This is a genomic window from Streptomyces hygroscopicus subsp. hygroscopicus (assembly GCF_030269125.1).
GTDB lineage: Bacteria > Actinomycetota > Actinomycetes > Streptomycetales > Streptomycetaceae > Streptomyces > Streptomyces hygroscopicus_C.
Window position 1 is genome coordinate 57,388 of the sequence record NZ_BSSM01000012.1, and the last position, 56,049, is coordinate 113,436.

Genomic DNA, 56,049 nt, shown 5'->3' on the forward strand with positions numbered 1-56,049 from the left:
GGGACCTCGGCGATATCGCGGGTCATCGCGTCGAAGTCGGGGTTCTCGGCAGGGGTCTCACTCATGCCCCACACCCTAAGCGGCCCGTCGCCCTCCCCGTGACGCCCGTCCGATTAGCCCTTGTCAAGCCGTCCTGCTAATCTGGTGGGCGACCGGCCGGACGTAGGTATGCACCTTTCGCTCGGCCCACAAGTGGAGGCTCCGATCTCCCACCCGATCCGTCCCCCGGGACGGCGGGTCTCCGGTCAGGCGGCCGCCATCGTTCCGTACGGACGATGGAGCCGCCCGATTCGCGCCCCGCGTTCACCGCGGCGGTGTTCCGGTAGTCAGGAGCCCCGCCTGTGATCGTCCGGGGCATTTTTTCTGCTTCGGCGCGGTTGGTCTGACGAAAACAGACGTTACGCGGCAGTCCGCCAGGCCGTCGCGTGGTGCTACCGAGGAGGATCCATCAGCGCCGAGCCCCGCATCAACGACCGGATTCGCGTTCCCGAGGTGCGACTTGTCGGTCCCAGTGGCGAGCAGGTCGGCATCGTGCCGCTTGCGAAGGCACTGGAGCTTGCGCAGGAGTACGACCTGGACCTGGTCGAGGTCGCGGCGAACGCCCGTCCGCCCGTGTGCAAGCTCATGGACTACGGGAAGTTCAAGTACGAGTCGGCCATGAAGGCCCGTGAGGCGCGCAAGAACCAGGCGCACACGGTCATCAAGGAGATGAAGCTCCGGCCGAAGATCGACCCGCACGACTATGACACCAAGAAGGGTCACGTCGTCCGGTTCCTCAAGCAGGGCGACAAGGTCAAGATCACGATCATGTTCCGTGGTCGCGAGCAGTCCCGGCCCGAGCTGGGCTACCGACTGCTGCAGCGCCTCGCGGAGGACGTCCAGGACCTCGGCTTCGTGGAGTCGAACCCGAAGCAGGACGGCCGCAACATGATCATGGTCCTCGGTCCGCACAAGAAGAAGACCGAGGCGATGGCCGAGGCCCGTCAGGCGCAGGAGGCCCGCAAGGCCGACGCGAAGGCGAACCCCGGCAAGTCGCAGAACCCCGCTGAGGCCCAGGCGCCGTCCGAGGAGCCTGCCGAGGCGTGATCCCGGGGAGCCCCAGGGCTCCCGAGGATGTAACCGAAACAAGAGCGACGCTCCACCGTGCCCGGTTTTCGTGACCGGGCACCGGAGCGCCACCGACGAGGAGAGAACGGCGCTATGCCGAAGAACAAGTCGCACAGCGGTGCCAGCAAGCGCTTCAAGGTCACCGGCTCCGGCAAGGTGCTCCGCGAGCGCGCCGGCAAGCGCCACCTGCTTGAGCACAAGTCGTCCCGTGTGACGCGTCGCCTCACCGGCAACGCCGAGATGGCCCCGGGCGACGCCGCGAAGATCAAGAAGCTTCTCGGCAAGTGACGCCGCGGCGCCCTGTGAGCGCCGTGCGTCTGGACCGGGACCCAATCGTTTCCGGGTCGTGTGAGGACCCCCACGACCCCGCTACAAGGAGTTAACAAGTGGCACGCGTCAAGCGGGCAGTCAACGCCCACAAGAAGCGCCGGGCGATCCTGGAGCAGGCCTCCGGCTACCGCGGTCAGCGTTCGCGCCTGTACCGCAAGGCCAAGGAGCAGGTCACCCACTCGCTGGTCTACAACTACAACGACCGCAAGAAGCGCAAGGGCGACTTCCGTCAGCTGTGGATCCAGCGCATCAACGCCGCTGCCCGCGCCAACGGCATGACCTACAACCGCTTCATCCAGGGTCTGAAGGCCGCGAACGTCGAGGTCGACCGCAAGATCCTGGCCGAGCTGGCCGTCAACGACGCGAACGCGTTCGCCGCGCTCGTCGAGGTCGCGCAGAAGGCGCTGCCGTCGGACGTCAACGCGCCGAAGGCCGCGTGACGCCGCGCCGGCCTCAGCCGAAGTAGTACCGGGACCCGCAGGCTGTACGGCTTGCGGGTCCTGTCGTTGAGCCGCCGGCCGGTGTCCGGCCGCGGTTCCGTCGTGGTTGCTCGCGCAGTTCCCCGCGCCCCCGACCGGGCACGACACCGCGTCGGCGTCGTCAAGAGGACTCTCCGGAAAGTGAAGAAGAGCATGGCCCCCGTCAGCCCCGAGCTGATCTCCCCCCGCTCCGCCCGTGTCGCCGCCGCGCGGCGGCTCGCCAAGCGGAATTTCCGGGGGAAGGACCGGCTGTTTCTCGCGGAGGGGCCGCAGGCCGTGCGGGAGGCGGCGGCGCACGAGGACGACGGGCGGGCGACGCTCGTCGAGCTGTTCGCCACGGTCGAGGCCGCGGAGCGGTACGCCGACATCGTCGGCGAGGCCCGTGCCGTCGGCGCCCGGGTGCACCTCGCCTCCGAGGAGGTCATCGCCGACATCTCGACCACCGTCACCCCGCAGGGCCTCGTCGGCGTCTGCCGCTTCGTGGACACCCCGTTCGAGGACATCCTCGCCGCCCGCCCCCGGCTGGTCGCCGTGCTCGCGCACGTGCGCGACCCCGGCAACGCGGGCACCGTGCTGCGCTGCGCCGACGCCGCGGGCGCCGAGGCCGTCGTCCTCACCGACGCCTCCGTGGACCTGTACAACCCCAAGGCCGTACGCGCCTCCGTCGGCTCCCTGTTCCACCTCCCGGTCGCCGTCGGCGTCCCCGTGGAGCAGGCCGTCGAGCGGCTCAAGGCCGCCGGCGTGCGCATCCTCGCCGCCGACGGCGCGGGCGACCGCGACCTGGACGAGGAACTGGACAAGGGCACCATGGGCGGCCCCACCGCCTGGGTGTTCGGCAACGAGGCGTGGGGGCTGCCCGAGGAGACCCGCGCCCTCGCCGACGCCGTGGTGCGTGTGCCCATCCACGGCAAGGCCGAGAGCCTGAACCTCGCCACGGCCGCCGCCGTGTGCCTGTACGCCTCCGCCCGTGCGCAGCGCGCCCGCGGAGGGTGCCGTTCCGTCACCCAGAGCTAGTAGGGTGACCAGTTCGGGGCCCTGCGCCGTATGAGAGGTGGGGTACGGGGATGAGTGTGGCCGGCACGAGCACCGGGCCGGAGGGACGGGACGCGCGCGGCGCCGCCACGTCCGGGTGCGCCGCGGACGACGGCCGCGGACTCCCTCCCGACCAGCTCCCCGACGGGCTGGTGGTCGCCGACGAGCGGGGGCGTGTCGTCGGGTTCAACGCGGCGGCGGAGCGCATCACCGCCGTACCCGCCGCCGAGGCCCTCGGGCAGCCGCTGGAGAAGGCGCTGCCGTTAGAGGACCTGGAGGGGCGCCGCTGGTGGCAGCTCACCGACCCCTACGGGGGCCTCTCCACAAGGACCCGGCAGCCGGAGCGCAATCTGCTGCTGCCCGGCGGCCGCGAGGTGCTCGTCACCGCCCGGTACGTCCGCGCCGAGCCCCTCGGCCCCGTGCGGCGCCTGATCGTCTGCCTGCGGGACACCGAGGCCCGCCGCCGCACCGAGCGCAGCCACGCAGAGCTGATCGCCACCGTCGCCCATGAACTGCGCTCCCCGCTGACCTCCGTCAAAGGGTTCACGGCCACCCTGCTGGCCAAGTGGGAGCGCTTCACCGACGACCAGAAGCGGCTGATGCTGGAGACCGTCGACGCCGACGCCGACCGGGTCACCCGGCTCATCGCCGAACTGCTGGACATCTCCAGGATCGACTCGGGGCGCCTGGAGGTGCGCAGGCAGCCCGTCGACATAGGGGCCGCCGTCTCCCGCCACATCCAGGCGTACGTCGCCGCGGGGCAGAGCGCCGGACGCTTCCTGCTGCGCATCGAGCAGCCGCTGCCCGACCTGTGGGCAGACCCCGACAAGATCGACCAGGTGCTCAGCAACCTGCTGGAAAATGCCGTGCGGCACGGCGAGGGAACCGTCACCATCGACATCACGCCCACGGCGTCCCCCCGCGAGGGCGAGGAGGCCGGCACGTCGGTCACGGTGAGCGACGAGGGGTCCGGCATCCCGGAGGAATCCATGAACCGCGTCTTCACCCGCTTCTGGCGGGGCAGCAAGCGCGGTGGCACCGGACTCGGGCTGTACATCGTCAAGGGCATCGTCGAGGCCCACGGCGGCACCATCACGGTCGGCCGCGCGCGCGGCGGCGGCGCCGAGTTCCGATTTACGTTGCCCGTGAGCGCCCCGGCGTATCTCGCCTAGCGGCCCACGGGCTCTTCGTCACCCTCCACCCCGTTAGACTCGGCCTTTGGCACCTTTGTGTCCTTCACGCGGCCCTCGCGAGTCGGTGACGGGGACCATCCGCCAGCCAATCGGAAGCACGGGAAGAGATGTCGGCACCCAATAAGTCGTACGACCCTGTCGAGGTCGAGGCGTTGAAACCGGAAGAGATCGAGCGCATGCGGGACGAGGCGCTCGCCGCCTTCGCCGCCGCGGACTCCCTCGACGCGCTCCACGAGGCCAAGGTCGCCCACACCGGCCCTGCGTCCCCGCTGGCCCTCGCCAACCGCGAGATCGGCGCCCTGCCCCCGCACGCCAAGGCCGACGCGGGCAAGCGCGTCGGCATGGCCCGCGGCGCCGTCAACAAGGGGCTCGCCGCCCGCCAGACCGAGCTGGAGGCCGAGCGCGACGCCCGGGTGCTGGTCGAGGAGGACGTCGACGTCTCCCTGCCGTACGACCGCGTCCCCGCCGGTGCCCGCCACCCGCTGACCACGCTGTCGGAGCGCATCGAGGACATCTTCGTGGCCATGGGCTACGAGGTCGCCGAGGGCCCCCAGGCCGAGGCCGAGTGGTTCAACTTCGACGCCCTGAACATCGGCCCGGACCACCCGGCCCGCGGCGAGGCCGACACCTTCTTCGTGCAGGGCCCGGACGGCGGCGCCGAGTCGGGTGTGGTCATGCGCACCCACACCTCGCCCGTGCAGATCCGCTCGCTGCTCGGCCGTGAGCTGCCGGTCTACGTGATCTGTCCCGGCCGCGTCTACCGCACCGACGAGCTGGACGCCACGCACACGCCCGTCTTCCACCAGGTCGAACTGCTCGCCGTGGACGAGGGCCTGACCATGGCCGACCTCAAGGGCACCCTGGACCACATGGTCCAGTCGCTGTTCGGCGAGGGCATGAAGACCCGGCTGCGGCCCAACTTCTTCCCCTTCACCGAGCCGAGCGCCGAGATGGACATGCTCTGCTACGTGTGCAAGGGCGAGTCCGTCGGCAACCCCGACCGCCCGTGCCGCACCTGCTCCAGCGAGGGCTGGATCGAGCTGGGCGGCTGCGGCATGGTCAATCCGCGGGTGCTCACCGCCTGCGGTGTCGACCCGGAGAAGTACAGCGGCTTCGCCTTCGGGTTCGGCATCGAGCGGATGCTGATGTTCCGCCACAACGTCGAAGACATGCGAGACATGGTCGAGGGTGACGTCCGGTTCACCCGGCCCTTCGGGATGGAGATCTGATGCGGGTCCCGCTTTCTTGGCTGCGGGAGTACGTCGACCTGCCGGCCACCGAGACCGGCCGTGACGTCCAGGCCAAGCTCATTTCGGCCGGTCTGGAGGTCGAGACCGTCGAACAGCTCGGCGCCGACCTCAAGGGCCCCCTGGTCGTCGGCCAGGTGCTCACCATCGAGGAGCTGGAGGGCTTCAAGAAGCCGATCCGCTTCTGCACGGTCGACGTCGGCCAGGCCAACGGCACCGGCGAGCCCCAGGAGATCGTCTGCGGCGCCCGCAACTTCGCGGTCGGCGACAAGGTCGTCGTGGTGCTCCCCGGCGCCACCCTGCCCGGCGGGTTCTCCATCGCCGCCCGCAAGACCTACGGCAAGGTCTCGCACGGCATGATCTGCTCCAGCGACGAGCTGGGCATGGGCGACGACAACACCCACGGCATCATCGTGCTGCCGCCGGAGACCGAGGTCGGCAAGGACGCCATCGAGCTCCTGGAGCTGGTGGACGAGGTCCTGGACATCGCCGTCACCGCCAACCGCGGCGACTGCCTGTCCATCCGCGGCGTCGCCCGCGAGACCGCCATCGCCTACGGCCTGCCGCTGCGCGACCCCGCCCTGATCGACGTGCCGGCGCCGAACGCCTACGGCTACCCGGTCCGGGTCTCCGACCCGTTCGGCTGCGACCGCTTCACCGCGCGCACCGTCACCGGTCTGCGCCCCGAGGCCCGCTCCCCGCTCTGGCTCCAGCGCCGGATCCAGAAGGTCGGCATGCGCCCGATCTCGCTCGCCGTCGACGTCACGAACTACGTGATGATGGAGCTGGGCCAGCCGCTGCACGCCTACGACCGGAGGCTGGTCCAGGGCACGATCGGGGTGCGCCGCGCCGAGGAGGGCGAGAAGCTCGTCACCCTCGACGGCGTCGAGCGCAAGCTGCACGCCGAGGACCTGGTCATCACGGACGACCGAGGCCCCATCGGCCTGGCCGGCGTGATGGGCGGTGCCAACACGGAGATCGCCGACCACGGCGAGGACGCGGAGAACGCGACCACCGACGTGGTGATCGAGGCGGCCCACTTCGACGCGGTCTCCATCGCGCGCACGGCCCGCCGCCACAAGCTGCTGTCCGAGGCATCCCGCCGCTTCGAGCGCGGGGTGGACCCGGCGGCCGCGGCCGCCGCCGCGCAGCGCACCGTGGACCTGCTGGTGCTCCTCGCGGGCGGCACCGCCGAGGCGGGCGTCACCGAGGTCGTCGCGCCCTCCGCGCCGCGCACCATCACCGTCCCGGCGAACCACCCGGACAAGGTCGCGGGCGTCGGCTACGGCCGCGAGACCGTCGTGCGCCGCCTCCAGGAGGTCGGCTGCGACGTCTACGGGCAGGACGAGCTGATCGTCACCGTGCCGTCCTGGCGGCCCGACCTCACCGACCCGAACGACCTGGCCGAAGAGGTCATCCGCCTGGAGGGCTACGAGAACCTGCCCTCCACGCTGCCCAAGCCCCCGGCGGGCCGCGGCCTGACCGCCCGCCAGCGGCTGCACCGCCGCATCGGCCGCGCGCTGGCCGGCGCCGGCTACGTCGAGGCGCTGAACTACCCGTTCGTCGGCGAGCAGGTCTTCGACCAGCTCGGCCTGGACGCGGGTGACCCGGCCCGCCGTGTGGTGAAGCTGGTCAACCCGCTCAGCGACGAGGAGCCCGCGCTCCGCACCACGCTGCTGCCGGGTCTGCTGGGCGCGCTGCGCCGCAACAACGGCCGTGGCGGGCACGACCTGGCCCTGTTCGAGACCGGGCTGGTCTTCCACCCGCGCGGGCAGCGGCGCGCCGCCACGCATCTGCCGGTCGACCGCCGGCCCACCGACGAGGAGATCGCGGAGCTGAACGCGGCGCTGCCCGAGCAGCCGCGGCACGCCGCCGTCGTCCTCGCGGGCGCCCGCGAGCAGGCCGGCTGGTGGGGCAAGGGCCGCCCGGCCGACTGGGCCGACGCGGTCGAGGCCGCGCGCACCGTGGCCCGCGAGGCCGGCGCCGAACTGGTCGTCCGCAAGGGCCAGTACGGCCCCTGGCACCCGGGCCGCTGCGCCGAGCTGGTCGTCGTGGCCGACGGCGACGAGCGGGTCGTGGGCCACGCGGGCGAGCTGCACCCGCGCGTCGTGAAGACGCTGGGCCTGCCGGAGCGCACCTGCGCGATGGAGCTGGACCTGGACGTCCTGGAGGAGGCCGGCGACGGCATCCCGATGGCGCCGAGCATCTCGTCCTTCCCGGTCGCCACGCAGGATGTCGCCCTCGTGGTCGACAAGCCGGTGCCGGCGGCCGAGGTCGAGGCCGCGCTGCGCGCCGGTGCCGGTGAACTCCTGGAGTCCATCCGGCTGTTCGACGTCTACGAGAACGCCGAGCAGCTGGGGGAGGGCCGCAAGTCGCTCGCCTACGCGCTGCGCTTCCGCGCCCCCGACCGGACGCTGACGGTGGACGAGGCGTCGGCGGCCCGGGACGCGGCCGTCGCCCTGGCGGGCGAGCGCACCGGAGCCGTACTGCGCGGCTGACCGCCGTATCACGAGGGCGCGCCCGGTCACGGATCTCCGTGGCCGGGCGCGCCCTCGTCCGGCACGCGGTGCGTCCGGCATCCCGTCGCCTGCCGCATAAATGCACTCCCACCTGCGCTTTCTCACTCGTTCGAGTGGTCATCGGAGGTGATCCAGTCCTCCCGGGCCATGCCGTCGACAGAATCGGACCGGCCTTTCGGGGTCGGTCCGTCTGCTCTGTCAGGGACTCCATGGGGGACAGAGGCATGATCCGTATCAAGGCACGGGCACCCACCGCGCGAGCAGCGGTGCTCCCCACGCTCTGGGGAGCCCTGGCGGTCGCCTACAAGTTCGGCTGTCCGCTCGCCGCACAGGAGGGGCTCGGCGCCCGCGTCGCCGGCAGTGTCGTGTTCTTCGCCGTGGGAACCGGCCTGATGGTCCATGTACGGCGCGCCCTGCTGCGGGAGCTGCGGCTCGCCCGGCGGGCGGCTCGGGCCGCGCAGAGCGTCGTCCTGCGCCCGCTGCCGCCGCGCCTCGACGGACTCGGCCTCGCCGCCGCCCAGTTGTCCGCCGACCGGGGCGCGAGCGTCGGCGGCGATCTGTACGAGGCCGTGGCCACCGAGCACGGGGTGCGGGTGGTGATGGGGGACGTACGGGGGCATGGGCTGGCCGCCCTCGGGACCGTCGCCGCCCTCCTCGGCGGCTTCCGCGAGGCCGCCCACGACGAGGCTCGACTGGACGACGTGCTGCGCAGACTGGAGCGGACGCTCGCCCGGCACCTGACGGAACGGGCCCGCGCGGAAGACCCCTCGACCGGCGGCACCGCGGACCTCGACAGCTCCCTCGCCGAGGAGTTCGTCACCGTGCTGCTCCTGGAGATCGGCGGGGACGGCGCGCTGAGCGCCCTGAACTGCGGCCATCCCTGGCCCTACCGGCTCACCGGCACCGTCGTCGAGCCCCTCGCCCGCGCCGAACCGCTGCCCCCGCTGGGCCCGTTCCCGCTCCCGGCGGATCTCACCCCGCTCCGCTGTGCGCCGTTGCGGCCCGCCGAGTCGCTGGTCCTGTTCACCGACGGCGCGCAGGACGCGCGGGACGCCCGGGGCCGGTTCTTCGCCCTGCCCGAGGCCCTGCGCGCCGTCGTACGCGACCAACCCGCCGCGCCGCAGCGGGTGCTGCGCACCCTCTTCGCCGCCCTGCTGCGGCACACCGGCGGCACTCCCGCCGACGACGTGGCCCTCCTGGTGCTGCGCAACGAGCGGGAGCCCACGCCGCCGGCGCGGGAGGCCGCCGCCCGGCCGGCCACCACGCACGGCTGATGGTTCCCGCCGCACCACCGCCGGCAGCCCGGCGCTCGGCGGTCCACCCCATGCGGCCCGGGTCACCACGAGCGCGCCGAGCGAGGGCAGCGGCCGGCGCGCGTGTTCCAGCGAGACCAGAGGGAACCCGCCGGTGATCGCGTGGGGGCCTGCGCGATGGCATACGCGGGCCCGGCGCGCGCAGGGTACGCGAAACGGACGTGCCCGGCGCCGGGCACGTCCGTTGGTGGCCGAGGGTGATCAGCCGTGGGCGAAGAAGAGGATCAGCCGTAGGTGTAGAAGCCCGAGCCGGTCTTGCGACCGAGCCGGCCCGCCTCGACCATGCGCTGGAGCAGCGGGGGAGCGGCGTACAGCGGCTCCTTGTACTCCGCGTACATCGAGTTGGCGATGGAGACGATGGTGTCCAGGCCGATCAGGTCGGACAGCTTCAGCGGGCCCATCGGGTGGGCGCAGCCCATCTCCATGCCGTTGTCGATGTCCTCGCGGCTCGCGATGCCCGACTCGAACATCCGGATCGCGGACAGCAGATAGGGCACGAGCAGCGCGTTCACCACGAAGCCGGAGCGGTCCTGGGCGCGGATGGCGTGCTTGCCGAGCACCTTCTCGGCGAAGACCTGGGCGCGGCTGAGGGTGCCCTCGGAGGTGGTGAGCGCGGGGATCAGCTCGACCAGCTTCTGCACCGGGGCCGGGTTGAAGAAGTGGATGCCGACGACGTGGTCCGGGCGCGAGGTGGCGACCGCGAGCTTCACCAGCGGGATGGAGGAGGTGTTGGAGGCCAGGATCGCGTCCGGCCGGGTCACCACCTGGTCGAGCACCTGGAAGATCTCCGTCTTCACCGGCTCGCTCTCCACGACGGCCTCGATCACCAGGTCACGGTCGGCGAACTCGCCGAGGTCCGTGGTGAAGCTGAGCCGCGCCCGGGTGGCGTCCCGCTCCTCGTCGCTGATCTTCCCGCGTTCGGCCGCCTTGGCCAGGGAGTTGTACAGCCGTGTACGGCCGATCTCCAGGGCCTCGCCGGTGGTCTCGGCGACCTTCACGTCCAGTCCCGCGCGGGCGCACACCTCGGCGATGCCCGCGCCCATCTGTCCGCAGCCCACGACTCCGACGCGCTCGATGTCGGTCACATCGTCCCCTTCGCTGTTCTCCGGCTTGGCTGGCAGACCTCCGGGTTTCGGCGGCTGCTCCGATCGTGCACGTTACCGCGAAGTATCGATGATCGATCGTCTGGGTGCGGGCATTCTTGGTCACGAAGACGATCCGTGACCGAGCGGATGCGGAACGTAAGGAAAAACGGCGATGGGACCCATGTCACGCCGGGCCTTCACCCTGGCGACGCTGTCGGCTCTGACCACGGCCGGGTGCGGTGCGGCGACGACCCGGACCGCGGAGACCGGGCGGGCCGGGGTCAGGGGCCCGGGTGTCGAGGGTGCCACCGGCGCGCCGGGCGCCCGCGCGCTCACCGAGATGCGCGGCGTGTGGATGGCCACCGTCGAGAACCGCGACTGGCCCTCGCGTCCCGGTCTGACCGCCGCCGCGCAGCACAAGGAGCTGACCGACCACCTCGACCGGGCGGTGCGCAGCCGGTTGAACACCGTGATCCTCCAGGTGCGGCCCACCGCCGACGCCCTGTGGCCCTCGCCGTACGAGCCCTGGTCCGGGTTCCTCACCGGCACCCAGGGCCGCGACCCCGGCTGGGACCCGCTGGGCACCGCCGTGCGCGAGGCCCACGCCCGTGGCCTTCGGCTGCACGCCTGGTTCAACCCGTACCGGATCGCCAACCACACCGACCCGAGCCGCCTCTCCGCCGGTCACCCGGCGCGCAGGCACCCCGACTGGGCGGTGCCGTACGGCGGCAAGCTCTACTACAACCCCGGCCTGCCCGCCGTCCGCGCCTTCGTGCAACGCGCGATGCTCGACGCGGTCGCCCGCTACCCCGTCGACGCGGTCCACTTCGACGACTACTTCTACCCCTACCCCGAGGACGGGGAGACCTTCGCGGACGACGAGGCGTACGAGCGCTACCGGGGTTCCTTCACCGATCGCGCCGACTGGCGGCGGGACAACATCGACCGGCTGGTCAGGGAGATGGCGGCCGGGATCGGACGGGTGCGGCCCGGCACCCGGTTCGGGATCAGCCCCTTCGGGGTGTGGCGCAACGCCACGACCGACCCGCTCGGCTCCGACACGGACGCGGGCGCCCAGACGTACGACGACCTGTACGCCGACACCCGCACATGGGTCCGCGAGCACTGGATCGACTACGTCGTGCCCCAGTTGTACTGGGAGATCGGTGCGAGCGGCGCGGACTACGCAACGCTGCTCGACTGGTGGGCGCGCGTCGCCGAGGGCACGGGGACGCGGCTGTACATCGGCGAGGCCCTGTACCGCGCGGGGGCCGCCGGGGCCGACGGCCGGCCCGCGGCCTGGCAGGACCCGGCGGAGCTGTCCCGGCACCTCACCCTCGCCGCCCGCCACCCGCAGGTCGGCGGGCATGTGTTCTTCGCCGCCCAGGAGGTGGCGGACGATCCGATCGGGGCGATGAAGCGCGTGATCGCGGACCACTACGCGCGACCGGCGAGCCCGCCCCGCTGAACCGGCGCACTACCGCTGCCGGTCTTCCTTGTGCTTGACCTGGCAGTCGGGGCCCGGGGACATGATGGCCTCGTGCCCGTCCGAGAAACGGACCCGGTAGGGCGGATTGCCCTCCTGCCCCATCACTTCGACGACTTCGGATTCCTGGTCGTGTTGGCCGACCACCCTGCCGTGCTGGACCAGGTGGTCGCCCTTGGATGCGCGCATCTGCAGGCCCTCCTCACGATCACGACCGCTGGGTGACGGCGATGCACACGAGCACGGCGACGGCGGTCAGGGGAGCGGCCGCCGTGAAGTGCTCGCCCAGCAGCAGCGCCGACCACACCAGTGTGAGCAGGGGCTGGGCCAACTGCAACTGGCTCGCCCGGGGCACCCCGATGGCCGCCATGCCCCGGTACCAGACGACCAGGCCGAGGAACTGCGAGCCCAGCGCCACCCAGAGCAGACCGGCCACACCGTGCGCGGTCACCCGGAACGGTTCGTACGACAGCGCCACCGCGGCGGCGGGCAGCGTGAGCGGCAGGCACAGCACCAGCGCCCAGCCGATGACCTGCCAGCCCGGCATCACCCGGGCGAGCAGCCCGCCCTCGGTGTACCCGGCGGCGCACACCAGCAGGGCCGCGAACAGATAGCCGTCGGCCGCGGTGAGCGCGCCCCCGCTCTGGACGATCGTGAACGCCAGCACCGCCGCGGCGCCCGCCACCGCCGCGACCCAGAACCGGCGCGAGGGGCGGTGCCCCGTGCGCAGGGCCGAGCAGACGGCCGTGGTCAGCGGCAGCAGGCCCACCACGACGGCCGCGTGCGCGGTGGTGGAGGTGCGCAGCGCGAGCGTGGTCAGCGTCGGGAAGCCGAGTACCACGCCGAGCGCGACGATCGCGAGAGCGCCCAGCTGACGCCGCTCGGGTGGTCGTACCCGCAGGGCCAGCAGGGCGCCGCCCGCGACCAGCGCGGCCAGGGCGCTGCGCACGGTCACCAGCGTCCAGGGGCCGAAGCCCTCCAGGCCCCAGGCGGTGGCCGGGAAGGTCAGGGAGAAGGAGGCGACGCCGAGGGCGGCGAGGGCGGTGCCGAGGACCCGCTGCTCCGCCCGGGGAGCGGTGACCGCTATCGGCCCGGCATCGGTAGCGCTACTCTGTGTCTTCATGCACGAGCGTAGCAGTGTGGGTGATTTGGCGGATCGGTTGCGGGGGGAGCTGGACCGCTACTCACCAGGCGGAAAGCTGCCATCGAGCCGGGCGCTGGTCGAGCGGTACCGGGTGAGCCCGGTGACCGTCTCGCGGGCGCTCGCCCGGCTGGCCGCCGAGGGGCTGGTCGTCACCCGGCCCGGCGCGGGTGCCTTCCGGGCCCGGCCGCGCACACCCGAGGCGCCGGCCGGGGACACCTCCTGGCAGGAGGTCGCGCTGAGTGCCGACGGGGCCGCCGACCTCGTACCGCGCACTGTGGACGCCACCGGGGTCACGGTCTCGCTGGCCGCCCCGCCGCCCGGGGTCCTCGAATTCAACGGCGGCTATCCGCATCCCTCGCTCCAGCCCGAGCGGGCCTTGGCGGCGGCGCTCGCCCGCGCCGGACGGCGGCCCGGCGCCTGGGGGCGGCCCCCGCTGGAAGGGCTGCCCGAACTGCGCGAGTGGTTCGCCCGCGAGATCGGTGGCGCGGTCACGGCGGCCGAGGTGCTGATCGCGGCGGGCGGCCAGTCCGCGCTGGCCACCGCCCTGCGCGCGCTCGCCCCGCCCGGGGCCCCCGTCCTGGTCGAGTCGCCCACCTACCCGGGCATGCTGGCCCTCGCCCGCGCGGGCGGCCTGCGCCCGGTCCCGGTGCCGGTGGACCCCGACGGCGTACGCCCCGACCTGCTCGCCGACGCGTTCCGGGCCACCGGCGCCCGGGTGTTCGTCTGCCAGCCCCTCTTCCAGAACCCGACCGGCGCGGTCCTCGCCGCCGACCGGCGCGCGGAGGTGCTGCGCATCGCCCGCGCGGCCGGCGCCTTCGTCGTCGAGGACGATTTCGTGCGACACCTCGTGCACGCCGACGCGGGCCCGCTGCCCCGCCCCCTGGCCGCCGACGACCCCGACGGCGTGGTGGTGCACGTCGGCTCGCTGACCAAGGCGACCTCGCCCAGCTTCCGGGTGAGCGCGCTGGCCGCCCACGGGCCGGTCCTCGAACGGTTGCGTGCCATCCAGGTGGTGGACTCCTTCTTCGTCCCCCGGCCGCTCCAGGAGGCCGCGCTGGAACTGGTCGGCTCCCCGGCCTGGCCCCGCCACCTCCGGTGCCTCTCCGGGGAGTTGAAAGAGCGCAGGGACGCCATGACGAGCGCGCTCGCCCTGCGCCTGCCCGAACTCGCCCTGCCGCACGTCCCGTCCGGCGGCTACCACCTCTGGGTACGCCTGCCCGACGGTACCGACGACGTCGCGTTCAGCGCCGCCGCCCTGCGCGCGGGCGTGGCCCTCACCCCCGGCCGCCCGTACTTCAGTGCCGAACCCCCCTCGCCCTACGTACGGTTGAGCTTCGCGGCGGTGGCGGGCCCCGGGGAGATCGCGGAGGGGGTACGGCGGCTGCGGGCGGCGTGCGACGAGGCGCTGTAGGGGCGTCCCGGGGCGGCCGGGAGCACCGGTCGGTGCGGCGCGGGGGAGTTATCCGTTCGCCTCCCCGCCGCGCGACCTGCGACGATCACGGGATGAGCGACGAAAACCGACTCCGGCTCCCCGACGGCTACGAGTTCTCCACCGACGCCGCCCGTGTCGACGTGGACCTGGTCCACCGCTGGCTGTCCACCGACGCCTACTGGGCGACCGGCCGCACCCGCGAGAAGCACGAGGAGGCCATGGAGTCCTCGATCAACTTCGGGGTCTACGACACGGTCTCCGGCGCGCAGGTGGCCTACGCGCGCGGGGTCACCGACCGGGCGCTGTTCGCCTGGCTCGCCGATGTCTACGTCGACCGCTCGGTGCGCGGCAAGGGCGTGGGCACCGCCTTCGTCGGCGGCATCCGCGACCACCTGGCGGCCTTCGGCGTGCGCCGCATCCTGCTCGCCACGGAGGACGCGCACGGGGTCTACGAGAAGCTGGGCTTCACGCCGCTGGAGCGTCCCGAGACGTGGATGATCCGGCGCTTCGAGTGAGCGGTCGCTCACCCTCGGTACCGCACCGGCGGAAGACCTTGACCCCCGTTCCTCATGGCCCCACCATCACCGCATGCCACTGAGGGTCACGCTCGTCGCCGCCGCGCGCAGTGCGCCGCTGCTCGCGGAGCGGTTCGACGACGACCGGCCGCTGGACCCGGCCGGCTGGGACGAGGTGTGGCGCGCCGCCGGCGAGCTGGTGCCGTTGGCGGCGGCCGAACTGCGCTACTGCTCGCCGACCCGGCGCAGCCGGGCCACCGGCGACGCCCTGGGCTACGCCCCGCTCGCCCAGCTCGCGCTGCGCGAGTGCGACATGGGGCGCTGGCGCGGGCTGACGCTGGGCGAGGCGATGGCCCGTGAACCGGCGGCGGTGGACGCCTGGCTCGCCGACCCGCGCGCCACCCCGCACGGCGGCGAGTCCCTGCTGGCCTTCATCTCCCGGGTCGGCGGCTGGCTCGACACCCGCCCCGCCGACGACGGCGCCCGCGTCGTCGCCGTCGCCGAGCCCTCGGTGATCCGCGCGGCCCTGGTCTACGCCCTGAAGGCCCCGCCCGCCAGCTACTGGAACCTCGACATCCGCCCCCTGTCCACCACCACCCTCACGGGCCGCGGGGGCCGCTGGAGCCTGCGCTTCGAGAACCCGGCCGTCCAGGCGACGCGTCTCTAGCGGGCGGCCGGGCCACGCGCTCCCGGCGTTCACCGCCGTGTGCCGGGGGACCGGCTCCACGGACAGCACCACCGGGACCGGGCCCGCCCGGGTGCCCTCACACGACTACGCATTCCCGCGGGCCGTCCCCGGAAAAGCGCACGCCGATCGGCCCGCACCCGGCGATCCCGGGCCGGGCGCCTCCCCGGGCGGCCGGGTTCACCCGGCGAAGAACTTCTGCGCCGCCCGCACTCCCTCCACCAGCGCGTCTACCTCGGCCGGGGTGTTGTAGACGTAGAAGCTCGCCCGGGTGGTCGCGGGGACGCCGTAGCGGCGGACGAGCGGGCGGGCGCAGTGGTGGCCGACCCGGACGGCCACGCCCCGGTCGTCCAGTACCTGGCCGACGTCGTGCGGGTGGATGCCGTCCACGGTGAAGGAGACGGCCGAGCCGCGGTCGGCGAGGCCGGTGGGGCCGATCACGTGGACGCCCGGGACCTCGGCGAGGAGTTCCAGGGCGCGGGCGGTGAGCGCCTCCTCGTGGGCCGCGACCGCGGGCATGCCCAGCCGCTCCAGGTAGTCGACCGCCGCCGCGAGTCCCACCGCCTGCGCGGTCATCGGGACGCCGGCCTCGAAGCGCTGCGGGGGCGGCAGGAAGGTGCTGCGGTCCATCTCCACGATCTCGATCATCGAGCCGCCGGTGAGGAACGGCGGCAGCTCGCCGAGCAGGTCCGCGCGGCCCCACAGCACCCCGATGCCGCTCGGGCCGAGCATCTTGTGCCCGGAGAAGGCGAGGAAGTCCGCCCCCAGCTCCCGTACGTCGACCGGCCGGTGCGGCACGGACTGGGCACCGTCCACGACGACCAAGGCTCCGCACGCGTGGGCGCGGTCGGCGAGTTCGCGCACCGGGTTGAGGGTGCCGAGGACGTTGGACTGGTGGGTGAGGGCCAGCACCTTGGTGCGCTCGTCGAGGAGTTCGTCGGCCCGGCTGAGATCCAGCCGCCCCTCGTCGGTCAGCCCGAACCAGTCCAGCGTCGCCCCGGAGCGCTCGGCCAGCTGCTGCCAGGGGACGAGGTTGGCGTGGTGCTCCATCTCCGTCACCACGATGCGGTCGCTGGGGCCGAGCCGGCCGGCGTGGCCGAGCGCGTGGGCGACGAGGTTGATGCCCTCGGTGGTGTTCTTGGTGAAGACCACCTCGTCGTCGGCCGCGCCGATGAACCGGGCCACCGTGTGCCGGGCGTCCTCGTACGCCTCCGTCGCCTCGCCCGCGAGCTGGTGCGCCCCGCGGTGCACGGCCGCGTTCCGCGTGACGTAGTAGTCCCGCTCGGCGTCCAGGACCGCCAGCGGTTTCTGGGTGGTCGCCCCGGAGTCCAGGTAGACGAGCGGGGCCCCGCTCGCCAGCGTCCGCCCCAGGATCGGGAAGTCCTCGCGCAGCGCGTGCACATCGAAGGCCACGGCGTCTCACCTCTCACGGCTTCGTGACTGTTTCTCCGTGAGGCACGCTAATCCCGTCTCACGGTGAATCGCAAGGATTACCATGAGAGTCGTGGATCAAGAGACCCCCGTCTACCTGCACCGGCTCCCCGTCCCCGGCGAGGACCGCTACGTCTGCCTGGCCCTGGTCAACAGCCGGTTCCGGGTCAGTCACGGCCAGGTCGACCTGCTCGATGGCGCCGAGGCTGCGCATCTGTGGCTGGTCCGGCACGGACTGCTGCCCGACCGGGTGCCGGTGAACGGCAGGCAGGCCGGCCGGCTGTGTGCGCTGCGGGAGGCGCTGCGGGTCCTGTTCGGGGCGCACGGCACCGGCGCGCTGCCGCCCGCCGACGCCCTCGACACCCTCAACGCCGCCCTCGCCGCCGCCCCCTCCACCCCCCGCCTCGCCTGGACCGCCGACGGACCGCGCCGGGACGACGCCCCCGACGACGGCAACCCGGCCGCCGCCGCGCTGTCCCTGCTCGCCGAGGACGCCACCGAGCTGCTCACCGGCGGCGACGCGGCCCAGCTCGCCGAGTGCGCGGCGCAGGGATGCGAGCGGTTCTTCCTGCGCTCCCACGGCGCGCGGCGGTGGTGCACGACCCGGTGCGGCAACCGGGTGCGGGCGGCGCGGGCCTATGCCGCTCGCGGAGGCACGTCACCTTGAAAACACCTCCGAATAACGCGCCGTAAAGCTCGGGTTTCCTAGCCGGACATCAAATCCTCGGTTTTCGGCCGGTGTTCGTCAAAAAATGCATTGATTTCCGTTGAGGGCACAACCGATCGGAATGTTGCCCCGTCTAAGTCGGCGAAATCCAAGGTGAATTCACTGGGGGCCTGCCGACCGATGGACCGTTCGACCGCGCCGGGTGCCGGACGCCGGGCCGCCGCACTCCTCGCCGCCGTCCTGGCGAGCGTGGGGCTGTGCGGCGGTGATCTGCTGGCCGGCAGTTATCCCTTCGGCTCCCGCACCCGCGCCGTCAACGACCTGGGCAACCAGTACGTGCCGCTGCACGCCCACCTCTGGGACCTGCTGCACGGCAGGGCGGACGGCGGGCTGTTGGTCAACTGGCAGTCCGGATACGGCTCCAGCTTCCTGCCCGACCTCGGCACCTACCTCGCCAGCCCCTTCGCGCCGCTCGTCGCGCTGTTCCCACGGGACCGTATCGACCTCGCGGTGTACGTGATCACCGTTCTGAAGATCGGATGCGCGGCGGCCGCCATGGCCTGGCTGCTGCTCGCCCTGCGGCCCGGCCGCTGGTGGGCGGCGGGGCTGCTCGGGGCGGCGTACGCGCTGTGCGGCTGGACGCTCGCCGCGGACTACAACACCATGTGGCTCGACGGCCTGATCGCGCTGCCGCTGCTGAGCCTGGTCGGCGAGTGGGCCCGCACCGGGCGGCGCCGCCTCCTCGGGGTGCTGCTCGTCGCGCTCGCCTGGAGCGCCAACTTCTACACCGCCTACATGGCCACCCTCGGCGCCGGACTGGTGCTGCTGGCCAGACTGGTCATCGCCGCTCCGCCGCGTCGGCGGGCACTCGCCGCCGCCGGTCGCGCCGCGCTCACCGTCGTCCTCGGCGTGGGGCTCGCCGCTCCGCTGGTGACGGTCGTCTACCTCGGCACCAAGCACGCCTACCCGGGCCGTATCGCGCGGTTCCACCCGGTGCCGGCCGAGGACGTGCTCGCCAGGCTGCTGCCGGGGACCTACAACTACAGCTCACCGGCGCTCTACGTCGGCACCACCGCCCTGCTCCTCGCTTTCGCCCTGCCCTTCCACCGGGCGGTGCCCGTCCGCGTCCGCGCCGGCTGGACCGCGGTGGTGCTCGCGGTGGCCCTCTCCCTCCAGTGGGCGCCCACCAGCCTGGCCTGGCACGCCTTCGCCGTCCCGCAGGGCAGCTCCTACCGGCAGAGCTTCGTGCTGTGCGGGCTGCTGGTCATCGCCGCCTGGCACGCGCTGTCCTACGGCCCGCCGGGCCTGCCCGCCCTCGGTGCCGCGACCGCCCTGCTCGCCCTGGTCGCCGCCGCCGCGAGCCGCTCGAACCCGGTCGACGCGCGCACCTGGCCCCTGGTGCTGCTCGGCGCCGGAGGGGCGCTCACCGGCCTCGTCCTGCTGGACCGCGGCGGGCGGCGGGGAAGGCTCGCCGTCCTGGCCGTGCTCGTCCTGCTCGGCACGCAGGCCGGGGAGAGCGCCGCCACCTCCGCCGTGGCGAGCGGGCTGCGGCTCAAGCACCTGGACGACTACGCGCCCTGGGGCGAGCGGCAGCGGGCGCAGTCCGCGGCGGTCGCCCGCGCCGACGGCTGGCCCCGCTACCGTACCGACCCCGGCCGCGAACAGACCGTCTCCAACGACCCGTTGGTGGTCGGCGGGCAGGGCGCCGCGTACTACAGCAGCCTGACCTCCGACGTCCTCTCCCGCACCCTCACCGCGCTCGGCGGCGGCTGGACCTCGGGCGGCCGGGGCGTGCAGAGCCTCGACAACGCCGTCACCGACGTGCTCTTCTCCGTCGGCGCCCGGGTGCACGACCCGCCCGACCCGCACCGCACCCGCCTGCCCTCGGACACCGCCGCGCCGACCGTCACCCGCCGGGACGTGCCGCCGCTGGTGACCGTGCGGGCCGACCCCGACGACGCGCCCTTCGGCTCCTCGCCGTACCGCAACCAGGAACTCCTGCTCGGCAGCCGCGTCTACACCGTGCCCCGGACCACCGTGCGCGCCGCCGACGGGACGCCGGTGCCCGGCCGCCGGGTCGGCTCCGGGAACGCGCTGACCGGGGCGACGATCACCGCGGGTTGCCCCGCCGGCACCCAGGTGTACCTCGCGGCGCCGCACTTCTCCGGCACCGCGAGGCTCGCCGGGGGCACGGGCACCGCCCTGTTCCACTCCGACGGCGGGCGTGCCGTGGCCGCCATGGAGCCGCTGGGCCGCGCCCCGGCCTCCGGGCGGGTACGCATCGGCCTGGTGCCCGACCGGCCCGGCCGCATCCCGCCCGGCGCCGTCGGCTGCCTGGACACCGCCGGGCTGAGCACCGCCGCAGCCCGGCTCAAGGCCACCGGCGCCACCTCGGTCACCGTCTCCGACGGCACCGTGCACGCCCGGCTCCCCGCCGGGAGCAAGGGACTCGCCGTCCTCGCCGCGCCCCGCATCGCCGGCTGGCGCTGCGCCGCCGGTGACGGCCCGGCCCGTCCCGCCCGTCAGTACCACGGACTGGTCGCGGTCCCGCTGGACGGCACGCAGACCAGCCTGACCTGCACCTTCCACCCGCCCGGCCTGCGGCTGGGCACGAGCGTCGGCCTCGCCTCGCTCGCGGCCCTCCTCCTGCTCACCACGGCGACCGCCGTCCGCCGCCGACGCGTTCGACGGGCCGCCCCGACCACACCACCGGCACCGCGCGAGCGCGTGACAGCCGCGCCCTGACCGCGATCCGACCGCGACCCTGGGGGACACCCGCCATGCTGATATCGATCGTCGCGCCCTGCTACAACGAGGAAGACGTCCTGGAGCGCTTCCACGAAGCCGTCCAGAAGGTCGCCGACGAACTGCTGCCGCTCGGCCACGACATGGAGTTCGTGTACGTCGACGACGGCAGCCGCGACCGCACCCTCACCGTCCTCGAACACCTCGCCGCCCGCGACCAGCGGGTGCGCTACGTCTCCTTCAGTCGCAACTTCGGCAAGGAAGCGGCCCTGCTGGCCGGGCTCAGGCACGCCTCCGGCGACTCGGTCGTGGTCATGGACGCCGACCTCCAGCACCCGCCCGAGCTGATCAAACGCATGATCCAGCTGCGCGAGCAGGGCCACGACCAGGTCATCGCCCGCCGCAGCCGTACCGGCGACCGGCTCACCCGCACCCTCACCGCGCGCCTCTACTACCGCCTGGTGAACCGCCTGGTCGACGTCGAACTCATGGACGGCGTGGGGGACTTCAGGCTCCTGTCCCGCCGGGTGGTGGACGCGGTGCTCGCCCTCACCGAGTACAACCGCTTCTCCAAGGGCCTGTTCGCCTGGGTCGGCTTCCCCAGCACCACCTTCTCGTACGAGAACGCCGTGCGCGAGGCCGGCAGCAGTTCCTGGAACCTGCGCGGACTGGTCAACTACGGCCTGGACGGCGTCCTTTCCTTCAACAACCGTCCGCTGCGCGCCGCCCTCTGGCTCGGTGTCAGCCTGCTGCTGTGCGCCGGCCTCTACACCGCCTGGATCGTGGTCGCCGCGCTGCTGCACGGCGTGCAGACCCCCGGCTACGTCACCATCATCACCGCCGTCACCGCCCTCGCCGGTGTACAGATGGTCATGCTGGGAGTGATCGGGGAGTACACCGGACGCATCTACTACGAGGTGAAGGGCCGCCCGCACTTTCTGGTGAAGGCGACCAATGTGGAACGGACGAAAGACCTCATCCCTTGATAGCGCGACAGATCGTCACCTTCGCCGTGGTCGGCGTGCTCAACACGGCCGTCTACTACGGGCTTTACCTCCTGTTTCTCGCCTGGCTTCCGTATCTCGCCGCGCATGTTCTCGCCTTCGCGCTGAGCATGGTCGGTTCCTTTTTCCTCAATGCGCGGTTCACCTACCGCATCCGCCCCACCTGGCGGAAATTCCTGCTGTTTCCGCTGACCAATGCCGCGAATTTCGTGATCACCACGGTGGGGGTGTACGTGATCGTGGACGTCCTGCACGCCGGAAGCCGTTTCGCCCCGCTGATCGCCTCGGCGGCGGCGATCCCGATCACCTTCGTGGTGTCCCGGTGGATCATGCTGCCGGGGGCTTCGCCGCGAGTGGCGGCCGACGAGGGACCGTAGGCCGGTCCGCCCGAGACGGACGGACGGCCGGGGGAGGCGGGGGCGAGGGCGGTCGACGGCGATGAAGAGGCGCGTCCGGCGTTCTCGCGGTCGGTGCGGTCGGTGCGGTCGGTGCGGTCGGTGCCGTCGGTGTGGTCGGTGCGGTCGGCCAGGCCCCTCGCGAGGCGCGCGCCGCGCAGGAGACCGGCGCTCGGCAGGGCCGGCCCGCGCCTCAGTGCGCGGCGAGGACGCAGAACTCATGGCCCTCCGGATCGGTCAGACAGGTCCACGGGACGTCGCCCTGGCCGAGGTCGAGGTCGGTGGCGCCGAGGGCCCGCAGCCGGGCCACCTCCGTGGCCCTGTCGTCGCCGGGGCCGGGCAGCAGGTCGAGGTGGACGCGGTCGGGCACGGTCTTCCCGTCCGGCGTGCGCACGAACTCGAGGTACGGGCCGACCCCCTCGCCGGAGCGCAGCACCGCCTGCTCGTCGGTCACCCCGCGCACGGCCCAGTCCGTCGCCTCGCCCCAGAACCGGGCCATGGCCACCGGGTCCTCGCAGTCGACCACGACCGCGGCGATCGGCCCGGTGTCCCGGTAGACCTCCCGAGGCTCCAGCACACAGAACTCGTTGCCCTCGGGGTCGGCGAGGACCGTCCACGGCACGTCTCCCTGGCCCACGTCGACGGGCGTCGCGCCGAGTGCCGCCACGCGCGCGAGCAGCTCCGCCCGATGGGCCGCGGAGGTGGTGGCGAGATCGAGGTGCACCCGGTTCTTCGCCGTCCCCTTGGCCGTCGGGACGGGAACGACGTCGACGCCGAGGACGACCGGGTCCGGCCAGACGAGACCGCCGGCGGGCCCGACGTAGGTGGTCACGCCGGGCCGGTAGGCACTCCAGCCGAGGGCCCCCGCCCAGAACCCGCCGACCGCCGGGGGATCGAGCGCCTTGATGTTCACGTGGACGGGTCGCAGTGCCATGCCGGTGATCCTATGCAGCCGCCCGCGCCGGCGTCCGGCGTCGCACGAGGCGCCCCGGTGCGGCGGGTTCCGGCTCACCGGCTACCACTCGCCCGAGTTCGCCGACGCCGGTCGGCGCCCGAGCCGAGCCGGTGCCCATCCCGTGGGACCGCGCCGACGGGGGCCACCAGCTCGTCCGGACCGCGACCGGTCCGACCGCGCCACGACCCCCGCATCCCCGTACATGCCCCCAGGGGAACCGGGAGGTCCACCGCGGATCGTCGTATCACACCCGGCACGCATGCCCATGCAGAGTCATTGCATAAACGTGCAGAGATGCGTATAGTCATGCCATCCAGAGGAGGACGGACATGGCGGTACGTGCGGCGGTTGCCGGAGCGAGTGGGTACGCGGGCGGAGAGGCCCTGCGGCTGCTCCTCGCACACCCCGAGGTCGAGATCGGGGCCCTCACCGCGAACTCCAACGCCGGGCAGCGGCTCGGGGCGCTCCAGCCGCACCTGTGGCCGCTGGCCGACCGGGTGCTGTCCGAGACGACGGCCGAGGTGCTCGCCGGGCACGACGTCGTCTTCCTCGCGCTGCCGCACGGGCAGTCCGCCGCCGTCGCCGAGCAGCTCGGCCCGGACGTGCTGGTGATCGACATGGGCGCCGACTTCCGGCTGAAGGACGCCGCCGACTGGGAGAGGTTCTACGGCTCCCCGCACGCCGGCACCTGGCCCTACGGCCTGCCCGAGCTGCCCGGCGCCCGCGCCGCGCTCACCGGCGCCAGGCGGATCGCCGTACCCGGCTGCTACCCCACGGCCGCGACCCTCGCCCTCTTCCCCGCCTACGCGGCCGGCATCGCCGAGCCCGAGGCCGTGATCGTCGCCGCCTCCGGGACCTCCGGAGCGGGCAAGGCGCCCAAGACGCACCTGCTCGGCAGCGAGGTCATGGGCAGCATGTCGCCGTACGGCGTCGGCGGCGGCCACCGGCACACCCCCGAGATGATCCAGAACCTCGGCGCGGTCGCGGGGGAGCGCGTCACCGTCTCCTTCACGCCGACCCTCGCCCCGATGCCCCGCGGCATCCTCGCCACGTGCAGCGCGAAGGCCGTCGCCGGGGTGGGCACGGACGCGGTGCGGGCCGCCTACGAGAAGGCCTACGCCGACGAGCCCTTCGTGCACCTGCTGCCCGAGGGCCGGTGGCCCGCCACGGCCGCCGTCCACGGTTCCAACGCCGTTCAGGTGCAGGTCGCGTACGACGAGGCCGCGGGCCGCATCATCGCGATCAGCGCCATCGACAACCTGACCAAGGGCACCGCGGGCGGTGCCGTCCAGAGCATGAACCTCGCCCTCGGTCTCGACGAGACCACCGGGCTTTCCACGATCGGAGTCGCACCGTGAGCGTCACGGCAGCCAAGGGATTCCGGGCGGCCGGTATCGCCGCCGGGATCAAGCAGAACGGCAACCCCGACCTGGCCCTCGTGGTCAACGACGGGCCCCGCCGCGCCGCCGCCGCCGTCTTCACCGCCAACCGCGTCAAGGCCGCGCCGGTGCTGTGGTCGCAGCAGGTCATGAAGAGCGGCCAGGTCTCCGTCGTCGTCCTCAACTCCGGTGGGGCCAACGCCTGTACGGGCCCCAAGGGCTTCCAGGACACCCACGCCACCGCCGAGAAGGCGGGGGAGGTCCTCGGCCGCGGCGCCATCGAGGTCGCCGTCTGCTCCACCGGTCTCATCGGCACCCTGCTGCCCATGGACAAGCTGCTCCCCGGCATCGAGACCGCCGCGGGCCAGCTGTCCGAGCACGGCGGCGAGAGGGCCGCCATCGCCATCAAGACCACCGACACCGTGCACAAGACCTCGGTCGTCGCCGGGGACGGCTGGACCGTCGGCGGCATGGCCAAGGGCGCCGGCATGCTCGCCCCCGGCCTCGCCACCATGCTGGTCGTGATCACCACCGACGCCGACCTCGACGGCGCCACCCTGGACAGGGCCCTGCGCGCCGCCACCAAGGTCACCTTCGACCGCGTCGACTCCGACGGCTGCATGTCCACCAACGACACCGTGCTGCTGCTGTCCTCCGGCGCCTCGGGCGTCACCCCCGGGTACGACGCCTTCGCCGAGGCCGTACGACAGGTCTGCGACGACCTCGGCCGCCAGCTCATCGGCGACGCCGAGGGCGCCAGCAAGGACATCAAGGTCGAGGTGATCAACGCGGCGAGCGAGGCGGACGCCGTCGAGGTGGGCCGCTCCATCGCCCGCAACAACCTCCTCAAGTGCGCCATCCACGGCGAGGACCCCAACTGGGGCCGCGTCCTGTCCGCGATCGGCACCACGAGCGCCGTCTTCGAGCCCGACCGGTTGAACGTCGCCATCAACGGCGTCTGGGTGTGCAGGAACGGCTCCGTCGGCGAGGACCGCGACCTGGTCGACATGCGCTACCGCGAGGTCCACGTCACGGCCGACCTCGCCGCGGGCGACGAGACCGCGACGATCTGGACCAACGACCTGACCGCCGACTACGTCCACGAGAACAGCGCCTACTCCTCATGACCACGACCCGTAAACACACGGCCCTGCCCAAGGCGAAGATCCTCATCGAGGCGCTGCCCTGGCTGACCCGGCACCACGGAAAGATCGTCGTCATCAAGTTCGGCGGCAACGCCATGGTGGACGGGGAACTGAAGGCCGCCTTCGCCCAGGACGTCGTCTTCCTGCGGCACGCCGGACTCAAGCCGGTCGTGGTGCACGGCGGCGGCCCGCAGATCAGCGCCGCCCTCGACCGGCACGGCATCGTCAGCGAGTTCAAGGCGGGCCTGCGCGTCACCACCGAGGACGCCATGGACGTCGTACGCATGGTGCTCGCCGGACAGGTGCAGCGCGAACTGGTCGGCCTGCTCAACCAGCACGGCCCGCTCGCCGTCGGCCTCACCGGCGAGGACGCGCACACCATCACCGCCACCAAGCATCTGCCCGAGATCGACGGGGAACTGGTCGACATCGGGCGCGTCGGCGAGATCACCGAGATCGACACCGGCGCCATCGAGGCCCTGCTCGCCGACGGCCGCATCCCGGTCGTCTCCTCCATCGCCCGAAGCCAGGACGACGGTCATGTCTACAACGTCAATGCTGATACGGCGGCTGCGGCACTCGCTGCGGCCCTTGGCGCCGAAACTCTCATGGTCCTCACCGATGTCGAGGGCCTCTACGAGGACTGGCCGCACTCCGACGAGGTGATCAGCCGCCTCACCGCGACCCAACTGGAGAAGCTGCTCCCGGAACTGAGCTCCGGCATGGTCCCGAAGATGCAGGGCTGCCTCTACGCCGTCCGCAACGGCGTGCAGACCGCCCGTGTCATCGACGGCCGGGTGCAGCACTCCATCCTGCTGGAGATCTTCACCGACGAAGGCATCGGCACCATGGTGGTGCCCGACGAGCCCGCAAAGGAAGCACAGTGACGGGGAACCAGGACCTGACCCAGCGCTGGCAGGGCGCGCTCATGAACAACTACGGCACCCCCCGCCTGCCGCTGGTGCGCGGTGCGGGCGCCACCGTGTGGGACGCCGAGGGCCGCGCGTACACCGACTTCGTCGGCGGCATCGCCACCAACGCGCTCGGCCACGCCCACCCGGCGATCATCGAGGCCGTCAGCCGGCAGATCGCCTCACTCGGCCATGTCTCCAACCTCTTCATGGCCGAGCCGACCGTCACGCTCGCCGAACGGCTGCTCCAGCTCTTCGGCCGCGAGGGCCGGGTGTTCTTCTGCAACTCCGGAGCCGAGGCCAACGAGGCCGCCTTCAAGATCGGCCGGCTCACCGGGCGGACCCATGTCGTCGCCACCGAGGGCGGCTTCCACGGCCGTACGATGGGCGCCCTCGCGCTCACCGGGCAGCCCGCCAAGCAGGACCCGTTCCGGCCGCTGCCCGGCGATGTCACCCACGTCCCCTACGGCGACGCCCAGGCCCTGGCCGCAGCCGTCACCGAGGAGACCGCCCTGGTGATCATCGAGCCGATCCAGGGCGAGAACGGCGTCGTCGTGCCCCCGCCCGGCTACCTCAAGGCCGCCCGCGCCATCACGGCCGCGACCGGCGCCCTGCTGGCCCTGGACGAGGTGCAGACCGGCGTCGGCCGCACCGGCACCTGGTTCGCCTACCAGGCGCACGAGGGCGTGCTGCCCGATGTGGTCACCCTCGCCAAGCAGCTCGGCGGCGGACTCCCGCTCGGTGCCACCGTCGCCTTCGGCCGCGCCGCCGATCTGCTCCAGCCCGGTCAGCACGGCACCACCTTCGGCGGCAACCCGGTCGCCTGCGCCGCCGGCCTCGCCGTCCTCGACACCATCGAGGGCGAGGGACTGCTGGAGAACGTCAAGCGCCAGGGCGAGCGGCTGCGCGCGGGCATCGAGGCCCTGGGCCACCCGCTGGTCGACCATGTCCGGGGCGCGGGCCTGCTCCTCGGTATCGTGCTCACCGGGCCCCACGCGCACCAGGTGCAGCAGGCGGCCCAGGAGGCCGGGTTCCTGGTGAACGCCCCCGCCCCCGACGTCGTACGGCTCATGCCCCCGCTGAACCTGCGCGACGACGAGGCGGGCGCCTTGCTCCAGGCGCTGCCCGGCATCCTCGACGCAGGCGGGGACGGACGATCCGGAGAATGAGACGACGATGAGCCAGGCGCAGGAGCACGAGCAGCAGACAGGTGCCGGGCCCGCCGTGCCGCAGACGCGCACCGCACGGCACCGCCGGATCGTGGACATCCTCAACCGGGAGCCGGTGCGCTCGCAGAGCCAGCTGGCCAAGCTCCTCGCCGACGACGGGCTCAGCGTCACCCAGGCGACGCTGAGCCGGGACCTCGACGAGCTGAACGCGGTCAAGATCCGCAACAACGACGGCGACCTCATCTACGCCGTGCCCAGCGAGGGCGGCTTCCGCACCCCGCGCGCACCGCTCGGCGAGTCCGCCAAGGAGGAGCGGATGCGGCGCCTGTCCCAGGAGCTGCTGATCTCCGCGGAGGCCTCGGCCAACCTCGTCGTGCTGCGCACCCCGCCCGGGGCCGCCCAGTTCCTCGCCTCGGCCATCGACCAGGCCGAACTCCACGACATCCTCGGCACCATCGCGGGCGACGACACCCTGCTGCTGATCAGCCGCGACCCGACCGGCGGCCAGGCCCTGGCGGACCATCTGCTCAAGCTCGCGCAGAACGGCCACTGAGCGTCGTACGGACGCCGGGCCCCTGGGACCACCGACCCGCATGCGCGCCCCGGTCCCCCGGCGGAGAATGGGCCTGTGATCCTCCGCGACGGGCGGAACCGGGGACGCAATCCCCGGGCGGCCGTCGGCCGTATACAGGGGTGTGTCGGGTTTGCGGTTCCCCGTGGGTCGCCTCCCGGACGAGGCTCTGCTGTCCGGGCTGGCCACCGGAGACCAGGAGCTGGCCGTCGTCTTCGTACGACGGTTCCAGCACCGGGTCTTCGGTGTCGCCATGGCCGTCACCGGGGACCGCCAGCTGGCCGAGGACGTCGCCCAGCAGACGTTCGAACGCGCGTGGCGGCACGCGCAGATCTACGACTCGCGCCGTGGTTCGGTCACCACCTGGCTGACCACCATCGCGCACAACCTGGCCATCGACGCCGTGCGCGCCCGGCGCACGGAACCGGTGGCCCCCGAGGACCTCGACGCCCTCCTCGGCACCGTCACCGAGACCCCCGAACGCTGGGCGCTGGCCGACGAGGCCTCCGCCCGGCTGCGGGCCGCGGTGTCCCGGTTGCCGCGGGAACAGGCGCGGGCCCTGATGATGGCCGGCATCTACGGAATGACCGCCCAGCAGGTCGCCGACGCGGAACAGATCCCGCTGGGCACCGCCAAGACCCGCATCAGAGCGGCGATGGGCAAACTGCGCACCACCCTGTCGGCTCCGGAGCGAGGCGGCCATGTCCAGTGACGCGAACTGCGAGAAGCTGCGCGAGATCGGCGCCGAACTGGCGCTGGGCGTGCTGCCTGGACGCGAGCGCGCGGAGGCGGTGGCCCATCTGGACCGGTGCGCGGACTGCCGGGAGTTCGTACGGCAGCTGACCCTGGTCGGCGACCGGCTGATCGGCCTGCTGCCCTGTCAGGAACCGCCGCTGGGCTTCGAGACCCGGGTGGCGCGGAGCCTCGCCCAGCAGGCGGCCGCGGACGGCCGCGGCACCGCGCGGGCCTCGGCGTTCCCGGTCCTGCGCAGGCGTGCGCGCCGGGCCCGGGTCCGGCGCGCGGCGGCCGCGGCCGGCCTCGCGGTGGTCGCCGGGTTCGCCGGCTGGGGCATCGGCACCGCCGTGGAGACCGTCACCGCCGCGCCGCCGCACGCCGTGGAGTCCGAGCCGATGCTGGTCGGGGACATGACCGCGGGTACGGCCGACGGGCCGCCCATCGGCGAGGTGTACGCCCATCCCGGCAGCCCCGGGTGGATCTTCGTGACCGTCGACCTCGCCGGACACGGCACCGCGTACACCGGCCGGGTCAGCTGTGTGCTGGAGCGCTCCGACGGCACGACCGTGCGGGTGGGCGACTTCAGCGTGCGCAACGGGCGCGGCCACTGGGGGGCCACGGCACCCGTCGACCCGGACTCCGTCTCCGGAGCCCGGCTGACCTCCGCCGACGGCACGGTCCTCGCCCGCGCCCGCCTCCAGACCGGGCACGTGCTGACCCCTGAGACGCGTGCGCCCTCGCAGCAGACGTGAGAGCGCCTGACGAGGTCGGCTCAGGACAGCACGGCGCCGGTGCTCATCCGGTGCAGCCGGGCGTACGTCCCGTCGCGCACCAGCAGATCGTCGTGGGCGCCGTCCTCCACGACCCGGCCCCGGTCGAGCACCACGATCCGGGTGGCGTCGCGCACGGTGAGCAGGTTGTGCGAGATGACGATGGTGGTGCGGCCGGCCATCAGACGGCGCAGCGGCTCCATGATGCGCCGCCCGGAGCCCGCGTCGAGCCCGGTGGTCGGCTCGTCCAACAGCAGCACCGGCGCGTTGCGGACCATCGCGCGGGCGATGGCGAGGCGCTGGCACTGGCCGCCGGACAGGGTGCGGCCGCGCTGGCCGACGAGGGTGCCGTAGCCCTCCGGGAGCCGCTCGATGAACTCGTGCGCGTCCGCCGCGCGCGCCGCCGCGACGATCTCCGCCTCGGTGGCCTCGGGGCGGCCGTAGGCGATGTTCTCCCGCACGGTGCCGTGGAAGACCAGGGTCTCCTGCATCACCACCGCGACGCTCTCGCGTACGTCGGCGAGGCGCAGGTCGCGCAGGTCGGTGCCGTCGAGCCGGACCGCGCCCCGGTCGGGATCGTAGAACCGCAGCTGGAGCCTGGCGGCCGTGGACTTGCCCGCGCCGCTCGCCCCGACCAGCGCCAACGTCTCCCCGGGCGCCACGTGGAACGACACGTCGGCGAGGGCCCAGGGGGTGGTGCCGGGGTAGCGGAACCAGACGCCGTCGAAATCCACCGCGCCGCGTGCCCGGGTGACGGGACGGGCGTCCGCGCGCTCGGTGACCTGCGGGCGCTGGTCCAGCAGTTCGATGATCCGCTCGGCCGAGGCGGCGGCGGAGTAGAAGGTGGTGCCGAGGCCGGACAGGCCGTGCACCGGGCCGTACATCTTGCCGATCAGAGCCAGGAACACCAGCAGCCCGCCGAGGGTGAGTTGGCCCTGGGACAGCTTCCAGGTGCCGAGTCCCAGTACCGCGAGGCCGCCGGCCACCTCGATGATCTCCACGAGGGGGGCGTACAGGGAGCGGATCCGCGTCGAGGCCATCACCGCGCGGAACCTGCCGACGCTCTCGCGCTCGAACCGGCGCGCCTCCCAGCCCTGCCGGTTGTACGCCTGCACCAGCGCGACATTGCCGAGCACCTCCTCGGCGACCGCGCTGAGCGAGCCGCTGCGCCGTCTGCGCTCGCGGGACGCCTCCTTGATCAGCCGGGAGAAGTGCCGGGCGGCGCCCCAGAACAGCGGCACGATGACCAGCGCGAGCAGGGTCAGATCCCAGCTCAGGTAGAACAACAGGCCGACGAAAACGGCCAGTTGGAGCACGTAGTACAGGGCGTCCGCGACGCCCGACAGCAGAAAGGTCTCGACCGCGTCCACGTCGCCCGTGACGCGGGAGAGCACGTCGCCGAGCCGGCGGCGCTCGAAGAAGCCGAGGGACAGGCCCTGCACATGCCGGAAGACGTCACAGCGCAGGGAGAGCAGGAAGCGTTCGCCGACCCAGGTGGAGGTCATCTCGTCGGCGAACCCGAGGATGCCCGAGCACAGGATCAGTCCCAGGTAGGCCGGGGCGATCCAGAGAAAGGGGCGCAGGTCCCGGGGGACCAGCACCTCGTCCACGACGCTCTTGAACAGCCACAGTTCCCCGGCGTCGACGGCCGGTCCCGTCAGGCTGAGCAGGAGCAGCGGGACGAGCCAGCGGCGGTTGCCGCGGGTGTAGGGCCAGAACCGCCGGAACACCTCGCGCGGGGAGACGACGGGCGCCGCCGCGACGACGGCGTCGGAGGATGGGGAGCTGCCGAAGGACGTCTCGTCGGGGTCTCCCGACGAGAGCAGACGCCGCAGGACGTGCGCCATGGGATGCGTTCCTCGGGGATCGGCCAGGCGGACCGGGTCCTCCGGTCTCCGGTCCGCCTGGTCTGCGGGGGCGGTCAGTAGCCGCCGTGGCCGTGGCCGTGGCCGTGGCCGCCGTGGCCGTGGCCGTGGCCGTGACCGTGCCGGTCGCCGTGACGGTGGCCGTGGTCGTGGTCGTGGTCGTCGTGGTCGAAGCGGTCGAAGCGGTCGTCGTCGTGGTCGTGGCCGTGGTCGTGACCGCCGTGGTCACCCTTGGGCAGCAGACTGCTGAAGATAGCCATGGTGTTCCTCCCGGAAAATCTCTGCACCTGGGTTACGTCCGGGGACGGCGGTTGGATGGCTTCTCCGAGGAAAAATCTCCGCTTGAACCCCTTTTTCACCCCAGGTGTGCGGCCAGCCCCCCGGTGTAGCGCGCCTCACCGTCCGTCGTGAGCAGCAGTGCCTCGGTCTCGGGCAGCGTCCCAAGCCATGCGAGGCCGGCCTCCGAGCCCCGTGCGAACGCGGCCGTGGCCCAGCAGTCCGCCCAGGTCAGCCGGGGTGCCAGCACGGTCACCGACACCAGGTCCGTGACCGCGGGCCGGCCGGTGCGCGGGTCCACGATGTGCGCGCCCCGTTCGGCGGTCCCGGACGTGGCGACGGACAGCTCGGCCGCACCCGCCGCCGAGATCACCGCGGCGAGCCCGCCGGGCCGCAGGGGGTCCGCGACGCCGACCCGCCAGTCCCGCCCCGGCTCGGGCGCACCCAGCAACTGCACGTCCCCGCCGCCGTTGACGCTGACCCCGGTCACCCCGTCGACCCGGGCCAGCCGCCGCGCCGCCCGCTCGGCCGACCAGCCCTTGACGATCCCGGTGGGATCCAGCACCCCCCGGTACCGGGTGCTGAACCAGCCCTCGCTCACCCGCTCGGCCTCCGCCGCCAGCCCCAGCACCTCCGCGACCTCGGGCGCACACTGCTCCACGGCCAGCTCGCCCCGGGCCAGCCGGGACACGTCGCTGTCCTCGCGGTAGGTACTGAACACCGCGTCGACCCGGTGCAGCCGGTCCACGACCTCTCCGAGCGCCGCCCGCACCGCACCGGCTTCCCCGCCGCGCACGTCGAAGGAGAACACGGTCCCCATGACCTCCTCCGCGTGCCGCACCGCCTCACCCATGGACCTGGTCCAGTGCGGACTGGAGGGACTGTTTGTAGCCGCCGCTGGTGTAGGTGGCGCCGGACACGGTGTCGATGCGCGCGCTCCCCGCGGCCACGGCCTCCTGGTCGAGCCTGGGTACGGCCATGGCGGTCTTCTCGCTGTCGAGTCCGCCGTGGGGTGCCTGGATGGCGTCGGCTTTGGTGATCTTGCCGTTGGTGAGGGTGATGCGGACCTGGACGGGTCCGTACTGGGTCTGTGTGACGGCGCCGGTGACGGTGCGGGTGGTGGTCGTCGCCGGTTTCCGTTGGTCCAGTGCGGACTGGAGGGACTGTTTGTAGCCGTTGCTGGTGTAGGTGGCGCCGGTGACGGTGTCGATGTGGGCGTTGCCCGCGGCCACGGCTTCCTGGTCGAGTCTGGGTACGGCCATGGCGGTCTTCTTGCTGTTGAGTCCGCCGTGGGGTGCCTGGATGGCGTCGGCTTTGGTGATCTTGCCGTTGGTGAGGGTGATGCGGACCTGGACGGGTCCGTACTGGGTCTGTGTGACGGCGCCGGTGACGGTGCGGGTGGTGGTCGTCGCCGGTTTCCGTTGGTCCAGTGCGGACTGGAGGGACTGTTTGTAGCCGTTGCTGGTGTAGGTGGCGCCGGTGACGGTGTCGATGTGGGCGTTGCCCGCGGCCACGGCTTCCTGGTCGAGTCTGGGTACGGCCATGGCGGTCTTCTTGCTGTTGAGTCCGCCGTGGGGTGCCTGGATGGCGTCGGCTTTGGTGATCTTGCCGTTGGCGACGGTGATGCGGACCTGGACCGGGCCGTAGCGGGTCTGGACCGTGGTGCCGGTCAGGGTGCCGGGGGCCTGGGACGTGTCCGGCGACGGGGCCGCCGCCGAGGCCGGGCCGGTCGTCGGTTTCAGCGTCACCAGCAGGACGACGCCGGAGACGGTCGCGGCGCCGGCCAGGACGACCCGTCGTACGGGATGGCTCTTCTTCATCGGCCTCTCGCTCCCGGTCCTACATCTCGAAGGACTCGTGGTGGATGCGCCGGGCGGGGACCCCCGCGCCGCGCAGTGCCTCGTACACCGCGTGCGTGAACCCGGCCGGGCCGCACATGAAGACGTCGTGCCGGTGGAGGTCCGGGATCTTCTGGCGCAGGTTCTCCGAAGAGATGTCGGGACGCACGCCGTCCGGGCCGTTCACCGCGTAGATCAGCCGGGCGTCCCGCTCCTCGGCGATCGCCGCCAGCTCGTCCCACAGCGCCAGGTCCTGTGTGCTGCTCGCCCGGTACAGCAGCGTGATGTCACCGGCCCCGCCGGGCAGCGTCTCGAACAGCGCCCGCATCGGCGTGATGCCCACGCCACCCGCGACCAGCAGCACCTTGCCCCGGCTGCGTCGCTGCGCGGTGAGCGCGCCGTACGGGCCCTCGGCCCACACCCGGGTGCCGGGCCGCAGCTCGCGCAGCCGTTCGCTGTGGTCGCCGATCGCCTTGACCGTGATCCGCAGCAGCTCCGGGCGGGGCGCCGCCGACAGGGAGTACGGGTGGGAGCTGAACCGCATCCCGGGGGCCAGGAAGCGCCAGCGGAAGAAGTGGCCCGCCTCCGCGCCCATCCGGTGCAGCCGCTGCCCGCGGATCAGCACCGACACGATGCCCGGGGTCTCCTCCACGACCGCCTCCACCCGCAGCCGGTGCCTGCGGTTCAGCCGGATCGGGACGATGATCCGGTACCAGCACACCAGCGCGGTGACCACGCCGTACAGGCCGTACCAGAACGTCTTGGCCGCGGGCGTCACCGCGAAGTCGTTGCCGGTGCTGATCTGGTGCCAGAAGGTCAGGAACACCGCCGCGTAGGTCAGCAGATGGAGGTGGTACCAGGTGTCGTACGGCATCCGGCGGCGGACCCGGCCGATCGACGTCAGCCCGATGAGCACCAGCAGACCGGTGCCGGCCGCCGCCTTGCCCATGTCGGGCATCTGCTCGACCGACTCGACGGTCTCCCGCACGATGCCGCCGAGCGGCCGGCCCGCCTGGAGCGTGTACGCCCACATCGTGAGCACGACGTGCGCCACGACCAGGCTCAGGGTGTACCGGCCGGTCATCGCGTGCCAGCGGGCCACCCGGTCCGAGCCGACCCGCCGCTCCAGCGCCGGGACGCGGGCCATCTGGAGCACCACCAGCGCCATCAGGTAGCCGGCCAGCAGTCCGGTGATCCGGCCCGCGTTGAGGATCCGGCCCGTGTTGCCTTCGACGGCCGGTGTGTCGTGCCACCAGAGCCAGAGCACGGCGGCCGCGCCGGCCCAGACCAGGAGCAGCAGCGGCACGGCGGGTGAGCGGCGCGGTCGTATCCGGCGCGTCGTCTGCCGCCGTGCGGCGCGTCCGCCCGCGAGGGTGGTGGTCATGGTTCCTCCGTCCGGCCCCGGGCGCGGGCCCTCAGTGGCGTCTCGCATCGGTCGGGTGCTCAGCGGCCCGCCGCGTCCAGCGCGGACTGCAGGGACTGCCGGTAGCCGGTGCTGGTGTACGTGGCGCCGGAGACCATGTCGATCTCCGCGCTCTGCGCGGCCAGCGCCTCACGCCGCAACTGGGGGAGTGCATAGCTGTTGATCTCCTGGTCGCGCGGGTTGTCCTTGGGGTACTGGACGGCCGTCACGTCGGTGAGCTTGCCGTCCTTGATGGTCACCCGCACCTGGACCGGACCCCAGCGGGTCTGCTCGGTCTGTCCGGTGACGGTCTTGGCGGCACCTCCGGGGGTGGCGGGCGCGCTCGCACTGCCCTGGGGGGTCGGAGTCGACGCGCCCGCGACAAGACCCGAACTGGTGTGCGGCTTCAGGGACAGCAGCAGCACCATAGCGGAGGCCGTCGCGGCGCTCGCCAGGACGATGCGGCGCAGGGGCCGGTTCTTCCTCAATGCGTGCATTGCTTGCGCCTCACAGTTCGAACGACTCGTGATGGATGCGGCGATCCGGCAAACCGGCTGCACGCAGGGCCTGGTAGACGTCCTGGGCGAACGCGTGCGGCCCGCAGATGTAGACGTCGTGGCCGGGCAGATCGGGAATGTTCGAGTGCAGCGACTCGGCCGTGATGTGAGGTCGCTCACCCCGCGGACCGTTCAGCGCGTAGAGCACCCTGGCGCCGCGCCACCGGGCTATCGCCTCCAGCTCACCGCCCAGCGCCAGGTCCGCCGCCGAGCGCGCCCGGTACAGCAGGGTGACCTCCCCGGGCAGCGTCTCGAACAGGGCGCGCAGCGGGGTGATGCCGACGCCGGCCGCGATGAGCAGGGACCGGTGGCTGGTGGCCCGGTCGGCGGTCAGCGCGCCGTAGGGACCCTCCACCCACACCCGGGTGCCGGGCCTGAGCAGGGCCACCGCCGCGCTGTGGTCGCCCAGCGCCTTCACCGTGATCCGGAGCAGATCCGGACGGGGCGGCGCCGACAGGGAGTACGGCGTGGACGTCCAGGCCATGCCCGACGCGAGGAACCGCCACCGGAAGAACTGCCCCGGCCGCGCGCCCAGCCGGTCGAGATCCCGCCCGCGCACCACGACCGAGAACACGCCCGGCGCCTCCTGCTGAACCGAGTCGACCCGCAGCCGGTGGCGCCGGTTGAGCCGGACCGGCGCGAGGACCCGGAACCAGATCACGAGCGCCGCGACCCCGAGGTACAGCGCGTACCAGGCGGCGGTGGCGACCGGCTCGCCGTTGAACTGCTCGCCCAGCGACACCTGGTGGAAGAAGGACAGGAACACGGCCGCGTACGTGAGCAGATGGACGTAGTACCAGAACTCGTGGCGGACACGGCGCCGGGCGGCCCGCGCGGAGGTGACGCCGACCGCGAACAGGATCACCGTGCCCGCGGTGGCCTTCAGCATGTCCGGGTAGTCCAGCACCACGGTGACCGTCTCGTGCCACAGCGACGCACGGTCCTGCGCGGCGTACCCGGCGAGGATCAGCGCGACGTGCGCGACGAGCAGGCACACCGTGTACCGCCCGGCCATCGCGTGCCAGCGGGACACCCGGTCCGAGCCCACCCGGTTCTCCAGCAGCGGCACCCGCGCCATCAGGCCGACCAGCACCGCGCAGGCGTACCCGCACAGCAGCCCGGAGAGCCGCCCCGCCCCGGTCAGCCAGCCCGCCGCGCCGACCACGGAGGCGGTGTCCGCCCACCAGAGCGCGAACACGGCCGCCGCCCCCGCCCACAGCACGGCCAGCAGGGGCCCTGCCGGGGAGCGCCGCGCGGTCCCCGGCAGCGGTGGCGCCGCCCGCCTCATGTCCACGGTCGTCATCCGTGCCGCTCCCTTCGTCCGCCGCCGGCCCACCGGCCGGCCACGCCACTGTGCTGGCCGAAGTTCTGAGGCACCTCTCAAAACGGGGCCTCGGGCCGGGTCTTTGAGGGCTTTCTCACAGAGGTCTCAGAGACCTCTCACAAACCGCCCTGACCAGGAGGTACGACACCCTGCCGAGCCCACTCAGAGGAAACTCAGAGCCACCGCGGCGACCGGTCCGCGCGCGCACCCGCGATGCTGGAAGGCGCGATGAACACGACCCGTTCCGGCCGCCCGGCCCTCACCCGCCCCGACGGCACGCCGCTGCGCGTCCTCGTCGTGGACGACGACCCCGACCTCGCCGAGGTGCTCACCGGCGCCCTGCGCTACGAGGGCTGGCAGGTGCGCGCCGCCGCCGACGGCGCCGCCGCCCTCGCCGCGGCGCGCGAGCTGACCCCCGACGCCGTCGTCCTGGACGTGATGCTCCCCGACATGGACGGCTTCACGGTGCTGCGCCGGCTGCACGAGACCCAGCCGGAGGTGTGCGTGCTCTTCCTCACCGCGCGGGACGCGGTCGAGGACCGGATAGCGGGGATCACCGCGGGCGGCGACGACTACGTCACCAAGCCCTTCAGCCTGGAGGAGGTCGTGGCCCGGCTGCGCGGGCTGCTGCGTCGCGCCGGGATGGCCCGCCGCCCGGAGGAGGAGGACCCCGGCCTGGTCGTGGGCGACCTGGTGATGGACGAGGACGCCCGCGAGGTGACCCGGGCCGGCGAACTGATCGAACTCTCGCCGACCGAGTTCGAACTCCTGCGCTTCCTGATGCGCAACCCCCGCCGCGTGCTCAGCAAGGCGCAGATCCTCGACCGGGTCTGGTCCTACGACTTCGGCGGCCGTGCCCATGTGGTCGAGCTGTACATCTCCTACCTGCGCAAGAAGATCGACGCGGGTCGCGAGCCGATGATCCACACGGTGCGCGGGGCGGGGTACGTGCTGAAGCCGGTGACCACGTGAGCCTCCTCGCCCGGCTGCCCCGCTTCCGCACCCTGCGCGCCCGGCTCACCTTCGGCCTGGTGGTGCTGCTGGCGGTGAGCTGCGCCGCGGTCGGCGTGGCCGCCGTGGTCGAGCTGAACGGTTTCCTCACCCAGCGCCTGGACGAACAGCTCGCCCAGGTCGGCACCCGGTTCCCGGAAAGCCTGGAGCACCACGGCAAGCCGCCCAACGACCACGACGGCGACGAGCGGGCCGACACCCGCCGGATGGCCACCGGCACCTTCGGCGCCCGACTCGTGCACGGCACCGTCACCCACAAGGGCCTCATCCGCTCCGGTGACCTCTCCGTCGACCTGAACGTCGCCCTGACCGCGCGCGACACCGCCCGGCTCGGCCGTGTTCCGGTCGACGGCCGCCCGCACACCGTCGAACTCTCCACGCTCGGCGACTACCGCGTCGTCGCCACCCCCGGCCACGACGGCGACGTGCTGATGGCCGGGCTCTCCCTGGAGCCGGTCGAGGCCACGGTGCACCGCCTGGTACTGGTCGCCGGGGTCGTCTTCGGCCTCGCCCTGGTCACGGCCGGGGTGACCGGCGCCCTCTGGGTCCGCTGGTCCCTGCGCCCCCTCGGCCGGGTCACCGCCACCGCCACCCGGGTCAGCGAACTCCCGCTCGCCAGCGGCGAGGTCGCGCTGCCCCCGCGCGCCCCGGACGCCGATCCGCACAGCGAGGTCGGCCAGGTCGCCGCGGCCCTCAACGGCATGCTCGGCCATGTCGAGGACGCGCTCACCAAGCGGCACGCCAGCGAGGAGCGGCTGCGCCGGTTCGCCGCCGACGCCAGCCACGAGCTGCGCACCCCGGTCGCCTCGATCCGCGGCCACTCGGAACTGGCCCTGCTGCACCCGGGCCCGGTGCCGCCGGAGGTTACGCGGGCCCTGGAGCGGATCGCCGCCGAGTCCTCGCGGATGGGGCTGATGGTGGACGACCTGCTGCTGCTCGCCCGCCTCGACGCGGGCCGCCCGCTGGAGCGCGGCCCGGTCGACCTGACGCGGCTGGTCCTGGACGCGGTCACCGACGCCCGCGCCGCCGGACCCGGACATCGCTGGACGCTGGACCTCCCGGAGGACCCGGTCACGGTCCCCGGCGACGCCCACCGGCTCCAGCAGGTGCTGGCCAACCTGTTGGCCAACGCGCGTTCGCACACGCCCGCGGGCACCACGGTCACCGTCACCCTGGAGACCCGCCCCGGCGCCGCCCTCCTCTCCGTCCACGACGACGGTCCCGGTATCCCCGCGGACCTCCGCTCCGCGGTCTTCGAGCGCTTCACCCGGGCCGACCACCGCCGCCGCGGCGACGCGTCCGCCACGGGCGCGGGGCTCGGACTGTCGATCGTGGCGGCGGTGGTGGAGGCGCACAGGGGGACGGTGGAGGTGGAGAGCGTGCCGGGCTCCACGACGTTCCGGGTCGCCTTGCCCCTCTGAAGGGGCGCGGGGGACCACGCGCGATGGATCACCTTGCCCCCTGAAGGGGCGGCGGACCACGCGCGGTGGATCTCAGTACCGGCTGATGTCCGTCACGCCGCCGGAGGTCCCCAGGGCGATGTGCGGCCCCTTCCCGGGCACCACCCACCGCAGGATCCGCCGCATGGCGTCCTCCGGCACCGACACACAGCCGGCCGTCGCGCCCTTGCCGTCGACGTGCAGGAAGATCCCGGCCCCCCGGTCCCGCACCGGCCGGTGGTAGTTGAACCCCACGACGAGCCCGTACGCGTACTGCCCGCCGTACGCGCTCAAGTGCTCCGCCTCGGCCGCCCGGCAGTCCTCGGGCAGCGGGTCCGTCCACCGGTTGTACGACGACGACGCGTTGTCCTGGCACCACCAGGAACTCTCCTTCACCGCCCGGTAGGAGATCCCCGTGCCGGCCGGCGCCGCCTTCGTCCCGAACCCGAACGGGAGGTCGTACAGCCCGGTCGGCGTCGTACGCGTGCCCTGCTTGCGCGAACCCCCCTCGACCAGCCCGTTCGCCCCGAACCGCGCCGGCGCGGAACCGGCTCGCGTCCACGCCCCGTTCCGCAGGTCCCACCAGGTGACCGTGCCCGTGGTGGACCTGCTGTCCGGCGCCTGCGCGGTGATCAGCTGGCTGCCGCCGCCGGTGTCCGCCATCCGCGCCGGCAGCGGGACCGGCGCCGGTCCGTGCGGGGCGGGCGCGGACCCGAGCAGGCCGAGCGCGGAGAGGGACACGAGGCTGGCGACGACACCGGAGCGCATGCTCAGACGCTAGACGGGGGCAGCGGCAACGGCAGCCCGGGTAGTCCGTCCAGGCTCGTGGCGATGTACTCCTTCCCGGTGAAGTAGTCGTTCAGCGAGGCGTCGTCCTCGCGCGCGAAGCGCCGCTCGTGCAGATCGCGTTCGTCCTCGTACGCCATGAAGGGGACGGCGTACCCGCAGGTGTCCCGGATCAGCTCGGCGTGCACCACGATGACGGCGCGCAGCCCGTGCGCCCGCGCCTCGATGTCCGGGAAGCGGGCGAGCAGCCCGGGGAAGCGCGGGTCGTCGCGGAAGACCGGCTCGCCCCGGCCGTGCACCCGCACGATGTTCGGCGGGCCCTGGAAGGCGCACCACATCAGGGTGATCCGCCCGTTCTCGCGCAGATGGGCGATGGTCTCCGCGTTGGACCCGGCGAAGTCCAGGTAGGCCACGGTGAGTTCGTCCAGCACGGCGAACGAGCCCTTGAGGCCCTTGGGGGAGAGGTTGACCCGGCCGTCGCCGGACAGCGGCGCGGTGGCGGTGAAGAAGAGGGGCTGCTCCTCGATGAACGTGCGGAGCCTGCCGTCGATGCGCTCGTAGGTCTTTCCCATGTCCGCCGATTATCCCCGGAAGTCTTTCGACTGTCTAAGGATTCTGGTGTTCACCCGGAGGGGCGATTGACGAATCATGCGGAGTTCTGCATACTCATGCATATCAGCGAATGCACTGTGAGGAGAAACCCGTGACCGAGCGCGTCGTACTCGCCTACTCAGGCGGTCTGGACACCTCCGTCGCCATCGGCTGGATCGCCGAGGAGACGGGCGCCGAGGTCATCGCCGTTGCGGTCGACGTCGGCCAGGGCGGCGAGGACCTGGACGTCATCCGCAAGCGCGCCCTCGCGTGCGGCGCGGTCGAGGCCGAGGTCGCCGACGCCAAGGACGAGTTCGCCGACGAGTACTGCCTCCCGGCGATCAAGGCCAACGCCCTGTACATGGACCGCTACCCGCTGGTCTCCGCCCTCTCCCGGCCGACGATCGTCAAGCACCTCGTCGCCGCCGCCCAGAAGCACGGCGCCACCACGGTCGCCCACGGCTGCACCGGCAAGGGCAACGACCAGGTCCGCTTCGAGGCCGGCATCGTCGCCCTCGCCCCCGACCTGAAGTGCATCGCCCCGGTCCGCGACTACGCGATGACCCGCGACAAGGCGATCGCCTTCTGCGAGGCCAAGCAGCTCCCGATCGCCACCACCAAGAAGTCCCCGTACTCCATCGACCAGAACGTCTTCGGACGCGCCGTCGAGACGGGCTTCCTGGAGGACATCTGGAACGCCCCGATCGAGGACATCTACGAGTACACCTCCAACCCCGCCACCCCGCGCGAGGCCGACGAGGTCGTCATCTCCTTCAAGGAGGGCGTCCCGGTCGCGATCGACGGCAAGCCCGTCACCGTCCTCCAGGCCATCCAGCAGCTCAACGAGCGGGCGGGCGCCCAGGGCATCGGCCGGATCGACATGGTCGAGGACCGCCTCGTCGGCATCAAGTCCCGCGAGGTCTACGAGGCCCCCGGCGCCATCGCCCTGATCACCGCCCACCAGGAGCTGGAGAACGTCACGGTCGAGCGCGAGCTGGCCCGCTACAAGCGCCAGGTCGAGCAGCGCTGGGGCGAGCTGGTCTACGACGGCCAGTGGTTCTCCCCGCTCAAGCGCGCCCTGGACGGCTTCGTCAACGAGGCCAACCAGCACGTGACCGGCGACATCCGGATGACCCTGCACGGCGGCCGCGCCGTCGTCACCGGCCGGCGCTCCGAGTCGTCGCTGTACGACTTCAACCTCGCCACCTACGACACCGGCGACACCTTCGACCAAGCGGCGGCCAAGGGCTTCATCGACATCTACAGCCTGTCGTCGAAGATCGCCGCCAAGCGGGATCTCGCCTGACCCCTGACGAGTGATCCCTCACGGGTTACCTCGCACGCATCAGCCTGACAGCCGCCTCCCCACCTGCAAGGGTGGGGAGGCGGTCGCACAGAGACATCTTCCGAGGAGCAACGCAGTGAGCAGCAACAGCGGTGACGTACGGCTCTGGGGCGGCCGTTTCGCCGACGGTCCCGCCGAGGCCCTGGCGAAGCTGTCCGCTTCCGTCCACTTCGACTGGCGGCTCGCGCCGTACGACATCGCCGGCTCGCGTGCCCACGCGCGCGTGCTGCACCAGGCCGGGCTCCTCACCGAGGACGAGCTGACCCGCATGATCGCCGGGCTCGACCAGCTGGAGGCGGACGTCGCCGACGGCTCCTTCACCGGCACCATCGCCGACGAGGACGTGCACACCGCCCTGGAGCGCGGCCTGCTGGAGCGCCTCGGTCCCGACCTGGGCGGCAAGCTCCGCGCCGGCCGTTCCCGCAACGACCAGGTGGCCACCCTTTTCCGGATGTACCTCAGGGACCACGCCCGGATCATCGGCGGCCTGGTCGCCGACCTCCAGGACGCCCTGATCGGCCTGGCGGAGGCCCACCCGGACGTGGCGATGCCCGGCCGCACCCACCTCCAGCACGCCCAGCCGGTGCTCTTCGCCCACCACGTCCTCGCCCACGTCCAGTCCCTGTCCCGGGACGCGGAGCGGCTGCGGCAGTGGGACGAGCGCACGGCGGTCTCGCCGTACGGCTCGGGCGCCCTCGCGGGCTCCTCCCTGGGGCTGGACCCGGAGGCGGTCGCCAGGGACCTCGGCTTCGAGCACGGCAGCGCCGCCAACTCCATCGACGGCACCGCCTCCCGGGACTTCGTCGCCGAGTTCGCCTTCATCACCGCGATGATCGGCGTCAACCTCTCCCGGATCGCCGAGGAGATCATCATCTGGAACACGAAGGAGTTCTCCTTCGTCACCCTCCACGACGCCTTCTCCACCGGCTCCTCGATCATGCCGCAGAAGAAGAACCCGGACATCGCGGAGCTGGCCCGGGGCAAGTCCGGCCGCCTGATCGGCAACCTGACCGGTCTCCTCGCCACGTTGAAGGCGCTTCCCCTCGCCTACAACCGTGACCTCCAGGAGGACAAGGAGCCGGTCTTCGACTCCTGCGACCAGCTGGAGATCCTGCTGCCCGCCTTCACCGGCATGATGGCCACCCTCACCGTCCACCGCGAGCGCATGGAGGAACTGGCCCCGGCCGGCTTCTCCCTCGCCACCGACATCGCCGAGTGGCTGGTCCGCCAGGGCGTCCCCTTCCGCGTGGCCCACGAGGTCGCCGGCGAGTGCGTCAAGGTCGCCGAGTCCGAGGGCAAGGAACTGGACGAACTGACGGACGACCAGTTCGCCGGGATCTCCGCCCACCTCACCCCCGAGGTCCGCACGGTCCTCGACGTCCCGGGCGCCCTGGCCTCCCGCAGCGGACGCGGCGGCACGGCCCCGAGCGCGGTCGCCGTCCAACTGGCCGAGGTGAAGGCGGACGTGGCCCGGCAGCACGAATGGGCCAAGGCCAAGACGCCCCGCTGAGGGCGTGGGGATCTGCGGGACGAGTCACTCACCACCCGCACTCGCGCGACGACGCACGAGCCGAGCCCCTGGGCGAGGCACTCGCGGGTTACGTTGGTCGCACACCGTACCGGAGCCGACCGAACGGAGCCCGCGATGCCCTTCGCCCGCCTCGCGACCGCGACGACCCCCACCTGCCACATCGGCCTCGGCCTCGCCGCCGTCGGTCGCCCCGGCTACATCAACCTGGGGCGCGACCGCGACCTCGGGGAGGCCCGCAGCGTCGACGCCCTCCGTACCCGCACCCACCAACTCCTCGACGCCGCCTACGCCCAGGGGGTCCGCTACTTCGACGTCGCCCGCTCCTACGGCCGTTCCGAGGAGTTCCTCGCGGCATGGCTGGAGGCGAACCCCGGCATCGACGACGTGGTCGTGGGCAGCAAGTGGGGCTACACCTACACCGCCGACTGGTCCACCGACGCCGAGCGGCACGAGGTCAAGGACCACAGCCTGGCGACGTACGAGCGGCAGCGCGCCGAGACCGACGCCCTGCTCGGCGAGCGGCTCGACCTCTACCAGATCCACTCGCTCACCCCGGACAGCCCGGCCCTCACCGACAAGGAGCTCCACGCGAGGCTCGCGGAGGCCGCCGCCGGGGGCCTGACCATCGGCTTCTCCACCAGCGGTCCGCAGCAGGCGGAGACCGTCCGCGCCGCCCTCGCCGTGACGGTCGACGGCGAACCCCTCTTCCGTACCGTCCAGTCGACGTACAACGTCCTGGAGCACTCGGCCGCCCCCGCCCTCGCCGAGGCCCACGACGCCGGCCTGACCGTGATCGTCAAGGAGGGCATGGCGAACGGCCGGCTCGCCGAGCCCAACGCCCCCGAGGCCCTGAGGTCGGTCGCCGCCGAGGCGGAACTCGGCTGCGACGCCGTCGCCCTCGCCTGGATCCTGCGCCGGCCCTGGGTGGGCGTCGTCCTCTCCGGCGCCGCGACCCTCACCCAGTTGGCCTCCAATCTGCACGCCCCCGCCGTCGACCTGGACGCGGACCTGATGACCCGCCTCGCCACGCTCACGGAGGACCCGCGCGTCTACTGGGAGCGGCGCGGCCGGCTGCCCTGGCACTGACCGGACACCCACGCTGACCAGCCATGATGAGTCACGCATGCCCATGATGAGACATTCCTGTCTCACATGGGCTACTCTTGTTTCATGGCCCTGGACCGAGACCATGTGCTGCGCAGCGCCGCCGCCCTGCTGACCCGTAAATCCACCGCGACCATGGACGAGGTCGCCAAGGCGGCCGGGATCAGCCGGGCCACGCTGCACCGCCACTTCGCCGGGCGCGACGCGCTCGTACGGGCCCTGGAGGCGCTCGGCATCGCGGAGTGCGAGGCGGCGCTCGACCGGGCCCGCCCGGAGGAGGGGTCCGCGACCGACGCCGTCCGCAGGCTGGTCCGCGAGATCCAGCCGGCCGCGGGACTGCTCGCCTTCCTGTACGGCGAGAGCCAGCTGTGGGAGGGCGACCGGCAGAACGACGGCTGGCAGCGGCTCGACAGCCGGATCGGCGCGCTGTTCCAGCGCGGCCAGCGGGGCGGCGAGTTCCGCATCGACCTGACCCCCGTCTGGCTCACCGAGGCGCTGTACGGCCTGACCGCCTCCTGCGCCTGGGCCACCCTGGACGGCCGCGTGGCCGCCCGAGACTTCCCGACCATGGTCGCCGAGCTGCTGCTCGGCGGCGCTCTACGGAGAGAGGAACCATGACCAGCACCCTGCGGCCGGCGAGCGTGGCGGAGGTGGAGAAGCGTCCGGGCCGCTGGCTCGCGCTCTGCGTCCTCGTCCTGGCCGTGCTGCTGGTGGCCGTCGACGCCACCGTCCTCGGCCTGGCGACCCCCTTCATCAGCGAGGACCTCCACCCCTCCGGCATCCAGCTGCTGTGGATCGGTGACGTCTACTCCTTCGTCATCGCCGGCCTGCTGGTCTCCATGGGCAGCCTCGGCGACCGCGTCGGCCGCAAGCGGATCCTGCTCTGCGGCGCCACCGCGTTCGGCGCGATATCCGTGCTCAACGCCTACGCGACGACACCCGAGACGATGATCCTGGCGCGGGCGCTGCTCGGTGTCGCGGGCGCGACCCTGATGCCCGCCACCCTCGCCCTCATCCGCAACCTCTTCCACGACGCGCGCGAGCGCAGCCTCGCGGTCGGCATCTGGGGCGCCACGGCCTCCGCCGGCACGGCGGTCGGTCCCATCGCGGGCGGCTTCCTGCTGGAGCACTTCTGGTGGGGCTCGGTCTTCCTGATCAACCTGCCGGTGATGGCGGTCCTCGTCCTGGTCGGCGTCCGCACCCTGCCCGAGTCCCGCAACCCGGACCCCGGTCCCTGGGACCTGCCCAGCGTGCTGCTGTCGCTCGTCGGCATGATCGGCGTGGTGTACGCCGTCAAGGAGACGGCCGCCCACGGCGTCTCCGGGTCCACGCTCGCCGTCGGTCTGCTGGGCGCCGCCGCCCTGTACGGCTTCGTCCGCCGCCAACTGACCATGCCCGTCCCGCTGCTGGACATGCGGCTGTTCCGCAACCGCGGCTTCGGTGGCGCGGTGCTCGCCGACCTGCTGACCGTGCTCGGCATGTCCGGCCTGGTGTTCTTCCTCTCCCAGTACCTCCAGCTCGTCCAGGCGAGGCGGCCGTTCGAGGCGGGCCTCGCCGAACTGCCCGCCGCCGTCGGCGCGGTGGTGGCCGGACTGGTCGCGGGCAGCGCGGCCCGCCGCTTCTCGGTCCGCTCGGTGGTCTCGACCGGACTCGCCGCGGTCGGCCTGTCCCTGGCCGCGCTGACCTCCCTCGGCCAGACCACGGGCTACCCGGTGCTCGGGGCCGCCCTGCTGGTCGTGGGCGTCGGCGCGGGCCTGTCCTTCACGGTCACCGCCGATGTCATCCTCTCCAGCGTCCCCAAGGAGCAGGCCGGAGCCGCCTCCGCGGTCTCCGAGACGGCCTACGAGCTGGGCGCCGCCCTGGGCATCGCACTCCTCGGCTCCATAGTGACCGCCGTCTACAGCACCTTCCCCGCCCCGCCGCACACCCCACCGGGCGCCCACGACTCCCTGGGCGCGGCGGTGGAGACGGCGTCCCGCATGGCCCCGGCGCCTGCCGAGTCCCTGCTCGACGCGGCCCGCGACTCCTTCGTCCACGGCCTCCACCTGGCCTCGGGGGCGGGCGCGGCGGTCCTGCTGGGCACGGCGGTGGCGGCGTGGTTCCTGCTGAAGGGCCAGAAGCTGGAGAACGCGGACTGACCCGGCGCCCGGCGGCCTCTCACCGCTTGTACCCCAGCACCGTCATCATCCCGCTCTCCGAGTGGTACTGGTTGTGGCAGTGCAGCATCCACAACCCCGGATTGTCCGCGTCGAACTCCACCACCAGCTTCCGGTGCGGCAGCACCAGCGCCGTGTCCTTGCGCGCCCCCACCGCGTCCAGCCCGGTCATCGCGAACGTGTGGCCGTGCAGATGCATCGGGTGCCACATGTCCGTCGCGTTGATGAGAGTGAGCCGCACCCGCTCCCCGGCGTGGATCTCGTGCCGCTGCCGGACGTCGTACGCCTTGTGGTCGAAACCCCAGTCGAACTTCCGCATGTTGCCGGTGATCCTGATGCGCATCTGGCGGTCGGGATGCCGCTCGGGGAGGGCGACCGACTCGGCCGGTTCCAGCCGCCGCGCGGGCACGCACTCGCCGTCCAGCTCCTTGGGGCGGACGTCCGGCGCCGGGAGGTTCCTGCCCTTGTCGGTGCGGAGCACGGCGAGCGCGTTGCCCTTCTTGCCCTCGGCGAGCGCGACCAGCGGGAAGCAGCCGTCCTTGACGGTCACCAGCACGTCGTACCGCTCGGACATCCCGATGAGCAGCGCGTCGGTCTCCTTGTGCCGCACGGGGTAGCCGTCGGTGTGCGTGACCGTCATGGAGTGGCCGCCGAGGGAGACCCGGAAGGCCGTCTCCGAGCCCGCGTTGACGAAGCGCAGCCGGACGCGGTCACCGCGACGGCAGCGGAACTCCGAGGGGTTGTGCGGCAGGCGCCCGTTGGCGAGGTAGTACGGGTAGTCGACGCTGCCGCCGTCGCCCTGGAGCATCCGGCTGTGGGAGTCGTGCAGCACCCGGTCGGGACCGCCCCCCGCCTTCCTGGGCGACGACTTCGCCCTGGCGGACCTGCTGGGACCCGGGCTCGGGCTGCCGCTCGCGTGCGGGTGCTCGGGGCCCATGCCCATGCCGGCCATCCCTGAGCCGCCCGGCTTGAGCTGTTCGAGCACGTTGTCGGGGGTGGAGCCGTCCACCCCGTCGAGCCAGTCGTCCAGGACGACGACCCACTCCTTGTCGTAGGCGAGCGTCTCCTTGGGATCGTCCACGACGAGCGGCGCGTACAGCGCCCGGTCGGGTTGCATCCCGACGTGGGAGTGGAGCAGGTACGTGCCCGGGTGCTTCACGGCGAACCGGTAACGGAAGTCCGCGCCGGCCGGGATGGGCCGCTGGGTCAGGTCGGGCACGCCGTCCATGTCGCAGCGCAGCCGCACCCCGTGGGAGTGCAGGGTGGTGGTGGTCGGCAGCCGGTTGGCGAGCGTCAGATCGAGGATGTCGCCCGCGGTGACCCGGACCAACGGCCCCGGCACCGTGTCGTTGTACGCCCAGGTGCGCACGGAGCGTCCGCCCAGGTCGAGCTTGGCCTCCGCCGCGGTGAACCGGTGGGTGCGCACCCGCCCCGCCCCCCGCTTGCGCTCGGTGGCGAGGACCTCCGGGTCCGACGGGTTGACGTACCCCTTGGGCCCCGCCGGTACGAAGTTCCCCTCAAGGCCGGCTCCGAGGGGACCGGTGTCCGCGTGGTGGGGACCGGAGCGCCGCTCGGGCCCTGAACCGGAGCCGCAAGCCGCCAGGAAACCCGCGCCGACGGCTGCGACGGGGACACGGAGGAGGGTTCGCCGCGAAGGTGTATCCATGCCTGAATCAGACATGCTCCGTGGATCACACGCGCGGGGGCGTAGGCCGAATGCCCCTGCCCCGTGGCAGATTCACACCGGCAGACGGACGAACGCGGACCGCCCGGCCACAACCGGAACGGCCCGCGTCCATCTGCTCGTCAGGCTCAGGCGGCCTTCGCCTTGGTGGCGTACATGTCCACGTACTCCTGCCCGGACAGCCGCATGACCTCGGCCATCACGGAGTCGGTGACCGCCCGCAGCACATAGCGGTCGCGGTCCATGCCCTCGTAGCGGGAGAACTCCATCGCCGGGCCGAAGCGGACGGTGACCTTGCCGGGCCGCGGGATGCCGTTGCCGCCGGGCTGGAGCTTGTCGGTGCCGATCATGGCGAACGGCACCACCGGCGCGCCGGTCATCAGGGTCAGCCGGGCGATGCCCGTACGGCCCCGGTACAGGCGGCCGTCGGGGGAGCGGGTGCCCTCCGGGTAGATCCCGAAGACCTTGCCCTCCTCCAGGACCCGCCGCCCCGTCATCAGCGCCGCCACCCCGCCGTTCGCGCCGTCCCGGTCCACCGGGATCATGCCGACGCCCGTGAAGAACCACGCCATCAGCCGGCCCTTGAGGCCCTTGCCCGTGACGTACTCGTCCTTGCCGATGAAGAGCACCTGACGCTTCGTGACCACAGGCAGCACGATCGAGTCGATGAAGGTGAGGTGATTTCCGGCCAGAATCACCGGGCCGTCCCCCGGAATGTGCTCCACACCCTCCACCTGTGGGCGGAACATCAGGCGCATGATCGGTCCGAGCACTGCCTTGATGAGGCGGAAGCGGGACAACGGGTCCTCCGATGTCAGGGGAGCGATATGAGTCTGTGCAGGTGAGGACATTACTCGCGGGTCCGGCGCGAACGCACATCGGGCACGGCCGGTTCACCGAGGTCTTACGAAGTGTTGACGTGGGTTTACCTGCGGTGACGCGTGGCGGACGGCGTGTAACACCCTTGTGCCGATGTGACGGACATCGCTCACCCCGTCGCCGTACGCGAGGGCCCGTCAGCCGCCCGCACGCACGGGCCACGCACCGTCACCCGGGAGTTCGACGCGAAGCCTCCCTTCTGTCACATGCCCACCCCTACGATCGCTCGGACTGATGAGCGAAGAAGACAGCAGACGGCAGGAGGCCGCCATGGGAACCGAGCGTACGAACGAGACGCAGCCACAGACGCAGATCACGGGGCGGCGGGCGCTCCTCGGCGCGGCGGTGCTGGGCGCGGGCGGTGCGGTCCTCGGACTGTCCGGCACGGCCAGGGCCACCGAGGCGGTCGCGGCGGGGAAGGCCGCCGCGCGCGGGCTCAAGGGCCTGCCGGTGCCGGCCGTCATCGGCCACCGCGGCGCCAGCGGCTACCGCCCCGAGCACACCTTCGGCTCCTACGAGCTGGCCCTCGACCTCGGCGCCGACATCGTGGAGGCCGGTGACCTCTGTCCGACCAAGGACGGCCATCTCGTCTGCCGCCACGAACCGGAGATCGGCGGCACCACCGATGTCGCGGACCACCCCGAGTTCGCCGGCCGCAGGACCACCAAGGTGCTCGACGGCGTCCCGACCACCGGCTGGTTCACCGAGGACTTCACCCTCGCCGAGCTGAAGACGCTGCGCGCGATCGAGCGCATCCCGGCCAACCGCCCGCACAACACCCTCTACAACGGCCGCTGGGAGATCCCCACCTTCGAGGAAGTCCTGAAGTGGCAGGACGAGCAGACCCGCAAGCGCGGCAGGCAGGTCTGGATCTACCCGGAGACCAAGCACCCCACCTACTTCCGCAAGCTGGGCCTCGCCCTGGAGGAGCGCGTCGCCAAGCTGCTGCGCAGGCACGGCAAGGACACCCGCAACTCCCCCGTCATCCTCCAGTCGTTCGAACCCTCCAGCATCCAGAAGCTCAACCAGCTGGTCGACAACCCGCTCGTGGTGCTGCTGTCCGCGGCGGACAGCCGTCCCTGGGACTTCGTGGAGGCGGGCGACCCGCGCACCGTCCGCGATCTGATCACGCCCAAGGGCCTGCGGGAGATCGCCGGTTACGCCCAGGGCATCGGCCCCACCCTGGACCTGGTCATCCCCAGGAAGGCGGACGGCAGCCTCGGCGAGCCCTCCACCCTGGTCTCCGACGCACACCGGGTCGGCCTGATCCTGCACCCCTACACCATGCGCAACGAAAACCCGTTCCTGCCCGCCGAGTTCCGCAAGGGCACCGCGGCCGACGGCTACGGCGACCCCTTCGGCGCCTTCCAGGCGTACTTCGCGACCGGCATCGACGGCGTCTTCACCGACAACGCCGACACCGGCGTCCTCGCCCGCGCCGACTACCTGTCCTGATCCGCGCCCGGTCGCCCCGCCGGTCTCTCCCGAAGGCCCCGGCCGGCGGGGGACCGGCGCGGGAGTCGGCTATCTCACAGGACGGCCCCGCACGAGGGAGGTTGTTTCCCGCCGGGCGCGGGGATAGGAGTGTGGGGGACGACAGATGATCAGGTGAGCGGGAGGCATGCGCACATGGGCATGAGCGTGACCATCTCGGTGGCGACCGAACAGGACGCGGAGGACATCTTCCGCCTCCAGTACCTGTGCTTCCAGAGCGAGGCGCAGCTCTACGGCAACTACCGCATCGAGCCGCTCGTCGAGACCCTCGACGCCGTCCGCCGCGAGGTCGCCGTCGACTGCGTCTTCGTCGCCCGGCTCGGCGACGAGGTGGTCGGTGCCGTGCGCGGCAAGCTCACCGAGGAGGGCTCGGCCGTCATCGCCCGCCTCTGCGTCCACCCCCGCCTGCGGGGCCACGGCATCGGCGCCCGCCTGCTGCGCGCCGCCGAGTCCGCCCTGGCCGAGGACCGCGGCGCCACCCTCTTCCGCCTCCGGACCGGCCACCTCAGCGAGGGCAACCTCCGCCTCTACCGGCGGGTCGGCTACGAGGCGGTGGGCCGCGCCGAGGGAACGGACGGGGTGGAGCTGATCGTCCTGGAGAAGCCGGCGACCAGTTACGCGACGACGGCCTGACCGACGCGCCCCCGAAGGGCGCGGGACCGCGCGGGCGTGCGGCCCCCACGGGGGGCGCGAGCGGGCACGTCGGAGGGCAAGCCGCCGACGTGCTCAGGCGTTCCCCCGCGACCGAGCCTTCCGCAGCCAGTACATCGCGGAAAGGGGGAGCAGCACGGGAATGAAGACGTACCCCATCCCGTAGTCGGACCACACCGTGGCGTCGGGGAACGCCGAGGGGTCGGCCATGGTCCACGTCCCCACGAGCAGCACACCCGCCAACTCGACCCCGCAGCACACCAACGCCGCCCGCCGGGCGACGTCCCCGCCGCGCACGAGCGTGTACGTGATGAACGCGTACACGACCCCCGCCACGGCGGACAACGAATAAGCGAGCGGCGCCCGTTGGAAGTCCGTCGCGATCTGGTACACGGAACGCGACACCGCCCCGACGACCATCACGCCGTAGAACCACACGAGCAGCATCCCCGGCCCGCTGATCAACCGGGCCGGTTTCTCCTCGACGGTCGCCATCCTCAGCCTCCCCAGATGTCGAAGAGCCGGACCTGCAGCACGGCCAGCACCACGCCGCCCGCCGCGGCCGTCACCGAACCCCACCGGGTCCGCTCCGCCAGCGACATGAACCCCGCGGCCGGAACGCAGGCGAAGGCGCCCAGCAGATACGCCACGAAGATCGCGGTCCCCTGCTCCGGCTTCTCGCCCCGCGCCAGCTGCACGATCCCGATCACCAGCTGGATCACGGCCAGCAGCGACACCACGGCCATGCCGATGAAGTGCCAGTCCTTCGTCGGCTGGTCACGATAGGCGGCCCAGCCGCACCATGCGGCGAGCAGCAGCGCGGCGACCCCGGTCACCAGCGTCAGGACAGTGAGCATGCGGTGACCTTATTACGGCGGAAACGGACCAACGCCGCCGACCCCGCCGTACCACAGGGCCGAGGCCATGACGATCCACGCGCACGCCCTCCTGTCCGGCAACGACGGCACCCTGGTCTCCTCCTGCGACTCCGTCGTGCGCTGCCGGACCCTCCCCCGAGAACTCCGACAAGCTCCGTCCCCGGGGACCCCCGTGGCCCATCGGTACGGGGTCACGGCCGAGCGGTTCGGGCAGGTGGAGCCGCACGGTCGTACCGCGGCGGAGGTGATCGCCGACCTCCTGCCCGCCGGCCTGGTGCCGGAGGCCGCCGCCCGGGTCGAGCAGCTGGAGGCGGAGGACGTGCCGAACGGTGGGGTGCGGACCGTGGCGTTGGCCACAACCCACCGTGCCGGGGAACTCGACGCCGACCTCGCCGTGGACGACCTCGCGGCCTTGCGCGCACTGGCCACCGGCGGGGGAGTGGGCGTCTCCGTCCGCGACTGAGCCCCGCCCCGAGGTGTCCGCCGCTGTCCACTATGCGGACAGCAGCGACCGGTGGGCGGCGGCCGTCTGCTTTACTGGGCCGCATGACCACGACGAACAGCCGCATCCCTGCGACCGAGGCGACCATGACGCCCGGTGCTGTTTGTACGTGTCCGTGTCGAATGTGCGCTTTCTAGAGGGCCCCCGCACCATCCGAGCCTCGCGCCCCGAAGCGAGAGCCGCGGCCCGTCCCGCGCCCGTACCGGGCGCAGGGGACCCGTCGGCCGCCCCGCGCACACGACGTTCTCCCCGGTTCCCCGCCACCCGAGAACCGTGCCGCGTCCCCGAACGAACGCACGCAACGCACCCGTGCCGGGCACACCCGTGCCCGCGCACTCGACAGTGACGGAATTCCTGTGATCACCACATCGGGCCTGACCAAGGTCTACCGCTCCCGCGGCCGCGAGGTCACCGCCCTCGACGGCGTCGATCTCCACGTCCGCGAAGGCGAGGTCTACGGCGTCATCGGCCAGTCCGGCGCCGGCAAGTCCTCCCTCATCCGCTGCGTGAACCTGCTGGAGCGCCCCACCTCCGGCACCGTGACCGTCGCCGGGCAGGACCTCACCGCCCTGGCCGGTCGCGGGCCGCGCGCCGGCAAGGAGCTGCGCCAGGCGCGCAGCCGGATCGGCATGGTCTTCCAGCACTTCAACCTGCTGTCCTCGCGGACCGTGCAGGACAACGTCGAGCTGCCGCTGGAGATCCTCGGCGTGTCCGGGAAGGAACGCTCCCGCAAGGCGCTCGCCCTGCTCGACCTGGTCGGCCTCGCCGACAAGGCCAAGTCCTACCCCGCCCAGCTGTCCGGCGGTCAGAAGCAGCGCGTCGGCATCGCCCGCGCCCTGGCCGGCGACCCCAAGGTGCTGCTGTCCGACGAGGCCACCAGCGCCCTCGACCCGGAGACCACCCGCTCCATCCTCCAGCTGCTGCGCGACCTGAACCAGCAGCTCGGCCTCACCGTCCTGCTCATCACCCACGAGATGGACGTGGTCAAGTCGGTCTGCGACTCCGCCGCCCTGATGGAGAAGGGCCGGATCGTGGAGTCCGGCACGGTCAGCGAGCTGCTGGCCACCCCCGGCTCGGAGCTGGCCGCCGCGCTGTTCCCGCTGAGCGGCGAGCGCACGGGCGCCGAGCGCACCGTCGTGGACGTCACCTTCCACGGCGAGGCCGCGACCCGGCCGGTCATCTCCCAGCTGTCGCGCACCTACAACATCGACATCTCGATCCTGGGCGCCGCCATCGACACCGTCGGTGGCCTCCAGATCGGCCGGATGCGCATCGAGCTGCCCGGCCGCTACGAGGACAACGTGGTGCCCATCGGGTTCCTGCGCGAGCAGGGGCTCCAGATCGACGTCGTGGGCCAGGAGGCCGTGCTCGTGAAGGAAGGTGCCAAGTGACCTGGTCCGAGATGCAGCCCCTGCTGTCGCAGGCGTGTTCCGAGACGTTCGACATGGTGCTCTGGTCCACCCTGATCGCCGTCGTCGTGGGACTCCCGCTCGGCCTGCTCCTCGTCCTCACGGACCGCGGGGGCCTGCTGCAGAACGTCGTCGCCAACAAGGTGATCGGCCAGATCGTGAACGTCGGCCGCTCCCTGCCGTTCATCATCCTGATGGTCGCGCTGATGAGCTTCACCCGCTGGGTCACCGGGACGACGATCGGCACGGCCGCGGCGGTCGTACCGCTCGCCATCGGGGGCATCCCGTTCTTCGCCCGCCTGGTCGAGACGGCCGTGCGCGAAGTGGACGGAGGGCTCGTGGAGGCCGTGCAGTCGATGGGCGGCAACACCTGGACCATCGTCCGCAAGGTGCTCGTCCCCGAGTCCCTGCCCTCCCTGATCGCCAGCACCACCACCACGGTCATCGCCCTCATCGGCTACTCCGCCATGGCCGGCACGGTCGGCGGCGGCGGCCTCGGCGACCTCGCCGTGCGCTACGGCTACCAGCGCTTCGAGACCGAGCTGATGTGGATCACCGTCGCGATCCTCGCCGTCGTCATCTCCCTCATCCAGTTCGCCGGAGACTTCGCGGCGCGCGCCCTGCACCGCCGCGGCGGCCGCTCCGGTCCCGCGCCCAGGCTGCGGTTCCTGAAGGCCGCGGAGCCGGACCCGGCCGAGGCCGGCAAGGCCGCGTAAGCGCCGGCCAGGCCACGTAGAAACGTTTCTGCCGAGGCGGCCGCCCTCCCCGTCCCCCGACCACCACCCCTCAAAGAGGCGCTTTCGCGCCGCACCCCCTGATGCGGGGTCGCACCACCATTAGGAAAGGCACTTTTCGTGCGTAACACCGTCAAGTTCACCACCGCCGCCCTCGCCGCCGGAGCCCTCGCTCTCGGACTGACCGCCTGCGGCTCCGGCAAGTCCTCCGCCTCCCACGACTACAGCGGACCGCTGGTCGTCGCCGCCACCCCGGTCCCGCACGCCGAGGTCCTGGACTTCGTCGAGAAGAACCTCGCGAAGAAGGCCGGACTCGACCTCCAGGTCAAGGAGTTCACCGACTACATCACGCCGAACACGGCGACCGAGGACGGTTCGGTGGGCGCCAACTACTTCCAGACCAAGCCGTACCTGGACGACTTCAACAAGAAGCGCGGCACCCACCTCGTGTCCGTCGTCGGCGTGCACCTGGAGCCCCTCGGCCTGTACTCGCACAAGGTCAAGAAGTCCGGCGACCTCAAGAACGGTGCGACCATCGCCGTCCCGAACGACGCCGACAACGAGTCCCGCGCCCTGAAGCTGCTCGTCGCGGGCGGGCTCATCACCCTCAAGCCCGGTGCCGGCTCCCAGGCCACGCCCGAGGACATCGCGAAGAACCCCAAGCACCTCCAGTTCAAGGAGGTCGAGGCGGCCCAGACCCCGCGCTCCCTGGAGGACGTGGACGCGGCGGTCATCAACGGCAACTACGCCATCTCCGCCGGCCTGAAGCCCGCCAAGGACGCCGTCCTCCTGGAGACGGCGAAGGACAACCCCTACGTCAACCTCCTCGTCGTCAAGAAGGGCAACGAGCACGACCCGCGGGTCGAGAAGCTCGCCAAGCTCCTCACCTCGCCCGAGGTCAAGAAGTTCATCGAGGACAAGTACCAGGGCTCGGTCATCCCCTCCTTCTGATCCGGCCACCCTCGGGTACCGCCTCGCTGACCCACGGGGTCCACTCCCTCACCGGGTGTGGACCCCGTCGTGCGGTTCGGTGGTTTCATGCTGCATGCTGGGCAGTTCAGCAGGCCCGTGCCACGGCACTGATGGCACTCGAGTTCTTCCGAAGGTTACGGAGCGGCGCATGACGAGCACCTTCCCCAACATCTCCAT

The 56,049-nt window shown here is 72.3% G+C and carries 56 protein-coding genes (2 of these 56 cut by a window edge); 37 read left to right on the plus strand and 19 right to left on the minus strand.

What is annotated here, in order from left to right; genetic code table 11:
* Window positions 1–65 carry the 5' portion of a DUF1844 domain-containing protein gene (locus QSK45_RS25085; RefSeq protein WP_046423594.1) on the minus strand. Its footprint begins 292 nt before the window's first position, so the window shows 65 of its 357 coding nt (coding positions 1–65); its start codon is at window positions 63–65; the stop codon falls past the left edge of the window.
* 382 nt (window positions 66–447) lie between these two features.
* On the opposite strand from QSK45_RS25085, the gene infC reads away from it, so the two are divergent.
* From infC to QSK45_RS25125, 8 genes are all read left to right on the plus strand, one after another.
* Entirely contained in the window at window positions 448–1,086 is a 639-nt protein-coding gene (gene infC, locus QSK45_RS25090) for a translation initiation factor IF-3 (protein ID WP_285561045.1), read from the plus strand.
* A gap of 114 nt (window positions 1,087–1,200) precedes the next feature.
* Window positions 1,201–1,395 carry a 50S ribosomal protein L35 gene (gene rpmI / locus QSK45_RS25095; RefSeq protein ID WP_004933563.1) on the plus strand — a complete coding sequence of 65 codons (195 nt, stop codon included), beginning with the start codon at window positions 1,201–1,203 and terminating at the stop codon, window positions 1,393–1,395.
* A gap of 98 nt (window positions 1,396–1,493) precedes the next feature.
* Entirely contained in the window at window positions 1,494–1,877 is a 384-nt protein-coding gene (gene rplT / locus QSK45_RS25100; protein ID WP_030381833.1) for a 50S ribosomal protein L20, read from the plus strand.
* Window positions 1,878–2,069: 192 nt separating this feature from the next.
* Window positions 2,070–2,930: a TrmH family RNA methyltransferase gene (locus QSK45_RS25105; RefSeq protein WP_285561047.1), complete on the plus strand. Its 861-nt coding sequence runs from the start codon at window positions 2,070–2,072 to the stop codon at window positions 2,928–2,930.
* A gap of 50 nt (window positions 2,931–2,980) precedes the next feature.
* Window positions 2,981–4,120, plus strand: a complete 1,140-nt coding sequence (locus tag QSK45_RS25110) for a sensor histidine kinase (RefSeq protein WP_285560639.1) — start codon at window positions 2,981–2,983, stop codon at window positions 4,118–4,120.
* A gap of 128 nt (window positions 4,121–4,248) precedes the next feature.
* Complete coding sequence (gene pheS, locus QSK45_RS25115) at window positions 4,249–5,370, plus strand: phenylalanine--tRNA ligase subunit alpha (protein WP_285560642.1); 1,122 nt, start codon at window positions 4,249–4,251, stop codon at window positions 5,368–5,370.
* Window positions 5,370–7,886: a phenylalanine--tRNA ligase subunit beta gene (gene pheT, locus QSK45_RS25120; protein WP_285560644.1), complete on the plus strand. Its 2,517-nt coding sequence runs from the start codon at window positions 5,370–5,372 to the stop codon at window positions 7,884–7,886. Before pheS ends, pheT begins: the two co-directional genes overlap by 1 nt.
* Window positions 7,887–8,131: 245 nt before the next feature.
* Window positions 8,132–9,181, plus strand: a complete 1,050-nt coding sequence (locus QSK45_RS25125) for a PP2C family protein-serine/threonine phosphatase (RefSeq protein ID WP_285560646.1) — start codon at window positions 8,132–8,134, stop codon at window positions 9,179–9,181.
* 263 nt (window positions 9,182–9,444) lie between these two features.
* Here the strand turns inward: QSK45_RS25125 and QSK45_RS25130 are convergent, their stop codons facing one another.
* Window positions 9,445–10,305: a 3-hydroxybutyryl-CoA dehydrogenase gene (locus tag QSK45_RS25130; protein WP_285560648.1), complete on the minus strand. Its 861-nt coding sequence runs from the start codon at window positions 10,303–10,305 to the stop codon at window positions 9,445–9,447.
* Window positions 10,306–10,477: 172 nt separating this feature from the next.
* Here QSK45_RS25130 and QSK45_RS25135 point away from each other — a divergent pair, with 172 nt between their 5' ends.
* Window positions 10,478–11,773: a glycoside hydrolase family 10-like protein gene (locus tag QSK45_RS25135; protein ID WP_490993617.1), complete on the plus strand. Its 1,296-nt coding sequence runs from the start codon at window positions 10,478–10,480 to the stop codon at window positions 11,771–11,773.
* Between the two features lie 9 nt (window positions 11,774–11,782).
* On the opposite strand, the gene QSK45_RS25140 is transcribed toward QSK45_RS25135, so the two are convergent.
* Together QSK45_RS25140 and QSK45_RS25145 are read right to left on the minus strand one after the other, a co-directional pair.
* Window positions 11,783–11,980, minus strand: a complete 198-nt coding sequence (locus QSK45_RS25140) for a DUF1918 domain-containing protein (protein ID WP_285560653.1) — start codon at window positions 11,978–11,980, stop codon at window positions 11,783–11,785.
* Between the two features lie 19 nt (window positions 11,981–11,999).
* Complete coding sequence (locus tag QSK45_RS25145; protein ID WP_285560655.1) at window positions 12,000–12,914, minus strand: DMT family transporter; 915 nt, start codon at window positions 12,912–12,914, stop codon at window positions 12,000–12,002.
* Between QSK45_RS25145 and QSK45_RS25150 the strand changes: the two genes are divergently transcribed.
* The 3 genes from QSK45_RS25150 (at window position 12,913) to QSK45_RS25160 (ending at window position 15,549) form a co-directional block, all read left to right on the plus strand.
* Window positions 12,913–14,346 (plus strand): aminotransferase-like domain-containing protein, encoded by a 1,434-nt coding sequence (locus QSK45_RS25150; RefSeq protein ID WP_285560657.1) that lies wholly within the window; start codon window positions 12,913–12,915, stop codon window positions 14,344–14,346. The genes QSK45_RS25145 and QSK45_RS25150 overlap by 2 nt on opposite strands.
* 92 nt (window positions 14,347–14,438) lie before the next feature.
* Window positions 14,439–14,882, plus strand: coding sequence for a GNAT family N-acetyltransferase (locus QSK45_RS25155; protein ID WP_285560658.1), 444 nt, complete (start codon window positions 14,439–14,441; stop codon window positions 14,880–14,882).
* Window positions 14,883–14,955: 73 nt separating this feature from the next.
* Window positions 14,956–15,549, plus strand: a complete 594-nt coding sequence (locus QSK45_RS25160) for a histidine phosphatase family protein (RefSeq protein ID WP_285560660.1) — start codon at window positions 14,956–14,958, stop codon at window positions 15,547–15,549.
* Window positions 15,550–15,747: 198 nt separating this feature from the next.
* On the opposite strand, the gene QSK45_RS25165 is transcribed toward QSK45_RS25160, so the two are convergent.
* Window positions 15,748–16,980: a cysteine desulfurase gene (locus QSK45_RS25165; protein ID WP_285560663.1), complete on the minus strand. Its 1,233-nt coding sequence runs from the start codon at window positions 16,978–16,980 to the stop codon at window positions 15,748–15,750.
* Window positions 16,981–17,062: 82 nt separating this feature from the next.
* Between QSK45_RS25165 and QSK45_RS25170 the strand changes: the two genes are divergently transcribed.
* The 4 genes from QSK45_RS25170 (at window position 17,063) to QSK45_RS25185 (ending at window position 21,791) form a co-directional block, all read left to right on the plus strand.
* Window positions 17,063–17,665 carry a CGNR zinc finger domain-containing protein gene (locus QSK45_RS25170; RefSeq protein WP_285560664.1) on the plus strand — a complete coding sequence of 201 codons (603 nt, stop codon included), beginning with the start codon at window positions 17,063–17,065 and terminating at the stop codon, window positions 17,663–17,665.
* Between the two features lie 180 nt (window positions 17,666–17,845).
* A complete protein-coding gene (locus tag QSK45_RS25175; RefSeq protein ID WP_285560666.1) occupies window positions 17,846–20,410 on the plus strand; it encodes a YfhO family protein in 2,565 nt (854 codons plus the stop codon).
* Window positions 20,411–20,445: 35 nt separating this feature from the next.
* Entirely contained in the window at window positions 20,446–21,396 is a 951-nt protein-coding gene (locus tag QSK45_RS25180; RefSeq protein WP_285560668.1) for a glycosyltransferase family 2 protein, read from the plus strand.
* Complete coding sequence (locus tag QSK45_RS25185; protein WP_285560670.1) at window positions 21,393–21,791, plus strand: GtrA family protein; 399 nt, start codon at window positions 21,393–21,395, stop codon at window positions 21,789–21,791. The genes QSK45_RS25180 and QSK45_RS25185 overlap by 4 nt, the downstream gene beginning before the upstream one ends.
* A gap of 211 nt (window positions 21,792–22,002) precedes the next feature.
* On the opposite strand, the gene QSK45_RS25190 is transcribed toward QSK45_RS25185, so the two are convergent.
* Window positions 22,003–22,743, minus strand: a complete 741-nt coding sequence (locus QSK45_RS25190; RefSeq protein WP_285560672.1) for a VOC family protein — start codon at window positions 22,741–22,743, stop codon at window positions 22,003–22,005.
* A 350-nt stretch (window positions 22,744–23,093) separates the two neighbouring features.
* Here QSK45_RS25190 and argC point away from each other — a divergent pair, with 350 nt between their 5' ends.
* The 7 genes from argC (at window position 23,094) to QSK45_RS25225 (ending at window position 29,426) form a co-directional block, all read left to right on the plus strand.
* A complete protein-coding gene (gene argC, locus QSK45_RS25195; RefSeq protein ID WP_285560675.1) occupies window positions 23,094–24,122 on the plus strand; it encodes an N-acetyl-gamma-glutamyl-phosphate reductase in 1,029 nt (342 codons plus the stop codon).
* Complete coding sequence (argJ, locus tag QSK45_RS25200) at window positions 24,119–25,270, plus strand: bifunctional glutamate N-acetyltransferase/amino-acid acetyltransferase ArgJ (RefSeq protein WP_285560677.1); 1,152 nt, start codon at window positions 24,119–24,121, stop codon at window positions 25,268–25,270. Before argC ends, argJ begins: the two co-directional genes overlap by 4 nt.
* A complete protein-coding gene (gene argB, locus QSK45_RS25205) occupies window positions 25,267–26,175 on the plus strand; it encodes an acetylglutamate kinase (protein WP_285560678.1) in 909 nt (302 codons plus the stop codon). Before argJ ends, argB begins: the two co-directional genes overlap by 4 nt.
* Window positions 26,172–27,368 carry an acetylornithine transaminase gene (locus QSK45_RS25210; RefSeq protein WP_285560680.1) on the plus strand — a complete coding sequence of 399 codons (1,197 nt, stop codon included), beginning with the start codon at window positions 26,172–26,174 and terminating at the stop codon, window positions 27,366–27,368. Before argB ends, QSK45_RS25210 begins: the two co-directional genes overlap by 4 nt.
* Before the next feature lie 7 nt (window positions 27,369–27,375).
* On the plus strand, window positions 27,376–27,921 hold the full coding sequence (locus QSK45_RS25215; RefSeq protein WP_285560682.1) for an arginine repressor: 546 nt from the start codon (window positions 27,376–27,378) through the stop codon (window positions 27,919–27,921).
* A gap of 142 nt (window positions 27,922–28,063) precedes the next feature.
* Complete coding sequence (locus tag QSK45_RS25220; protein WP_037651164.1) at window positions 28,064–28,651, plus strand: RNA polymerase sigma factor; 588 nt, start codon at window positions 28,064–28,066, stop codon at window positions 28,649–28,651.
* Window positions 28,641–29,426 carry a zf-HC2 domain-containing protein gene (locus QSK45_RS25225; protein WP_285560691.1) on the plus strand — a complete coding sequence of 262 codons (786 nt, stop codon included), beginning with the start codon at window positions 28,641–28,643 and terminating at the stop codon, window positions 29,424–29,426. Before QSK45_RS25220 ends, QSK45_RS25225 begins: the two co-directional genes overlap by 11 nt.
* Window positions 29,427–29,446: 20 nt before the next feature.
* Here the strand turns inward: QSK45_RS25225 and QSK45_RS25230 are convergent, their stop codons facing one another.
* From QSK45_RS25230 to QSK45_RS25260, 7 genes are all read right to left on the minus strand, one after another.
* Window positions 29,447–31,291 carry an ABC transporter ATP-binding protein gene (locus QSK45_RS25230; RefSeq protein ID WP_285560697.1) on the minus strand — a complete coding sequence of 615 codons (1,845 nt, stop codon included), beginning with the start codon at window positions 31,289–31,291 and terminating at the stop codon, window positions 29,447–29,449.
* Between the two features lie 74 nt (window positions 31,292–31,365).
* Entirely contained in the window at window positions 31,366–31,569 is a 204-nt protein-coding gene (locus QSK45_RS25235; protein WP_285560700.1) for a hypothetical protein, read from the minus strand.
* 95 nt (window positions 31,570–31,664) lie between these two features.
* The gene (locus tag QSK45_RS25240; RefSeq protein WP_285560701.1) at window positions 31,665–32,438 is read right to left on the minus strand and encodes an FAD:protein FMN transferase; all 774 of its coding nucleotides are present in this window, start codon (window positions 32,436–32,438) and stop codon (window positions 31,665–31,667) included.
* Window positions 32,431–33,405 (minus strand): FMN-binding protein, encoded by a 975-nt coding sequence (locus QSK45_RS25245; protein ID WP_285560704.1) that lies wholly within the window; start codon window positions 33,403–33,405, stop codon window positions 32,431–32,433. The genes QSK45_RS25240 and QSK45_RS25245 overlap by 8 nt, the downstream gene beginning before the upstream one ends.
* A 19-nt stretch (window positions 33,406–33,424) precedes the next feature.
* Window positions 33,425–34,807 (minus strand): ferredoxin reductase family protein, encoded by a 1,383-nt coding sequence (locus QSK45_RS25250; protein WP_285560706.1) that lies wholly within the window; start codon window positions 34,805–34,807, stop codon window positions 33,425–33,427.
* Between the two features lie 59 nt (window positions 34,808–34,866).
* Entirely contained in the window at window positions 34,867–35,322 is a 456-nt protein-coding gene (locus QSK45_RS25255; RefSeq protein ID WP_285560708.1) for an FMN-binding protein, read from the minus strand.
* 10 nt (window positions 35,323–35,332) lie between these two features.
* On the minus strand, window positions 35,333–36,685 hold the full coding sequence (locus tag QSK45_RS25260; protein ID WP_285560710.1) for a ferredoxin reductase family protein: 1,353 nt from the start codon (window positions 36,683–36,685) through the stop codon (window positions 35,333–35,335).
* Between the two features lie 249 nt (window positions 36,686–36,934).
* On the opposite strand from QSK45_RS25260, the gene QSK45_RS25265 reads away from it, so the two are divergent.
* Complete coding sequence (locus tag QSK45_RS25265; protein WP_285560712.1) at window positions 36,935–37,678, plus strand: response regulator transcription factor; 744 nt, start codon at window positions 36,935–36,937, stop codon at window positions 37,676–37,678.
* On the plus strand, window positions 37,675–39,138 hold the full coding sequence (locus QSK45_RS25270; protein ID WP_285560714.1) for a sensor histidine kinase: 1,464 nt from the start codon (window positions 37,675–37,677) through the stop codon (window positions 39,136–39,138). The genes QSK45_RS25265 and QSK45_RS25270 overlap by 4 nt, the downstream gene beginning before the upstream one ends.
* Before the next feature lie 72 nt (window positions 39,139–39,210).
* On the opposite strand, the gene QSK45_RS25275 is transcribed toward QSK45_RS25270, so the two are convergent.
* Together QSK45_RS25275 and QSK45_RS25280 are read right to left on the minus strand one after the other, a co-directional pair.
* Window positions 39,211–39,924 carry a L,D-transpeptidase family protein gene (locus QSK45_RS25275; RefSeq protein WP_285560715.1) on the minus strand — a complete coding sequence of 238 codons (714 nt, stop codon included), beginning with the start codon at window positions 39,922–39,924 and terminating at the stop codon, window positions 39,211–39,213.
* Window positions 39,925–39,926: 2 nt separating this feature from the next.
* Window positions 39,927–40,514, minus strand: coding sequence for a pyridoxamine 5'-phosphate oxidase family protein (locus QSK45_RS25280; protein ID WP_285560717.1), 588 nt, complete (start codon window positions 40,512–40,514; stop codon window positions 39,927–39,929).
* 131 nt (window positions 40,515–40,645) lie between these two features.
* Between QSK45_RS25280 and QSK45_RS25285 the strand changes: the two genes are divergently transcribed.
* The 5 genes from QSK45_RS25285 to QSK45_RS25305 all read left to right on the plus strand — a co-directional run bounded on the left by QSK45_RS25285 (window position 40,646) and on the right by QSK45_RS25305 (window position 46,651).
* Complete coding sequence (locus QSK45_RS25285; RefSeq protein WP_285560719.1) at window positions 40,646–41,839, plus strand: argininosuccinate synthase; 1,194 nt, start codon at window positions 40,646–40,648, stop codon at window positions 41,837–41,839.
* A 115-nt stretch (window positions 41,840–41,954) separates the two neighbouring features.
* Window positions 41,955–43,388, plus strand: coding sequence for an argininosuccinate lyase (argH, locus tag QSK45_RS25290; protein ID WP_285560720.1), 1,434 nt, complete (start codon window positions 41,955–41,957; stop codon window positions 43,386–43,388).
* A gap of 135 nt (window positions 43,389–43,523) precedes the next feature.
* Complete coding sequence (locus QSK45_RS25295; protein WP_285560722.1) at window positions 43,524–44,495, plus strand: aldo/keto reductase; 972 nt, start codon at window positions 43,524–43,526, stop codon at window positions 44,493–44,495.
* 84 nt (window positions 44,496–44,579) lie between these two features.
* A complete protein-coding gene (locus tag QSK45_RS25300; protein WP_285560724.1) occupies window positions 44,580–45,131 on the plus strand; it encodes a TetR/AcrR family transcriptional regulator in 552 nt (183 codons plus the stop codon).
* Window positions 45,128–46,651 carry an MFS transporter gene (locus tag QSK45_RS25305; protein ID WP_285560726.1) on the plus strand — a complete coding sequence of 508 codons (1,524 nt, stop codon included), beginning with the start codon at window positions 45,128–45,130 and terminating at the stop codon, window positions 46,649–46,651. Before QSK45_RS25300 ends, QSK45_RS25305 begins: the two co-directional genes overlap by 4 nt.
* A gap of 19 nt (window positions 46,652–46,670) precedes the next feature.
* On the opposite strand, the gene QSK45_RS25310 is transcribed toward QSK45_RS25305, so the two are convergent.
* Both QSK45_RS25310 and QSK45_RS25315 read right to left on the minus strand, forming a co-directional pair.
* Window positions 46,671–48,335 carry a multicopper oxidase family protein gene (locus QSK45_RS25310; protein WP_285560728.1) on the minus strand — a complete coding sequence of 555 codons (1,665 nt, stop codon included), beginning with the start codon at window positions 48,333–48,335 and terminating at the stop codon, window positions 46,671–46,673.
* A gap of 146 nt (window positions 48,336–48,481) precedes the next feature.
* Entirely contained in the window at window positions 48,482–49,153 is a 672-nt protein-coding gene (locus QSK45_RS25315; RefSeq protein ID WP_285560729.1) for a lysophospholipid acyltransferase family protein, read from the minus strand.
* Window positions 49,154–49,502: 349 nt separating this feature from the next.
* Here QSK45_RS25315 and QSK45_RS25320 point away from each other — a divergent pair, with 349 nt between their 5' ends.
* Complete coding sequence (locus QSK45_RS25320; RefSeq protein WP_285560731.1) at window positions 49,503–50,687, plus strand: glycerophosphodiester phosphodiesterase; 1,185 nt, start codon at window positions 49,503–49,505, stop codon at window positions 50,685–50,687.
* A gap of 174 nt (window positions 50,688–50,861) precedes the next feature.
* Window positions 50,862–51,359: a GNAT family N-acetyltransferase gene (locus QSK45_RS25325; protein WP_285561051.1), complete on the plus strand. Its 498-nt coding sequence runs from the start codon at window positions 50,862–50,864 to the stop codon at window positions 51,357–51,359.
* Window positions 51,360–51,452: 93 nt separating this feature from the next.
* On the opposite strand, the gene QSK45_RS25330 is transcribed toward QSK45_RS25325, so the two are convergent.
* Together QSK45_RS25330 and QSK45_RS25335 are read right to left on the minus strand one after the other, a co-directional pair.
* Complete coding sequence (locus tag QSK45_RS25330) at window positions 51,453–51,872, minus strand: hypothetical protein (RefSeq protein ID WP_285560733.1); 420 nt, start codon at window positions 51,870–51,872, stop codon at window positions 51,453–51,455.
* Window positions 51,873–51,874: 2 nt separating this feature from the next.
* A complete protein-coding gene (locus tag QSK45_RS25335) occupies window positions 51,875–52,234 on the minus strand; it encodes a hypothetical protein (protein WP_145483871.1) in 360 nt (119 codons plus the stop codon).
* A gap of 67 nt (window positions 52,235–52,301) precedes the next feature.
* Here QSK45_RS25335 and QSK45_RS25340 point away from each other — a divergent pair, with 67 nt between their 5' ends.
* The 5 genes from QSK45_RS25340 to QSK45_RS25360 all read left to right on the plus strand — a co-directional run.
* Window positions 52,302–52,718, plus strand: coding sequence for an HAD family hydrolase (locus QSK45_RS25340; RefSeq protein ID WP_285560739.1), 417 nt, complete (start codon window positions 52,302–52,304; stop codon window positions 52,716–52,718).
* Window positions 52,719–53,113: 395 nt separating this feature from the next.
* Window positions 53,114–54,148, plus strand: a complete 1,035-nt coding sequence (locus QSK45_RS25345) for a methionine ABC transporter ATP-binding protein (RefSeq protein WP_285560741.1) — start codon at window positions 53,114–53,116, stop codon at window positions 54,146–54,148.
* A complete protein-coding gene (locus tag QSK45_RS25350) occupies window positions 54,145–54,882 on the plus strand; it encodes a methionine ABC transporter permease (protein ID WP_285560743.1) in 738 nt (245 codons plus the stop codon). Before QSK45_RS25345 ends, QSK45_RS25350 begins: the two co-directional genes overlap by 4 nt.
* A gap of 138 nt (window positions 54,883–55,020) precedes the next feature.
* Window positions 55,021–55,851: a MetQ/NlpA family ABC transporter substrate-binding protein gene (locus QSK45_RS25355; RefSeq protein WP_285560745.1), complete on the plus strand. Its 831-nt coding sequence runs from the start codon at window positions 55,021–55,023 to the stop codon at window positions 55,849–55,851.
* A gap of 169 nt (window positions 55,852–56,020) precedes the next feature.
* Window positions 56,021–56,049, plus strand: the 5' end (the start) of a protein-coding gene (locus QSK45_RS25360; protein ID WP_285560746.1) for a GNAT family N-acetyltransferase. Its footprint extends 610 nt past the window's final position; 29 of the gene's 639 nt are visible here — the first part of the coding sequence; its start codon is at window positions 56,021–56,023; its stop codon lies beyond the right edge, outside the window.

Coding starts and splice junctions, on each gene's coding strand:
- rpmI (WP_004933563.1), top strand. CDS start 1,201: ATGCCGAAGAACAAGTCGCACAGCGGTGCCAGCAAGCGCTTCAAGGTC.
- QSK45_RS25105 (WP_285561047.1), top strand. CDS start 2,070: ATGGCCCCCGTCAGCCCCGAGCTGATCTCCCCCCGCTCCGCCCGTGTC.
- QSK45_RS25110 (WP_285560639.1), top strand. CDS start 2,981: ATGAGTGTGGCCGGCACGAGCACCGGGCCGGAGGGACGGGACGCGCGC.
- pheS (WP_285560642.1), top strand. CDS start 4,249: ATGTCGGCACCCAATAAGTCGTACGACCCTGTCGAGGTCGAGGCGTTG.
- pheT (WP_285560644.1), top strand. CDS start 5,370: ATGCGGGTCCCGCTTTCTTGGCTGCGGGAGTACGTCGACCTGCCGGCC.
- QSK45_RS25125 (WP_285560646.1), top strand. CDS start 8,132: ATGATCCGTATCAAGGCACGGGCACCCACCGCGCGAGCAGCGGTGCTC.
- QSK45_RS25135 (WP_490993617.1), top strand. CDS start 10,478: ATGGGACCCATGTCACGCCGGGCCTTCACCCTGGCGACGCTGTCGGCT.
- QSK45_RS25140 (WP_285560653.1), bottom strand. CDS start 11,980: ATGCGCGCATCCAAGGGCGACCACCTGGTCCAGCACGGCAGGGTGGTC.
- QSK45_RS25150 (WP_285560657.1), top strand. CDS start 12,913: ATGCACGAGCGTAGCAGTGTGGGTGATTTGGCGGATCGGTTGCGGGGG.
- QSK45_RS25145 (WP_285560655.1), bottom strand. CDS start 12,914: ATGAAGACACAGAGTAGCGCTACCGATGCCGGGCCGATAGCGGTCACC.
- QSK45_RS25155 (WP_285560658.1), top strand. CDS start 14,439: ATGAGCGACGAAAACCGACTCCGGCTCCCCGACGGCTACGAGTTCTCC.
- QSK45_RS25160 (WP_285560660.1), top strand. CDS start 14,956: ATGCCACTGAGGGTCACGCTCGTCGCCGCCGCGCGCAGTGCGCCGCTG.
- QSK45_RS25170 (WP_285560664.1), top strand. CDS start 17,063: ATGAGAGTCGTGGATCAAGAGACCCCCGTCTACCTGCACCGGCTCCCC.
- QSK45_RS25175 (WP_285560666.1), top strand. CDS start 17,846: ATGGACCGTTCGACCGCGCCGGGTGCCGGACGCCGGGCCGCCGCACTC.
- QSK45_RS25180 (WP_285560668.1), top strand. CDS start 20,446: ATGCTGATATCGATCGTCGCGCCCTGCTACAACGAGGAAGACGTCCTG.
- QSK45_RS25190 (WP_285560672.1), bottom strand. CDS start 22,743: ATGGCACTGCGACCCGTCCACGTGAACATCAAGGCGCTCGATCCCCCG.
- argC (WP_285560675.1), top strand. CDS start 23,094: ATGGCGGTACGTGCGGCGGTTGCCGGAGCGAGTGGGTACGCGGGCGGA.
- argB (WP_285560678.1), top strand. CDS start 25,267: ATGACCACGACCCGTAAACACACGGCCCTGCCCAAGGCGAAGATCCTC.
- QSK45_RS25215 (WP_285560682.1), top strand. CDS start 27,376: ATGAGCCAGGCGCAGGAGCACGAGCAGCAGACAGGTGCCGGGCCCGCC.
- QSK45_RS25225 (WP_285560691.1), top strand. CDS start 28,641: ATGTCCAGTGACGCGAACTGCGAGAAGCTGCGCGAGATCGGCGCCGAA.
- QSK45_RS25230 (WP_285560697.1), bottom strand. CDS start 31,291: ATGGCGCACGTCCTGCGGCGTCTGCTCTCGTCGGGAGACCCCGACGAG.
- QSK45_RS25235 (WP_285560700.1), bottom strand. CDS start 31,569: ATGGCTATCTTCAGCAGTCTGCTGCCCAAGGGTGACCACGGCGGTCAC.
- QSK45_RS25240 (WP_285560701.1), bottom strand. CDS start 32,438: ATGGGTGAGGCGGTGCGGCACGCGGAGGAGGTCATGGGGACCGTGTTC.
- QSK45_RS25245 (WP_285560704.1), bottom strand. CDS start 33,405: ATGAAGAAGAGCCATCCCGTACGACGGGTCGTCCTGGCCGGCGCCGCG.
- QSK45_RS25250 (WP_285560706.1), bottom strand. CDS start 34,807: ATGACCACCACCCTCGCGGGCGGACGCGCCGCACGGCGGCAGACGACG.
- QSK45_RS25255 (WP_285560708.1), bottom strand. CDS start 35,322: ATGCACGCATTGAGGAAGAACCGGCCCCTGCGCCGCATCGTCCTGGCG.
- QSK45_RS25260 (WP_285560710.1), bottom strand. CDS start 36,685: ATGACGACCGTGGACATGAGGCGGGCGGCGCCACCGCTGCCGGGGACC.
- QSK45_RS25265 (WP_285560712.1), top strand. CDS start 36,935: ATGAACACGACCCGTTCCGGCCGCCCGGCCCTCACCCGCCCCGACGGC.
- QSK45_RS25275 (WP_285560715.1), bottom strand. CDS start 39,924: ATGCGCTCCGGTGTCGTCGCCAGCCTCGTGTCCCTCTCCGCGCTCGGC.
- QSK45_RS25280 (WP_285560717.1), bottom strand. CDS start 40,514: ATGGGAAAGACCTACGAGCGCATCGACGGCAGGCTCCGCACGTTCATC.
- QSK45_RS25295 (WP_285560722.1), top strand. CDS start 43,524: ATGCCCTTCGCCCGCCTCGCGACCGCGACGACCCCCACCTGCCACATC.
- QSK45_RS25300 (WP_285560724.1), top strand. CDS start 44,580: ATGGCCCTGGACCGAGACCATGTGCTGCGCAGCGCCGCCGCCCTGCTG.
- QSK45_RS25305 (WP_285560726.1), top strand. CDS start 45,128: ATGACCAGCACCCTGCGGCCGGCGAGCGTGGCGGAGGTGGAGAAGCGT.
- QSK45_RS25310 (WP_285560728.1), bottom strand. CDS start 48,335: ATGGATACACCTTCGCGGCGAACCCTCCTCCGTGTCCCCGTCGCAGCC.
- QSK45_RS25320 (WP_285560731.1), top strand. CDS start 49,503: ATGGGAACCGAGCGTACGAACGAGACGCAGCCACAGACGCAGATCACG.
- QSK45_RS25325 (WP_285561051.1), top strand. CDS start 50,862: ATGGGCATGAGCGTGACCATCTCGGTGGCGACCGAACAGGACGCGGAG.
- QSK45_RS25330 (WP_285560733.1), bottom strand. CDS start 51,872: ATGGCGACCGTCGAGGAGAAACCGGCCCGGTTGATCAGCGGGCCGGGG.
- QSK45_RS25335 (WP_145483871.1), bottom strand. CDS start 52,234: ATGCTCACTGTCCTGACGCTGGTGACCGGGGTCGCCGCGCTGCTGCTC.
- QSK45_RS25340 (WP_285560739.1), top strand. CDS start 52,302: ATGACGATCCACGCGCACGCCCTCCTGTCCGGCAACGACGGCACCCTG.